Raw genomic sequence first — 51,603 nt, forward strand, 5'->3', positions numbered from 1 at the left:
CGCCTTCTCAAGGCCTCGGCGCCTCACCTGACGGAGGCCGACTATCGCAAGCTGCACGAGATCCTGAACGAATACAGCACGGAGCTCCATGCCATGCATGTGAGCCGCTGGGGCGAGCTGAACCGGGAGTTCCACATGGTCCTCTATCAGCATGCCGGGCAGCCGCGCTCCCTGGCGATTGTCGCGAACCTGCTGCAGGAATGCGACAGGCATACGCGGCTGCAACTCTCCCTGACCGATGGCCGCGCGCGGGCCGAAGCCGAGCACGACGAACTTCTACGTCTTTGCGCACAAGGGGAGATCGGCTCAGCCTGCAGGCTCCTGAAGACCCATATCGAGGACGCCGGAAAGTCGCTCCTGAAATATCTTCAAGAGCATCAAAAGCCGGATGAGGCAGGTTAGCCGAGACAAGCAGGCGACAGGCGAAACTGCCCGCCAAAGGACCGTCAGCGGCGTTACAAGACTAACTTTCTGAAAATAATGGCGACTCCGGTAGGGCTCGAACCTACGACCTGCCGCTTAGAAGTCTCTTGGCTTATCAATATTTTCAATGTCTATTCAGACAATCACTCTTTTCTGTAGCCTTGATATCGTTGATTTTTTCGGCCTTGTCTGAATGGAGGCACCTGCTCTTCTCCGCTTCTCAGGCAGGCTGCAATCCTCCAATTTATGTAGCACGAAAACGCTTGACCTTCTCTATTTTTCGTACTACATAAATTCACATGAAGATTGATTTCGACATCGCCAAGAGCCTTCGGAACGCCGTCAAGCGCGGCCTCCCCTTCGATCTCGTCGAGGGCTTCGATTGGAACACGGCTCTTGTGGTCGAGGATCTTCGCAGCGACTATCCGGAGCGCCGCTTTCAGGCTCTCGGCCTGATCGGCAACAAGCTCCACATGGTCGTGTTTACCCCCATCGAAGGCGGCGTGAGGGTCATCTCCCTCCGGGCCGCCAGCCGAAAGGAGCGCAGCCGATGGCCAAGATAAAGCCGAACCCCTCCCTCATCTCGAAGGACAACCCGGAATGGACGGACGAGGACTTCGCCCGCGCCAAGCCCCTCGCCGAGGTGCTGCCCGAGCTGGCTGAGGCTGCCAAGCGACCGGGCCGCCCCAAGAGTGAGAACCCGAAGGTGCCGGTCTCGCTGCGCCTGGAGCCGGACGTGCTCGCCGCCTATCAGAAGCTCGGTAAGGGCTGGCAGGTGCGAATCAATGAGGTGCTGCGCGCCGGCATGCCGAAGCCGCCGTCGCCGGAACGGAAGAGGGCCTGACGATGACTGAGAAACGCTATCTCTCGATGGCCGAGTTCATGGAAGACCGCTTCGGCCCCAAGGCGGTGCCGGTGGAGCGGATGGGCACGAAGCGGTGCAGGGAGCTGCGCGATCGCGGTTGCACCCTCGTCCGCCACAGGGACTGGGAGAAGGCCAGGGCCGAGTATCATGCCCTGCAAGGTGACCCGGCCTATGCACCGATGACGACACTCCAGCAGCTACGGGCCGCTGCCATGCGGCAAGGTGCCGAGATCGCGTTAGACGGCAAAGGCGGGCTGGTGCTTAAGGTGAGCGGCGCATGACCGTTAGTCCTCTGCAGAAGCTTGCTGAGGATGCCGCCGCTCTCGCGCGGGAGGCCAAGGATCTGCAGGCCGTGCACGAGCACGACCTCGCGGAGGCCAGGGAAGAGAACGCCCGACTGCGGGCCGAGCTGGAACAGGTCCGGGCGAGCAAGGCCGCCGCCTTACAGGCGGTCGTCGCCCGGATCGGCCGAACCCGGACACCAGCCGGGCGATGGAAGAGGCCTTCCAGGAGGGTCGGCTGGCTGGGCTTGCCGAGGCCGCCGATATGGCGGAGACCTATGCGTTCCGCAAAATCAACGGCGGCCCGGTGCAGCTCGGCATGGACCGCAGCATGATCATCGTGACCCAGTTCTGGCTGTCGGAGCACATCAGGGCGCGGGCCGAGGAGCGCCCCGAGCCAAAACGGGAGCCGCTCGATCCCGCGCCCTAAGCCTCAGTCGAAGAGGCCAGGCGGCCGGACCTCCTGAGGCAGGCCCGGCGTCTTGATGATCAGCTCCTGCGCCTCGATCGGGTTCGTCTCGTTGACCGTGTAGGTCAGGCCGACCTCTTCCCAGTCGAACCCCTCAAAGGCCGCGCGGACCTCGGGCGCGTCGTTCAGCGAGACGATGGCCATGCCCTTGATGCCCCGCAGCTGCGCCGCCAGGCGGTTGAAGTCTTCGCGGCCGAAGACGCCCTTCCCATAGTCATCCTCAGACCCGAAATACGGCGGGTCCAGGTAGAACAAGGTCTCGGCGCCGTCGTAGCGCTCGATGAACTCGCCATAGGGCAGGCACTCGATCACGACCCCGGCGAGACGCTCGTGGACCTCCTCGAGGAGGGGAGCCAGCTTCGTGACATCGAAGCGCGCCGGCATGCCGGCCGAAACCCCGAAGTTACGGCCGCGCACCTTCCCGCCATAGGCGGTTCGCTGGAGGTAAAGGAAACGCGCCGCGCGCTCCAGGTCGGTCAGGGTCGTCGGGTCCGTGGCGGCCAGCCGCTCGAACTCCTTCCGCGAGGCGAGCTGGTAGCGCAGCATCTCCATGAAGGGCACATAGTGCCGCTGGAGGATTCGGAAGAATGTCGTGACGTCGCCGGAGACGTCGTTGATCACCTCGGCCTTCGGGGCAAAGCCCCGGCGAAGAAAGACGCCGCCCATGCCCACGAAAGGCTCGGCATAGGTCTTGTGCGGCACCCGCTCGATCAGCTCGATCAGGCGCGCGGAGAGCTGCTTCTTGCCTCCGATATAGGCGGCCGCCGGGCGGGCCGGAGCGACCCGCCGAAACATAGTCTCATCGTTCATGGAATTTCTTAACCACGCAAAGGCTATCGTTCTGTCGCGCGCTTGCGCGCCAGACGGGAAACCTTGTCGTGAGAGATCGGGTTTGGCGGGGCTTCGTCCAGGATGAACCGCCGCAGGGAGTGTTGCTGCACTCCCGCCCCGCTGGCGGGGCCTGTCGGCACCCCAAAGAGCCGCCCCGGCGCGAGGTGTGACCGGAGCGGCAAGTTGGGGAGGAAACGCCCGAAGGCATTCCCCACCGGCGGCGTTCCCTACGCCGGCGGAGCTCGGGATTTCAGAAGGAAGGTCAGACCATGCGCCCGGCCCTGGCCTCGATCGCACGGTCGAGACGGTCACTGATCTTCTCCATCGACGCGACCATCCGCTCCTCGGTGGCGATCAGGCGGCTCTCAATCCGCGCGATCGCCTCGGTCGTAACGAAGGTTTTGGCCGCCTCGAGCTTGTAGGCAGCGATCTCGGTCCTGAGATCGTCGATCCGCCTGTGCGCGGCCTGGACACCGGCCCTGTTGTCGCGCCAGGTCCAGATGATCGGCGTCGCCAGCCCGCCCATGATCGTGATCAGCAGGGTGACCTCCTGCCATTCAATCGTGCCCCCCAGCGCCATCTATCGCCCTCCCAAGATGCTCTTGAGTGTATGGCCGCCGCCATAGATCGCGAGCCACAGGCCGCTGAAGCCCAGAAGGTGCTCCCACGGGACGATGGGGACAGGGATGCCGGAAGCAACCTGGATCAGCCAGCTCGTCCACACGTTCCAGTTCCACATGAAGATCAGCTGCCAGGACAGTCCCGGGCGCCAGCCCGAATGCCAGAAGCTCTTGCCCACCTCGGCCAGGGCGAGGGCCGACTGCGCCTGGTTGGCCTGAAGCATGTAGGCGAGATCCTGCCGGGCCTTTTCGGCGAACGCCTCCGCCAGCTTAGGATCGGTGGCAATGGCCTCCTGCACGGCCGCCGGATCGTCCGTCCCGAAGACCGTTTTGGCTGCGCCGACGACCCGGCCGATCGCGGCGCTCGCTTTCTCACCCGCAAACAGCCCGATCAGCTCAGGGGCATACTGCAACAGCAATCCTATGATGGGCGGCATCAGGAATCTCCAGAGTGAGAGGCTTCGTCGAAGGGCGGCAGCGGCACCGTCTTCCCGGCGAGCGCATGGGTAGAGTCACCGAGGAACTGGATCTGACCGTTCGTCACGAAGGAGTGGCAGACGGTGCAGGAGAAAGAGGGCTTCCGGCCGGTTCGCGCCTCGAAGGTGCACCAGCAATCGCCCGTGTGGCCGGGGATATGGTGCCCGGATTGCACGAGCACCGAGGGCGTGAAGGTCGGTTTCTCATAGTCCCCGTTGAAGCCCCAACAAGGGCCAGGACCTTCAACCTTGACGGCATGAGCCCCTTGGCAGCCCGGGCACCAGAACATGAGGCGACCGCCCTCGACGGTACGAAGAATGCCTTTCTGCATATCAGGCCGCCTCGTTCAGCAGCGCGCCGTATTCGGCGATGGCATTGAAGCAGGGGCAGACCTTCACCCATTCGTGCGGCTCGACGATGCCGTCGCCGTCCCGATCCGGAGAGAAGTCCCGATGCCCCATGACGGCCCGCAGCCGGTAGCGCGCGATGGTCTCGCGCGTCAGCCGGATCATGGCCTGCATCTGCTCCGCCGTCCGGGTGTCCTTCGGCCTGCCATTGGCATCGACGCCGCCGACATAGGCATAGCCGAGCGTCCCGGTATTGTGCCCCTCCACATGCGCCCCGGCGAGATGTTCCGGGCGTCCCTCGGACACAGTCCCGTCGAGGTGGACGAGCTTGTGATAGCCGATCTGCGCGAAGCCGCGGGCGCGGTGCATCGCATCGATCTGGGCCACGGGGAACTCCTTGCCCTCCGGCGTGGCAGTGCAGTGCCAGACGAGAGTATGGACCGGCCGCAGCACGGGGCGCGCCGGCAGGACCGGCGTTCCGCCTGCGACCCTCTTCGCCCAGGCTTCCCGGGCGATCCGGGTCAGGGCTCCCGCGATCCCGTCCACCGTGCCGGTCGGGATCCCGGCCAGGCACAGGATGAGCTGCTCGGCCGCCACGATGAGGCGGCTGTCGCTCCAAGCCGAAGGCGCGGCGCCAGGAGCGAGATAGCCCGGGTGCCGGGCCAGCTCCGCCAGAACGGCGGCGCGGGTCTTTGGTCCGAACTCGCCATCGGCGCCGTCCCGTGCCTGGCCCGACTGCCCGAGGTCATAGCCGCGCGCCAGCAGCGCGCGCTGAATCTCAGCGACGTTCATGAAGTCCTCTTGGTGTGGTTGGAAGGATCGTCTAAGCCGCCAATACAGACTGAACGACCGGGGCCAGCACAGCCGCCATCCTGGTGTATCCGAGCGATGTCGGATGGATGGTGTCGAGATAGTATGTCGCGCTCGCCGGGTTCGCGAGATCGGCTACTGTGTCGTAATCCGCCACCAGATAGCCGTAGGTCGCTGCGTTGTTGCGGATCAGGTCGTTGAGTGCGAGGCGCTCCGCCTCCCGCGCCGGAAGACTGGCGATGCTGGATCGCGGCAGGACCGTGCCGACGATGACCGTATATCCGAGTCCCTGACAATACTGGATGTAGGGCAGGATGCCCTTACCGGTCACTGTGTTATGCCAGGTGTTCGCGGCCGACGTGCCGGCGTTAATGTCGTTGGACCCGACCCCGAACACGAGGATGTTCTTGCCCGGTGCCGCGACACGGTCGATCCCGGAATGCTTGGCGGCACGGGCGTCGTAGATCACATCGCTCGTGGTGCCGAACACCGCCTGATTGTAGACGTCGATATCCGCCGTGCTGCCGAGAGCCCGCAGGGTCTGGCGCATGTTGTTTTGCAGATCCGTCGCGCCGTAGCCTTCGGTGATGCTGTTTCCATCGAAGACGAGGCAATGGCTGAAGGTCTTCGGAGCCGCCTGCGGGAACGCCGTCGCCAGCGCGGTGCGCAAGACGGTGACATCCTGGTCGGCCAAGGTTCCGGGCCATACGGCGAAGACGTATTTCTCGCCGCGATAGTTGAAGTTGAGGCCCGCCCCAGAACCGCCGAGGCGCCCGCCCGAATACACCCCAGCCCCGCGCGCCGCGAAGGAGGAGGAAGCTCCCTTGTAGTAGACCTGGAAGGCCGTCGCCGAGAACCGATGGATGAGAATATTCGGCCTCGCCTGAATCGTCTTCGGGGTCTGCACCGCACCGTCGGCCCCGGACAGGAAGTTCAGGGTAGAGTTCGGGTTCGTGTAAACGGCGGCCCGGCTTCCCGCGACCGTGCCGATCTCGTAAAGGGCGTTCGAGTTCCACGTCGAGTTCGGCGCATCGATGGCGAGCACCGTGCCGTTCTGCCGGTCGAGGACGACACCCGCTGGAAGATTCAGATGCTTCGAAGGACCGGACCCGCCCGGCCCGCTGTCGAAGGTGATGCTGGCGAGTCCCTCCCAGGCGTTGGTCGGGATGAAGGTCGGACGGCTCGCCGCCGTCGTCTGGGTGGCGTGATTGCCATTGCCGCTCTGGTCGTACCAGATATCGACGAACAGCTTGGCGCTCGCCCCTCCCGCCGCCCGGAAAGTCTCGGCCGCCGCAACGTCGATGAAGCCGTTGGTGCCGAACCCGATATCGAGGGTCGCGTTATCGGACGAGCGCACGGCCCGAAGGCATGGGCCGCCATAAGTTCCGACCTTGCGGACGGAATAGATGACGCTCGCGCCAGCCGGAAGAGTGAGAGCGGCCGATGCGCCGCCCCCTTGTGCCCGGCGGCGTGCGGCCCGGTAGCCATAGCCGAGCCGGTACATCAGACCACCTCGATGAAGGAGAGCAATTCGCCGGACTTGAGCAGGATCGGAACCTCCTCGCCGGATTTGATGAGCTTTCCGTTGAGCCGCTGCGCCGTCGGATCGGTGCCCCAGGCGACCACGAAGGTTCCCTCCAGCCCCCGGACGAGCGCATAGCCCCTGCTATGCGTGCCGAACTCCGGCACGACCGGCCGCTGCCCCGCCGCGGTCGCCGTAGTGGAGATGTCGATCTCGACCGCCCCGTGGATCGAGCGGATGACGTTCTCCGCGACTCCGTCCATCTCCGGGCCGTAGCCCAGCCGAATCCATTCAATGCGCGCCTTTGCCGCCATCGTCGTTCTCCTTGTGGTGGTTGGTGAATTAAGAGGGTGCGCCGGAGGGTGCCGGAGCGTCGTCGAGGACGCCGCCCCCTCCGGACGGATCCCGGTCGTCCTTGCCGGTGCCCTTGCCCGGTCTCTTCAGCTCGAGCTGGCTGAGGAAGCCTTGCCCGCGCGTCCATTGATGCTCGACGTTGCCGATCAGGTAGGTGCCTGAGATGCCCGCGCGGATCGACACCTCGCACAGGGCTTCCGCCTGCGCTGCCGGATCCCCGTCGATAGTGAGCGTGCCGCCGCCCTTCTCGCGGTCGCGCTTGCGCTTCAAGCCCTCGGCGAAGCGCTGCGCGGTCTCCTGGTCCGGCGCGGAGAAGCGGGAGGTGCTGGCCGTTCCCTGCCCCATGACACGGACTCGGCCGTCCTGCATCTTCCACTTGGCATCGGCAGGATCGTAATAGGTCGCATCGAACTCCTCGTACTCGTGGCGTCCGTCATCGGGCCCGAGGTCCCAGTTGACGATGTTACCGGGCCGCGTGGCCTTGACGATCTGCAGCGGCTTGCCGGAAGCCGACTTGCCAGCATTCATCGGCACGAACACCGCTGTCTTTCCGACAACCTTGAAGGTGGCCCCGAGCTCGTCGGCGGTCCGCTGCGCCCAGTGCAGGTAGCTCTCCCGCCCGAGATACCAGTAATCGCGACGGATCTGCCCGAGATCGCCGTCGATGGCGATGGAGAAGCCATCAGGAGCGAAGGCGCGCGCAGCCTTCTCGAAGGTCGCATCGTCGAGGTGCTTCTCCTTGCGGACCTTCAGCCCGCCGCGCATGTCGGCGGCCTTAGCCGGCACGATCAAGTCCTGCCCGCCGCCGCGCGACCCGCGCGAGCGGGGATTGTCGATGACGCCCTCGAAGGTGACCGCGCCCGGAACCTCGTCGCGCCAGAGCGTGACCTCCAGGCTCTCGCCGCGGCGCGGAAAGGCGAACTGATCGTCCTGGTCGTTGAGCACAAGTTCGGCCGTGTCCGACTTCCGTCCCGGCGCGTCCTTGACCTTGATCGAGAGGACCTGGGAGAAGATCTCTGACGGGATGGGCTTGCCCCCGATCTTGACGATGGCATGTGAGGCCATGGGTGGGTCCCGTGCTTAGTCGGTGAGCCTGAGAAGGCGAACGGGCCGCACTGTGGCGGGCTCCGGGATTTCGACCGTCACCTGCGTGCCGATCGGCAGATAGGGGCCGTGATCCGCGAGGCCCGGATTCCGGTCGAGAGTTTTCTCGACGAGGCCCGGAACCTCGCGCCCGAAGCGCCGGTAGAGCAGCAGGTCGAGGGTCGTGAAGGCGCTCTCCACGGGAGGAAGGGTTTCTGTGCTCATCGGCCGATCAGCCTCATCAGGGTCATGACGTAGCCCAGCGGCGTGGCGGGCCGGGGCGACTTCTTCAGGACGATGTCGAATTCGATCTGCCGGCCGACGCCGCTGACGCCGAGATAGGAATGCTTCTCGCGGTAGCGTTCCACCACCCACCAGCCCATGTTGCGGCCGTCGCCGCGCACCACGATGTGCGGCTCGCCGGACAGGCGCATCTGCTCGAGCACGTCGAGGCTGGTGAGCCCGCCCCATTTGCGCGGGAAGAGACGCCCGCGCAGGGTCAGGACGCTCTCACCTTCCCCCACGAATTCGAGCGGGCGGAGGCTGCCGATCACGTCCTTGGCGGCGTAATCGGCCGAGGCCTCCAGCTCGACCTCATGGATGTTCGGCGCCGTGACCCGGAAGGTCAGCGCTCCAACCTGATAGAGCATGGGGTGTTCCTTGTTCGGAGAGGCGCGGGCCTAATCGTAGTCGGCGTAGGAGCCGGAGCGGCGGTTCTGGAATTCCTGCCCGAAGCTCAGCGAGCCGGCGCTGTTCCCAGCATTCTGCATGGCCGGGCCGATCTGGGACAGATCGGACAGGAGCCCGCGCACGGCCGCCCGCGCCCTTTCGATGGACGAGATGTCGACGGTCGGGGCCACGGGGTTGGTGAGCGCCTGGAGGACCTGCGCCGCCTCCGCCGCCTTGCCGGTAATCCGGTCGAGGCCGGACTGGCTGCCTTCGGGCGCACCGCCAGGGCCGAAGCCGAAGGAGGCTCCGCCGCCGAGCGTGGGCGCGACGGTGTCCGGGGGTGGAGACCGCCCGAAGTTCATGACGCTCTCGCCCGACCGGACCTGCCGCTCCAGCTGCGCGACCGAACCCGCAAGTTCCGCAAGCTTCGCCCGGACAGCATCCGCGTCGCGCTGCGCGGCCCGAAGCTCGTCCTCCGCGCGACCGATCTCGAGGTCGATCCGCCGCTGCTCGGATGGCGTGAGGGGACCGGCAGCCCGGCGGCTGCGAGCATCATCGAGCGTCGCCTTGGCCTTTCGCTCACGCTCCATTTTCTCGGCGATGGCCGCCGTCTGCCCCTTGAGCCGCGCCTCCTCTCCGGTCGCTCCCGCCCAGGCATCGAGCGCTTTGTAACCGGCGATGGCTGGTGCAACGTAGGGCAGGTTCGGAATGACATGGCCGGTTACGGCGTCTTGGACCACTTCGAGCGTACCCTTACCAGCACCCTCGCTTCCGTTCTTCTCCTCTTCGTAGGCTTTCAGACGCTTCAGGATGCGCTGCAGGAGCGTATCGCCATTCTCCAGATCGTTGAGAAACCGACTCAGGTTCTCCGCCGCATCGCCCAGCCCCAGCTTGATCGGCCGACCTAATCTGGTCATCAGGGAATCCCAGGCCTTCTCGGCCCGTTCGATCTTGGCGAAGTCCTTCTCCTGCCAGAGCTCGAAACCCTTCTGGACCGAGCCGACATAGTTCTTCTTGTCACCCATGGTCTGCAGCAGCGTATTCACGCGCGGCAACTGGTTGATCAGGCGGGAGATGTCGTCCTGGTATTCCTTGCCGAAGAGATTCGTCAGGATCTCGGCGCGCTTGAGAGGATCGGAGACCTTGCTGATTTTGGTCAACAGGCCGAGCGTCGCCTCCATGGGTTTCGCCGTGAACTCCCTGCGCATCTTGGTGGAGTTGACGCCGAGGGCTTTGAGGCCCGCGCCCGCATCCTTGGAGAATCCCTCCCCGAGCTGCATCAGGGTGAGCAAAGCATTGTAGCCGGTCGCGGCGACCTCGGTGGTCACACCCACTTCCTTGAGCGCTGCCCCCACGGCGAGGGTCTGCTCGGCGGTGATGCCGACCTGCTTACCGGCCGCGCCCGTGCGGCGCAGGAATTCCAGAAGGTCCGATTCCTTCGAGGCCGAGGAATCGGCCGCCGTGTTGATGGCGTCGCCGATCTCCTCGATCCGGGTCTGGTTCGCGGCGTAGATGTTGCCGATTTCGGCCAGGCCCTGCCCGACCTCATCGGCGCTCATCTCCCAGGCGCTGGTGGCCTTCGCCGCATATTCGGTGAACCGCGCCAGCTCCTTGACGGGACGTCCGGCAAAGCCTGCCGACGCCATGATGTCGGCCACATCCTCCTTGGCCATGCCGGTCTGCTTCGAGATCCGCAGGATATCGTCCTCGAACTTCTTGGCCGCCGCCCCCGTCGTGTCGGTGGCCTTCTCCACACGGTACATGGACCGTTCGAAAGACAGCGCCTCCCGACCGGCCTTATGGAGAGCCGCACCGGCGGCGAAGGCGGCCACGCCGATTGCACCGCCGGCGGCGGAAAGCCCCAGGCCCGCTCCATCGAGGGCCGATCCGGCTACCGCGAGGGTCCTGGTCGAGGCCGCGAGCTGGCGAGTCCCGCCTCGGGCGTTGCGCGCCGTGCGGTCGAGATCCCGGATCGAACGCGCCGCCTTCCCGGCCGGACCCGAGACGCCGTCCTTGAGGCGGACGGTCAGCTGAGACGTGAGGTTAGCCATGGACGGGCTCCGTTAAGCCGAGCGCGAGCGCCTCCTCGTACCAGCCGAGAAGATCGAGCCAGTCGTAGGTTTTCAGGTCGCGGATATTCTGGTTCAGTCCGCTTGCGACGGCGGCGACGTAGCGTCGCCAGAGAGCAGGGTTGACCCGAGCACCCGTCGCAAGCGTTGGGGCAAAAAACTTTGCACGACCTCGAAGACGCGCCGGTCGTCGTCGTCGTCCATCACCCCGGCGGCAAACAGACCGGGGGGCACCGGCTCGCCACCGGGCAGCGTCGTCATGGCCTCGCAGATGCTCACCTCGGCCCCGCTTTTCAGGGCCTCCATGACAGCCTCGACCTGGGACACGGTCAGGCGATGGACTTCGAAGCCGGTGATCTCGGCCCCGCCGTAGGTGAAAGGCCATTCGAGGGAAACGGCCTGCGTTCGGGCGCGCCCCTCGACGGGCAGAAACGCTGCTTTTACGTGGGGCTCAGGTGACGATGACATTGGTTCCTGCTCGGCCATTCCGGCATTCCTTACTGCATGTTGACGATGGATTTCGGAATCATGACGGCGCGGGACTTCACGCCGCCGAAATCGAGCGGCGCGCGGCTGGCCCTGGCGCCGTCGAGAGACAGGAGGGGCAGATACCAATCCTCCGCCCAGGGGGTTTCCTCGAACAGTTTCTTCAGGGCCGGATGATGCTCGGCGACGGCGAGATAGTCCCGCCCCCGCCCCGGCACCGGCTTGAGACCGCGCGCCTGGAGCCAGCCGCGCACGGTCGGGTCGCTCCAGGCCCGCTGCACCTGGACGCGCACCGAGGAGCCCGTATCCAGGGCGAAGCGCAGCAGATGGCCGAGGCAGCCGGGGCCGTCTTCGTCGGGCAGGTCGTAGAGCGCGCCCTCCTCCCGCGTGTGAACCTGGGGCAGCGGCAGGCGTTCCCACAGGGCCTTGGCCTGGACGCGCCCATAGATGTGCCGCGCCTCGGCCACCAGGCGGGAATAGGCGTTGAGGCGCTCGACCTCGACGAGGTCCACTGTCGCCGGCGCGGACGGCGGCTGGCCCACCGAGTAGGTGCCGGTGCGGCGCAGGGCCGGCAGCACCTCGTGCGCGAGCCAGCGCTTGAACCGCTCGGCCGCCGGGGTGCGGGAGGTGAAGATCAGCCGGTAGACGCCAGCTTCAGAGATGATGGTAGTCATCCGATCTCGACCGATTGCGTCCACAATCTGGACGCAATCCCTTTCGTCGTCATCAAGACGTGAAAGAACCTGTCGAGAATTCTTCAGGTCGAGCGCGGCGCAAACATCGGTCCCGACGAACCAGGGCTCCTCGTCCCTGACCACGGTGCGGACCTGCTTGGCTTCGAAGGTGTAGGCTTGAAGGGCGTTCATAGATCAGTCTCCATCGGCATCCGGCCCGCCAAGACCTGGAATGCGCACAGGTGGTCGCGAACGACCGCCGGAGCCGATGAAGCTCGCCGGTCGCATTCATCCCCATGGCGGCGGGGAAATTCGGTGTGGTGTCAGGCGGTGGCCGCGAGGCGCAGCACGTCGTCGACGAGGGCGGTCAGCATCTCATCCAGGCTCGGCCCGTCATCGTCCCGCTCCGGCGCGTATTGCCTGGCGATGGCGGCCTTGACGGCGAGACCGCCGACGGTGCGGGCCGGAATGGCCTGGATCGCGAATTCGAGGCGGGCGGCCTCGGCGCACAGGGCCGCGTATGCGGCTTCACCGGTTCCGTCCGGGGCGGATTTGGCCCGGTCCTGGGCCGCTCTCCACTCCCTGCCGAGGCGCATAAGCTCCGCGTCGGGGTTGCGGCCCGGAGCGGCCTGCGCCAGGGAAGCGGACAAGGGGGCGGCGAGCGCCGCTGACAAAACGGCGCGGCGTGTGGTAGAAGCGGCATCAGCCATGGCATCCTCTAACTTAGGTTGCTTCGGTTAGAGCCGGGTGAGAGGTGCAAGCTCTTGCTCGGCTCGTTTTTTGTGATATCTCTAATTCATGACCAAGTCAATTACTGATATCACGAAAAAGCGGGGCAGGCCGAGATCGACTGGTCCGGGCACTCCTATCGGATTGCGGTTACTACCGGAGATCCTAAGCGCTCTGGACGCTTGGATCGAGAAGCTACCAGATCCAAAACCTTCGCGCCCTGAGGCGATCCGGCAGATCCTGACCGACTGGCTGAAGGCCAAGGGCTACCTATCCCAATAGCCGAGACAACCGGGGATTGACTCCTGCAACACAGTCACGCTCATTAAGCGAGGCTCAATACAGGGGGTCCCATGCCATTCCGTCCACACGCTCTCGTCCTGCTCGCGGCTGCATTAGGCTGGTTTTCCGGCCCGGCAGTTGCTCAATCGACCGAATACAAGGTCGTCGATGCGGCAGACCTATCCGTCAGCGCCCGCAAGTACGCAGATCGCGACATCGAGGTCCGCGACGTGCGGTGCTATTATGCTGACATCGGCGACTATCGCTGCGTGACAAGAGAAAGCGTAAGCATCTTCGCCGCCTCGATCGCGCCCCTTGAGGCCGAAACCGCCATCAAGGACAACTGCGACGCCATCAAGGTCGCCCTTACATCTCCAAAGTGCCGCGTCGCACTCAGATTTCGTTACTCCGCCGAGCAGGTAGGACACGACATCATCAGCGGATATCAGAAGCGCACTGTCATCAAAACTGGGATGGTAAGGGTCGGGTTCGCCCGCAAGCGCTGATCACCAAGGAAGCCCGCCAACCGGCGGGCTTCTTCATGTCAGGATCAATACCGCAGGATCCGGCGCTCGTCGGCGTTCTGAGGAACGCCGTTGATCCGGCGCTCGCCCGTCTCGAAGTCGAAGTAGAACTTCTCCTTCTCGTCGAACCAGAGGCCGTAACGCATGATCTCCTGGATCGTGTGGTCGTGGCCGAGAACGTCGCCGCCGCGGCTGAACTCGTCGCTCTCGATCCGGGTCAGGCGGCCCCAGGCGATGGCCTTGACCTCGATGGCCCGGTGGCTGATGTCCTTGCTCCGGACCAGGCCGTAGGTCGTGTAGGGCTGAATCCCCCCGTCGAGACCGAACTGCTCCATGGTCTGCGGATCGTAGCCGAAGACCTTGAAGGTGATCTCGAGCGCATTCATGCCCAGTCCGCCGACATTGACGGCCATGTAGGACCCGCCCGGGTGAACGGTGGCGGAGACCTCCTCCATCGTCGGCAGCTTGATGGACTGGAGATTGTTGCGCTTGTTGGCGTTCGGCGAGTTGTCGCCGGCGTAGAGGTTGACGGCCTCCTGGATGAGCAAAGGCATGGTCCGTTTCCTTCGAGATGAATGACAGGTGAGGAGCGAAGGGCCGCACTCCCGTGAAGGTGCGCGGCCCTATCGGCCCGGTTACGCGGCGGTCCCGAGGAGTTGGTCGGTGTTGGAGACCAGATCCTGGATGAGGATGTTCAGGGACTCGCGGTTGCGGCGGCTGTCGAGCGTGACGTGCTTGAGGGTCGGCGGCTCCTCGGCGGCGTAGAAGGTCCGGATGCGGCCGAGCCGCAGGTTCTCCGGATTGTTCTTGTCCTCCTCGAACCCGACATTCCAACCGGGCAGGATCGCGCCTCTGGCCTGAAGATCGGACAGGAAGGCGATATGGTCGTTGAGGACCGCCTGGATGCCGTGCCGCGTGATATTGGTCCGGCCCAGCCGCCGCCGGGTGGCGCGAAGCAGAGCGAGGTGCTCGTAATCGCGCATGCGGCTCACGTTGATCATGCGCCACTTCGGATCCTCGGCGCAGGTATCGGTGCAGATCAGCACGAAGCCGGAATCGGAAATCGCCGTCTCGAGCCCGAGCTCGCCGCGCTGGGTGATGCCGATCTGGTTGGCCAGGAGAGTCTGGCCGTCATTTGCGCCATCGGTGAGAGAGAAGGAATCGTAGCGCTTGAGGCCGATGATCCCCTGAACCGGGCGGTTGGCCGGCGCATACATGGGAATGCCCCCAGCCTCGAAATCGGCTGCGACCTGCTGGCCGATGGCCACCAGCGCACCATCCTCCTCCACGTCCGACGTGCCGACCCGGACGATGTCCCAGTTGTCGAGAGCGATCAGGTTTTCGCTGGTGATCGTCTCGCGCCAGTCGAGGGCGTCCCGCACCGTGGTGCCGGGCCCGCCGACATAGGCCTTGGCGAGCAGCGCATTCGTGATCTGAGGCAGCGCCGCGCAGATCGGGTTGGCCTGCGCCACGCCGCCGGTCACGCCGACCGTCACGTCGAAGCCGTCGCCGACCGCGAAATCGGTCGCGCCGTCGGCGATGGTGAACCGGATATGGGCGCCGGTATAGGCCTCGCCCACCGTGGCGTTGGCCAGCATCGCGCCATCGGGATCGCGGACGGAGAACACCCCGCCGTTTGCCGGAACGGAGGGCGCGACCGTGATGGTGAACCGGTCGCCGATGGCGAAGTCGGTCGAGCCGTCCCCGATGGTGAACGTGACCGGGCCGTTATAGGCCTGTCCGACCTGAACGACGCCGATGGTCTGGCCGTTCGGGTTCTCGACCACGAAGGTGCCGCCGTTGGCCGCCGCGGCGAAACACGTCGCGGTATAGACGCCAGCCGCCGCGCCGACGCCGGTGCCGACGCCCGTGACCGCGCCGTTGCCGGTATTGCCCTCGGCCGCCGCAGCCGTGGCCGCGAAGGAGCCACCGATGCAGCGGACCTGATAGATGCCGGGCTTGACGCTGCCGCCGTAAGCCGGTGACGAGGCCAGGGTCAGGGTGCCGGTGCCGGCATTGCCGCCGCTCTTGACGGCACTGGAAACGTTCGTCGCACCCGCCGTGCGGCTGAACTTGCCCGTGAAGCCGGGCGAACCCAGCAGGCGCGGGATCACGCCGAGGCGCTGGCCTGATTGCAGCATGGCGTACCAGCCCGTGCCGGCCGCGGGATCGCCGACGATGTTGGCGATGGTCTCGTCGACGGTCGCACCCTGCGGGACGCGCACCGCCACGATCCGCGCGGCGATCTGGAAGCGCGCCAGCTGCGCATTGATCTTCACCACCGCCCGGTAGAGCGGGCCGGTGCCGAGCTTGCTCAGAGAGGCCAGGTCGCTCGAGTTGAAAGCCACCGCCACGTTGTAGGGGAAGGCGGCGGGGTCCGCGTCGGCGGAAGGCAGGACGAGGCCCACCACCGAGAGGTCGCTGGCGACAACCGAGGTCGGCTCGCTGTCGTCGCGGATGAAGGTCATGCCGAAGGTCGGCTCGGTCATCGTTCACTCCTGGAAAAGAAAAAGCCGCCCGAAAAGGGGCGGCGCGGTGGACCCGACGGGCGAGCCTGTCGGAGGAAAGGCCCCTGTCTGGGGCTTGGCTTCAATAGGCCCGCGGGATCGCCGCGAGCGCCGCATCGATGATCGCGGCCGTGATCGCCTCTCCGCCATCGATCCGGGCCAGCAGCGCCCCCTCGACGTTGAAGCAGGCCTGCACATGCCCGAGCACGGCGAGGATGACGGTCTGCATGTCGTCATTCGACATCGCCCGGGACTTGTTGTCGGCGAACTTGAACATGTCGCCGTCCTGCCTCAGCCCGTCGCGGATGGCCGCATAGGTGCTGTCGAGGGCGGCCCTGTCATCGCCCCGCGCGGTCGAGACCGGGATAGCCTCGCCGCCGACCGTGACCGTGATCCCGCCCGTTTCCGCCTTCCAGCGTTCCTCGGCGAGATAGGCGGCCGGATCGAAGACGGGGACCGGGAACGGCCTGATCTCGACCTGCTCCGCAACCAGCCTGCAGAAGTCGGCATTCGCGGTGTCGACAGGGATCGTCTTCTGGATACCGTCCTCAACGGCCCAGATTTCGGTATGAGCCGGGTTTGCGAAATCATACGTGTTCATGTGAGAACGATCTCCGCGTCGGCGACGACGACATCGCCGCTGATGGATGAGACTCCCGCGAGCGACGACGTGAAGACGTGCCTGCACCCATCCTTTGAGGATGTGTCGAGATAGGCTGAGCTGACGCCTGTCCTGGACCCAGCCAACAGGGTCAGGGTTGGAGCCGCTCTCATTTCGACAGGCCAGTACACGTATAGGAAATGCGTCAATCCGGCTGTTGCCGGGCGGAAGATCGAGTGCACCTCCCGCCGGCAATAGTACCGCTGACACAGCGCCAGCTCGTCTCTCTGCAGCATGAGCGGGGGAGTCGAGCCAATGCCAATCCGTGGACGCTTGAACCTCACGGTGGTGGGGACGCCGGCAGCCCGTGCAATATTGACCCTCATCGCACCCGACAAGGCGGCGGGGATCATAAGGCTGACGGCACGCACCCCCGATCCGGGTGTCAGCGTGGCGCTCACCGCGCTTCCGGATGATGCATCGCCTGAGATGGTGACGGTGATGCTTCCCTCTCTGAGGTCATCGACCGCGAAGGTAACCTGACGATCCTCCCACCGGTCAGCGTGTAAAAACCAAGGCTCGATGATTTGCTCAATCGACCCTGCGCTCAGCTCCCACGTGCTCTCATATCTGAGCGTATTGGAGCTAAAGAACACGCCAATGTTTACAACTGCTCCGCCGGGTCCTGCTTGCCAGCGGTCCCTGAAATAGACGCCTGCCGCATGGGTGCTGCCGCTGATGCCACGCTGATTGTACTGCCCTTCGGAGTTGATCAGTAGGTTCTGGCTCAGATTGCTGCCGTCGCTCTTGGCTGCACCGAGGTTGCCGATCGCGGCGTCCTTGTCGGCGAGATCGGCAAGGTTTTGTGACTTCGCCAGGGCATCCATGACCTGCAGCGGATTCCACGTCCCTCCGCGAAAATATTCGTAATAACCGAGGGTCGTGTTGTAACGCAGGGCATGCAGAGGCGAGTTCGCTGGCCTGGCGCTGGTCGGCCCATAGGGGATGGCCAGCGAATTCCCGAACAAGTCAGCCTTGTTCTGAAGCGTCGTGCCGAGGCTCGCGACATCGCTGATGGCGATGGTGGCCGAGGTCCAGGCCGTCCCCACCAGCTTCAGAAACTGTCCGTTGGCTGCGCCGGAGACATCGACGCCGTTCAGATCGTTGAGCGAATGGATGTGGTCGGCGTCGGATTTACCCTGGAGCGCCAATGCCAGCCCATTGATTTGATCGATGCCATGCGAATGCACGGCCGCCGCCTTCGTTCCCAACGTGGCGATGATGCTCGCCACGTCGAGATCGATCATCTGGAGCGCGGCGATGATCCGAAGGACATCCTCGTCGAGATCATTCTGCTCGTGCGGGAGAGGATAGTCACGGTTATCCGTCGAGATCTCGATAGCCATTCCAGCTTCCTTAGACAGAATAGGCGCGCAGCCGCGCGATGGCGATGCGGGCGCCGGGCCCGCCGGCCAGCGTGATGCGGACACGCCCCTGGGCCGCGGTGAAGGATGCCCGCTCGTATTTCGGCTCGATCCAGCCGCCGCCGAGGACATCGGAGCCGGCCGCCGTCAGGGCCTGCCAGCTGCCATTCCCGCCGTCGCACTCGACCGTGACGGTCGAGCCTGCCGGAAGGAACGCGGCGAACAGGGCCGCCACCTTCACCGCACTGCCCATGGGAAAAAGCCGCGTGATGTAGGTGCCGCTTTCCCGGATGCGTCCGCCGACCAGCAGCGTCCCCGGATAGAGCACCGGCGAGATCGTTTCCGAGCCCTCGAAGACGGCCCGGAGCGTCACCTGCTCGTTGACGTATTCGGCGAATTCCCAGGTCTGTCCCGGCGTCAGCGGGATGACCTGGCCCGAGGTCCGCACGAGCTCGTAGCGGAACCGGGCGGCATCGGTCGGGATCTCCACCGCGCCGCGCACGAGCACGTCGCTGATGTCCTCGAACTCGCCCGTCCACAGATCGACCGCGCGAGTGACCGGCGCGAACTTCGCCGCCACGACCTGGAAATGCAGATCCATGTCCTGGTGTGCCGTCCATGTCAGCCGGTTGGCCGAGGAGAGCAGCACGCCGACCGTGTAGGGCTGCGAGGCCACGCGGGTCTGGGTCGCGGTATCGATGTCTCCGAGCTTCGAGACTGCCACCGCATGGGTGGCGTCGGCGGTCAGGATCACGAAGCAGAACTCGCGATCCGCCGGGCAGAACACGGGCGCATCGAACCTCGCCTGCACCAGATCGCCGACCTGCGGGACCTGCATGTTGACGAAGGCCTCGGCCAGAACCTCGTTGGTCGGGAAGCCGTTGGCCACCCGCGCCAGCTGAACGCGCACGCCTTTCGAGCGGTCGCCGATCGCCGTGAAGCGGAAGTTCACGCCGAGGATGTGACGCGGCTCCGGCAGCGTGAAGGTCTGCGCCAACGGATCGCGACCCGGATCGCCGTCCCCCTGCTCCCGCGTCTCCACGACAGGGTTCGTGATCTGGTTGATGATCGCGACGTTCCGGCTGACCGGGGTCGAGGACTCCGGCTCCTTTTTCGTCGGCGCGGCCCGGGCCACGAGGGTCACGCGCCGCATCGTGGCGATGTCGATGGTGCCCTCGCCGACGAAGATCGCCTGCGCGAAGCTGCCCGCGGCGCCCGTGACCCTGACGAGCCGACGGCCGACCGGGATATTGGCCGGGATCGTGAAGGTGAACGTGATCCGACCCTGAGCATCGGCCGTCTGCGTCCCCGCCGGCTTGATGCTCACGCCGTCGAAGGTGGCGGTGGCGAGGTTCTCGCCGGCCCCGAAGCCTTCGATGCTCAGCGTCACCGGGATCTGGCGCAGGTTCACCGCATTGACGCGGCGGATCTGCGTGACCTCGTTGATGGTCGTGCGCCCGGGCGGCTGCTTCGGCGCGGCCGTGAACTCGCGCGTGACCGGCGAGGTCCACTGCGTCTGCTCCTCCGTCCAGAAATCGACCGCCGGAGCAAGCTTCAGCCCCGCCGGCATTACGGTAAAATTGTCGTAGGGGTTGATCTTCATCGAGGAGGTGCGCTTGTCCTGCCGGACGACGATCTCCTCGGTGTAGCTCAGGGTCATGATCGACGTGCCGCAGAGCTGGGTCAGCACATCGTCGATGGCGAGCTGCAGCACGCCCTGATTGATGGCCGCCGTCTGCGGCGCGCCCTGGTCGCGGTAGAAGTCGTCGACGAAGGTGTCGGTGAAGATGCCCTTCTTGCTGACGGGCTCGCGCGCCAGGATGTCGCGCTCCGATTCCGAGCGGTCGAACTGGTCGAGGATCGTGATCAGCCGGTCGAACAGGCGGCGCTGCTCGTCATAGGTGTAGTTGCGGGTTCCATTACTGATGACGGTCGGCGTGCCGAGCCAGGTGTTGTGCACCTCGGCCAGTTTCAACAGGTTCGACGGCGCAATCGGCGGCAGGCCGCCGTTGCGCGCGCTGATGCCCTTCACGTAGGCGGGACGGCCCGTGATGTCCATGCACAGCAGGTCGATGCGCGGCAGCTTGGACGTGTAGGAGATCAGGACCGGCCGGTTGTTGACGCCCCCCGAAACGGTCACGGTCGTGTCGGTGGCCGCATCCGGCGTCACCGCCGCATTGTAGAGATAGGTGACCGAATAGGTGGAGTTCGCCGCAGGCTCCGTTCCGCCGGGCGCCCAGGACACGGCATCGCCCGCCAGGGCGTAGGCCGAGGCCGGAACGGTGGTGCCGCCATAGACGATGCTCTCGATCTCGACCACCGACGAGAACTGAAGATCGTCGCTGCCGCCTGCAATCGGGCCGCGTGTGACGGTTTCCGTGGTGCGCTTGACCACGATCACCGACGACACGTTGGCAATCGGCGGACGCGACACGGCGATGGTCGCCGTCCCGTTATCGGGCCCGGTGAAGGTGTGCGGCTCGGCCGCGATGCTCTCGACGTCAGGCGCTTCCGTCTCTGCATGGCGGATGCTGGATTCGCGGATGCGCTTGAAGCCCTGGATGTTGGCCGTCCCCGCCCCGATGCTGAAGACCTGGGCCGGACCGCTCTTGCCGAGGGGCAGAACCTCGCAGCCGTCCACGATGTAGTTGCCGTTGGCGTCCTTGTCGTAGACGGAAAGCACCGCAAGCACGCCCGAGAGCGCGGGCGGCGGCGTCTGATCGATGACCGCGCCGTCCTTGATCAGGTAAACGGCAGCGAACTCTCCGGCCTGCGCATCGCCCTCGATGGCCCAGACCAGGTTCTTCGCGATGCGGGCCGCGCCTGGCTCGCCTTCCGATTCCGTGCCGGGATGAAGACCCAGCAGGGACGGGTCTTCGGCTTCGGTGATAACGGTCCGCTGCAGGCGCACGCCGATCCGGACCTCGCCCGTCATGGCAACGCCGGTAAAGGAGGCGGCGGCCACGGGCAGCACGTCTCCGGCAATGTAGATCTCGCCGGGCGCGAGCCCGACGGCTCCCGTCTCGGGATCGACCACGATGTCAGCTCCGCTGATCCGGTCACCGTCCCGGGCGATCAGGTTTCCGACACGCCGGTTGCGGCGGCGCTCGAGCGCCTGAAGCTCGTTGAGCTCGGCACCCTGCGCGATCTGGTCTTCCCGAAAGACCACCTCGGACCAGGTGGGCTTGGCAGGCGTGCGGTCATAGGCAGCCGGGAGACCGGATGAATGCTCGTGAGCCATGATGGATCCTTAAAAGCGCAGGACGGCGCAGATGCGCTCCCGCACGGTCCTCTGGAAGGGAATGGTGATGGAACGCCGCGCCACGATGGGACCGGGCTCGGCAAGCCCGCCCGGCGGCAGCCAGAGCGCACCGGCCGGAGAACCTGCGGCGGGTTGCGAGCCGAGGATGAAGCCCACCTCCGTCGCCGTGGTGCCGAATCCGTCGCCGAAGCCGGTCATGGCTTCGAGATAGAGTATCGTCGCGGCCTCGGGCTTGATGGCGTACCGGGTGGAATTGACCCGGTAGATGCCGTTGATGGCCTGGGCCACGGGCCACCGCGCCCGGGCCCGCCGATAGCCGATGACCTCGCCCGCCGCGTTGAGGAACACCGCCCAGGCCGGTTTTCCGGCGATGAGCGCCATCGTGGCTTCGAGCATTGCGACGGATCGCGCCAGAGCCCCCGATGCCGTCCATGGAACGCTCGTCCAGGGAAATGCGCCCCATGTGAGCGCGGCCCCGGCAGGCGCGATCCAGACGCCGAGCGCCTGGAGTTCGGATGGCTGCATGGCGTGGGCGATATCGGTGCGCCGCCCGAACGACCACTTGGCCTGCCCTGGTGCGACACGCCGGCCGGAATAGGAGCCCCAGAGCTTCGAGCCCCAGCGCCCGCGCCCGTATTCCATCGCGCGCACGTCGTAGCCCGCGAAGGCGCGCCAGAACACGGACCGCAGCGGCACGGAGAGCCCCGTCACGCCTTCGATCCGGTGCAGGTTCGCGTCACCCTCGACAATGGAGGTGAGAGCAAGCTGAAAATAGTTCCAATGCTGGCGGGATACGGAGAACTCTTCGATCCCCGCCGCATAGCCGAGCCAGCCCAGCGCCTTGGCGACAGCCGCGCGTGTACCGCGCACCCGCTGCCAATCAATTCCCTCCTCGATCAGTTCGTAGAGGTTCGGGACATAAGGCGTGAGCTCGCCGAGCCCGTATTCATAGACCAGGAAGGGCAGGAAGGACGGTGGCGGGTTGACGATCTTGATGCCGCGCATCGCCGTGACGTTGGGATCGACAGTGGTGTAACTGTCGGAGCCCAGCGAGAGCCCCTTCTCCAACGGGACATATGTGGTCGGCAGCAGATCGTGGCGCGCCATCAGTAGGCCCTACCCATATTGTTGAGCGTGATCGTGCCAATGGAGATCGCGCGCTCAGGCGATGCGATCCGGTCGGAGGTCGGCAGGACCGGCTCAACCTTCTTGATGCCTGGGCGCATCAGGCGGGCCGTGATCCAGGCTCGATCGAGATCAAAGCCGAGACCGGTCTCTGCATCCCATGCCATACGCAGCAGTGCAGCGAGCGGAGAATCCGCTCCAGGCGATGGCGGCGCGATCATCGTGTCCGGCGCCTCGGGAAGGAGCCAGACGTTATATTCGATGTTGACCGTCTCGAAGATCGCCGACTGAACCTCGATGCTGTCGTTGACCATGAGCACGTCCGGCGCGTTGAGCGCCGCCCTGACCTCGCTCAGCAGACCCTCGTCGGCTATGCCGCCGGCATCGGTTGAATAGACTGCGACGCGCACGAGAGGGCTTGTGCCGACGCGATAGACCACGGCATCGGCAACGCGGGTGCTGACGCCAAGCGAGATGGCACGATAGCGCGCCGCCGTGCCACCCGGCGAACGGCCCTGGATATTGAGAATGACGCGGCGGCGCAGCGCCTCGTCTGTCTCGCCCGCCATGCGAAGCACGTCATAGAACACGGCGAGGTGGTCGAGGTCCGATCCAGTGGCATATGCAAGCAGGTTCGCCCGCACTGCATCGTTGACGCGTGCCCGGATCAAGGTCTCGCGGTAGGCGAAGACCTGGGCCAGATAGTGCATCGGCTCGGTTTCGAGATCGATGATGCCGCGAATATCGACGCCGATCTCGTCGCAGCGGGCGATCGTGTCGGCCTTGATCGCCGAGAGGATGGCCTCAAAGCTTGGTTCCTCGATGACCTGCGGCGGCGGGAAGGCGGAGAGGTCGTAAAGGGTGCTGTCAGCCATGAAAGACCTCGTGGCGCGCGAGGGGCGCCTCAGAAGTTGATGGTGCGCTCCCCCCCTTCGGGGGTCGGATCGCCGAGGTGGGCGCGGGGGCGATACTCGCCGACGAGGGACATGGTGAGCTGACCGAGCCTGAGCTTCTCGGGGCTGTTGCGGGACTTCTCGAAAGAAATCTGCTTGATCCTGAAGCGCGGCTCCCACAGCTCCACGGCCACGATGACGGCGGTTGCGAACCGCAGCACGGTGGACTGGTTGATCGGGCGCCCCAGGAGCGCCGGAACCACCGAGCCGAAGCTGCGCCGCATGACACGGGTTCCGACCATGGTGCTGAAGAGAACCTCCAACGATTGCAGGAGGTGATCCCAGCCCGAGAGCCACCGGCCGGTGCGCCGGTTCATGCCTGCCATGGTCAGCCCCTTGCCCGGCGCTTGGCCTTCGGCAGAGAGCCGCCTTTCTGGCCGTTTCCGTCATGGTCGAGCGGGTCGCGCTCGATCCGGGGTAAAGCGATCTGGCCGAGTTCGAGCGGCGTGGTAGCCTCTCCTGCAGTGAGCCAGAGTTCCTGCCCTGGCCGAACGCGACGGCCGAGCACCTTCTCGCCGGGGGCAAGAGTGTCCGCGACAAGATAGCGGATACGGTCAGACATCGGGGTTCCTTCCGGTTAGTCGCATTGCCAGCGCTGGGCGCCTGATATCAGGACAGCACCGCAAGCGGTGACGTCTCCGTGGCGCGCGATGGGAGCGCCCTCGCACCGCCATTTGGTGGAGCCGGTCTCGATGGGGTTGGGGCCATGCTCTGGGCACAAGTAGATGTCGCCGACCCGCGCGATGGGAGCGCCCTCGCACCTCCACCGGCTCGCGCCGGTTCCGACCTGACCGCCATGTGTGCCGGTGTCGCCCTTGCGAACGATAAGAGGCATGTTGCTATCCCAGGTGGCCGCCACCGTTTTCAAAGAAGATGAAGGTGTTTCCAGCCTCCAAGCGCTGCCTGCGCGACTTCTTCACGTAGCCGTCCTTGCGGATCTCCTCACGAAAATCCCCGAACTCCGTCACATGCTCGTCGCCCTTGTCGGAGGGCGACGGGTTCTGCTTCGAGAACGTGAACGGCAGCGCCATGCCCTGCCGGAAATCACCGTCAGGGCAGATGAGTATCATCTGCTGCCCGATGCTCGGAGGAGAGTGGATCTTGAGATCGCCAGCGACCTGGGCGTAGGGCACCCACGGGGTCAGGAACGGCTCTCCATCGGTTCCGCCTACCTGCAGCCTGACCCTGCCCTTTGCCGGATCGACCTCCTTGACGACGCCCACGCGCTGGCTGTTCTCGAACCGCCGCTTCAATTCGGCGACCTCCGCATCGAGGCGAAGCAGGATCTCGATCATGTCCGGCATCGCTTAGTCCTCCGGCGGAAGCGGATTGTCGCTGTCCTCATCGATCACGGTCACCATGGCGCCTCGCTCGAGCACGCCTTCTGTCATCACCTTGGCTTCCCCGGTTTCCGTCCTGTCGGCCGGCGCGAAGGCGGCGTTGCGGACCCTGGCCTCGGTCCACCCGCGGGAGGCCTGGAAGCGCCGCCAGGACGGCAGATCGTCGCCGTTCTCGATCTCCTCCCTCAGCACTTGGGCATAGATCACGAGGTTCGGGTCCGCCTCCATCAGGGCGATCAGGCGGCCCCAAGGACTGTCGGGCGGGATCTTCTCGCCGAAGTCCGGTTCCGGTATCGGATCGCAGACCAGGACAAGCTGTTTGGCCGCGAAGCGCACGCCCTGCTCGCTGCTGGCGCCGCGACGGCCCATGGTGCGGATGACCCGGCCGGTGAACTCCTTGAAGAGTTCGGCCCACGGATCGAGCGGGTCCATCAGCGCCCGCATCACCTGGCGCTGCATGAAGCCCAGCGACGCCTCCATGCCGGAATCCGTGTGCGGGATCTTGATCTCGATCTCCTGCTCTCCGTTCTTGCCCTTGGCCAGAACGAAGGTCGCCAGCACCATCTCGAACACGACTTCGAGTTCGCGGCTGCCGCGCAACAGATCCCACTCCCGAACATCGCTTTTGTCGTCATCCGTCGAGAGGATGATCATCGGCTCGCTTTCCGTCGGGACGGTCTGATCGACCGGAACGATCTGCGAGTCGTAGACGCGATCCTCGGCATAGGTCTTGCCGACGAGCGCCCGCTCGCCGCAGATCCGGATCGCAAAGCTCACGAGGCTCACGGCTGGCTCTCCACGATAAGGTCCAGGGTGTGGTCGCCCAGATGGGAAGGCGGATCCTTGGCGAGGCTGTAGCGCCCGGCCCCATGGCCCGAGGCGATCACCACATGATCGCCGCGGCGCAGCCTGTAACCGATGGCGGCGTAAACGGCGGCGCGGATCGCGAGGGTGGCCTGGGCCACCTGCCGGGAGCCGAAACCCTCCATTTCCGAGCCCTTACGGTTGCCCTGGAAGCTATCGGTGCCGGGCTTGAGCGTGAACTTCGCCTGGATGGTTCGCGGCGCCCGGGCCGGATCCGGCTGGGCGCCGAGGCGCTGGTTTTCGATCATCGGGACGATCTGGACCGATCTGCCGAAGATCGTGTCCAGCTTCTCCCGCGCCGACGGCCAGGCCTGCGCGAAGGTCGGCACCGTCTTACGACTGCGGCTGCAGCATGGCGATGATGGCGGCCTCGTCCATATCGAGGGTCACCTGGATATTCTTCTCGGCGGCCAGGGCGGCGAGCTCCTCGCGGGAGAGATTCGTGAGATCCACTGGCGCCTCACCGGGGTTCTGGCCCGAGCCTGCGGGCCTGTTCCCGCTCTTGCCGCCCTTGCCGCCCTTGGCCTTCTTGCCCTCCGGCGCGCCATCAGTCTCAGCCTCAGGCTCGACCTCATAGGCGAACTTATCGTCAATCAGGTGGCGGCCATAGGCCTCCGGCACGGCGATGGCCTCGTGCGGCGGCACCTCCTTATCCGGCGCATGGAGGGCAGCAGCCCCGAAGACGGCGGCCGGAATGCGCAGGCCGCGCGGACCCGCGATGAGAATCGTCTTATCTGACATCGGTCTGTCTTTCAGGCTGGAAACCGGGCGAGCCGGGGCGGTCACCCGCCCCGGCGGTTCATCGCTTCAGGTTCAGGTCAGGGTCAGCTTGCGCAGAACCTTCGGGTTGGTGCAGAGCGAGATCGCGTTCATCTGCACCTGCAGATGCCGGCCCTTGCCGTCGGCGCGCGGCCATTGCTTGGCGTAGTACGGCAAGCCCAGGGTGTTGACGGTCTCCTCGTAATCCGCCGGGGCGAACCGGGTGAGGAAGAGGTCGGGAACGCCGAGCGGCACCACGCGCGCCTCGTCGGCGGCGATGTAGGGAGCCCCGAGATTGGCGGTGGCCTTCGCGCCCGTGCGGTAGCGCTCCCAGGTCGCCCCGCCGAACTCGAACTTGTCCGGCACGTCCTGGCGCAGGATTCCGGCGCCGGAGCCGTAGAGGAAGGTCTCGCGCACGGCCTTGTGCTGCCACAGGGCCTTGTGAAAGTCGCGCCCGGTGAAGACATGCAGGCCGCTGTAGGGCTCGTCGAGAGCGTCCTCGATCGAATAGACCACGTCCTGAAAGATATTGCCGACCTTGGTCGCCTCGTCATCGAGTTCGAGCGAGACGGCCGGCGGAACGGCGATGCCGAAGCGCGAATAGAGGTCGTGCAACACCGTGCCGGATTTCGAGGTCACGATGCCCTTGATCGCGCCCACACGCTGATGCTCCAGCGTCATGGTCAGATCGGCCGCGTGACGCTGCGCCTTGCGCTCGACGCGCTCGATCAGGGTCTCAAGGCGATCTTCCGAGCCGAAGGCGCGCACGTTCTGAACCTCGTCGGCCAGAACCGAGTCGTCGCGCTGGTAGTGATCGACCTCGAACGGGATCCGGTTGCGCTTCTCGTCGTCGGCGGTCTCGCCGGGGCCGCCGCGCTCGGTCGGCTCGACGAGGGCCAGCTTGCCCTCGCGCAGCTCGATCGACACGATCGTGGTGGTCACGCCGTCCTCGTCGAAGATGCCGGTCGCGGACACCTGACCGGGACGATACGGCTCCCGGTTGACCGCCGCCGTCAGGCTCTCGAGAGAGAAGCCATCGGCGCTCCAAATATCTGCTCCTGCCATGGGATGGCTCTCCTTATCGGGCTTTGATGCCGACCGCGCGCAGCTGGGTCAGCTTCGTGTTGCGTTTCGTCGCGTTATCGACGGACGAGTGGACGACCAGCATCGAGGCCTTCACCTCGACGCCGCCGACCCCATCGACGATGACGCCCTTGGCATCCGCGCTGGTGGCGTCGACCTGGTAGCCGAGGATGGCGACGGCAGTTTCCGCGCCCTCCTTGCCGCTGACCTGCGCATGCGGCGAGGCGACGTATTTGCCGGACGCAGTGACCTTGCCGAGCACCGTGCCGGCCTCGAGGACGCCCTCGCCAGACGCGATGGTAACCACGTCGCGGGACACGGTGCCGTTCGGCTCGCTGAGAACGAAGGCGAGGTTCCGCGCCTTCTCGGTTTTCATATCCATTGCCATGAAATTAGGCTCCCTGCTTCACGGCCTTGCGGCGGTTGGCATAGACGTCGCTGGCGCTGAGTTTCGCCTGCGGCTTGCCCGACGCCGCGCCGCCCGGCGCGGCGAGGCCGGCCGAAGCGGTGCGCCGAGCCGCGTAGGCTTCCGGCGAGTCGCTAGGGCGTTGCGGCTCCTGCTCTTCGGAAGGAGCTGCGGCTGCGGTGGGCGCCACAGCGAGGGCGGCGATGGCAGCCTCGGCGGTCATCTCCGTCTCGTAAGCGAAATGCTCGGCGAGCTTCTCGCGACCTTTGGCGGCATCCGCCGTCATGATCGCCTTGATCCGGGCTTGGGCGGCTTTTGCGCCTTCGGCCTTGGCACCTTCAATTTCAGCGGAAGGTGCGGCCGCTGTCGTCTTGTCCGTCATCAAAGGTTCCCTTGGTTGACGTGGTTGGCGAGCGGTCGCGGCCGCCCGGGCGCTGGCCTCGGCAAGAGACCAGTTCTTGCGCTTCGACATCGCCGTGAGGCGCTGCGGAGCATTGGCGAAAACTCGGAAGTCGAAGGCGGCCACAGCCTTGGCCTTCGCGCTCTGGCTCTCGTCGGCATAGCCCTGCTCGACGGCCTCGTCGGCGGTAAGCCAGAGTTCGTCCTTCATGGCCTGGCGCACGTCCTCGACCGGGTTTCCAGAGCGCTCGGCGTAGATGGAAGCCATATTGGAGGCCATCTTCTCCAGGATCGAGCCGGTCTTTTCGTGGTCGTCAGCGGTTCCGTAAGTGATCCCCGACGGGTCGTGGATCATCATCAGTGATCCGTCGAGCATGATGATCGTGTCGCCAGCCATGGCGATCAGCGAAGCCGACGAGGCGGCAATCGAATCCACCTGCACGGTCACCTTACCCTTGTGGGCCGCCAGGGCGTTGTAGATGGCAACCCCGTCATCGACATAGCCGCCGCCTGAGTTGATGCGGACGGTGATGTCGTTGTCGCGACCGTGCTCGGCCAGGGCCTCCACAACCTCCTTGGCGGTGAAGCCCACGTCCCAGAAGTTTTCGCCGACGAACCCGTAGAGCACGAGCTCGCCGTTCTGCAGAACGGACATGGTTGGATTCCTCAGTAGGGCCGGAAGGCCATGCGTTTCGCAAAGCGTTTGCGCTTGGGCGTTGCGCCGGTTGAGACGGCACACTCCCGATCGTAGTGCTCGATCAAACGTTCGAGGCGGGCCGTATCCGCCTTATGGTAACGGATCTCCTCATCGCCGAAGCGCGCGGAGGCGACGCTATCCCCCGTGGCAATCGCTGTGAGGATCTCGCGCAAGCGGCGGGCCTCGACGCAGGGATCGATGGGAACAGGTCCACCACTCATTTCTTCCTCGCTTTCGCCTTGGGCTCGGGCTCGGTCGAGCTGCCACCACCCCCACCGCGCACCCGCTCGAAGACGTTGGGCAGGTTCTTGGCCCTCAGCTTCTCGGCTTCACGGGCGCGCTGCTCGATCACGTCGTCGACGTCGAGACCATTCTCGGCACACTCGATCTCAAGCGTGGATGTGCCGTTGACCAAGCGCTCGCTCTGGGCCTCCGCCGACTTCTTGTCATCGGCCGTCGGCTTCGGCGGCCCCTGCCATTCCGCCCAGGTGAGTGCGTGGCGGTTGGCCAGGAAGGCGCGGTAGCCGCCCTTGAGTGGAATGCGCCCTTCCCCGATCTCCTCGTCGAGCCAACTCTCATAGACGGCTTGGTAGAACGGCGCCGCGATCCGTTTGCGCCGGCGCAGCACGATCGGCCAGATCGTCGCCCCCTCCATGCGAGTGCTCGAATAGGTCGCACCGTCATGGTCCATCGCGTAGGATGAATACGTGACGCCGATCGCGCGGGCAGTCTCCCGCTTCAAGTCGTTCGAGAAGGGCAGATAATCTGGCCCTGGAGCACCAGGTGTCAGCAGCTTCAATTCCTCGCCTGGAGCCAGGTGAGAGACTTGCGCCGCGCTGTCCAGAGACACTCGGCTTTCCTTGGCCTTGTCCAGTCGGGCCCCGAAGTAGTCCAGGAAATCGTTGGTGAGGTCCTCGTCCTCCAGCGCCGCAAGGGCCTCGAAGGCGTCGGCGCTCGGCTCCGGTGAAGTCAGGGTTGCGGCAAACACCGTCTGGAGGATGGCAGTTGCAACCGTCGCCTCGCGCAGCTGATGGTAGTTCGCCTGGGTGCGCAGGGCCGAAGCGATCACCGAGATGCCGCGCACATCCTCGGCATCCCAGGGATCGAAGGCATGCACCACCAGGGTGCGACCATCGGCATCGCGCGCACGGTAATCGCGCTTCACCTCGATCCCACTCTGCTTCTCCTTGAAGCGGTAGGCGATCGGGCGACCGTTGACGTCATGAATGACGCCAGAGTGCAGGCCAACGAACTCATCGGTGTCACGCACAAGACGGTGCGGAGAGGTCAGACACAGCTTCGTTCCGGACTGAATGCCGTAAGGGCGGCGCTGCTCCGGCGTGAAGAACGAAATCACGCCGACCGCCTCACCGAATCCGATCGAGTGGCGCAGCGCCACATCGACGAGCTGATCGAGCGTGAACTTGCCGCGCGCATCGACCTCGTCAGGATTCTCCGCGTAGCGGCGCCACCGGTTCTTCACCAGCTTGATCCACTCGGCAGACTCTTCCTCCGAGTAACCCAGTTTCTTGAGATCCGGCGCCGGGCGCAGCTTGAGACCGTCGCCGACGGTGTCGGCCAGAACCTGATCGACAGCGCCTTTGAGGTGACCCGAGTTCTGAATGAAGTCCAGCGCGAGGGCGGAGATCCGCTCCCACATGCGCCGATTTTCGTCGCGGCTGTCGACAAGGCTCGCCTGTCGCATGGCCAAAACGCCGGTCGAGCTGTCGCGCAGCCACCGGGCCGTCGCGCGGCGCGAAGGAGCGCCAGCGACGGGTGCCTTGACGACTTCCTTCGAAGGCCCCGCGGCTTGACCAACCCGCGTCGACGCAGACGCAGCTCGAGCGGCGGCTTTGGATCCGCTTTTCGCTCTGGTCTTGGTCGCCACGGTCATCGGTTCTTCCATGCGTTCCGGCGGGAAGTCCGATCTTCACGGGACTTCCTCACCTTTGCGGGTTTCTCGAATGGGTCCTTAGTTGCCTTTGTCTCGCCCGCCTCGAACAGATCCGGCTCGGCGCACTGGCCATGCACCTGAACAAGCAGGTCAGCCCAGCGGTCCGCGTTGAGCCGCCGCTTGTGCTCGAGGTGCCAGGCGAGCGCGTCGGCGTAAACGGTGGCGTCAAACCAGTCGTTCTTGCGCCCGACGATCTTCTTCCATTCCCGCTTCGCGTTGGCCTTGATCAGGCGCTTGCGCTGGTTGGAAGACTGGGCATCCTCGTCGGCATCGACCAGCCGTTCCGCCGTGAGCTCCTTGGCGAAGTCCTCGTCGACCAGATCCGCCGTCAGGTGGATCGTATTGCGGGGCCATGCTCCGGCGGCATCTGGCCCATCGACGAAATTCGCCAGTCCGCCCGTGACCTCTGTTTTGACGTCGTAGAGACCGACCGGATAGAGCATGACCTTGGCGACCACGCGCTTGCGGGAATCCCTGATGTCCTTCTTCGTCGGCGTGCCGAGACGCGGCAGGCCGTGAGCATGGCGCCCGTCGAGGGCATAGACGTTCGGGCGGCTGGCGCAGAACCGATAGACACGGTCCGTGGCGAAGCCCGAGTCGACGCCGCCGAGATCGAACCCTTTCTCGTCAGCGCCGGCTGTCTGGTAGGTGCGCCCGATGGCGTCGGCGAGCTTGATCCAGGGCTCGTCGCTTTGATCCGGTGCCCCCTCGAAGATCTCGGCATCGATGAGCCAACGCTGACCCCGTGGGCCGATTGCATAAGCGAGCCATTTGATGCCGTAGCCCTGCACGTCGGCGGCCCAGACCAGCAATCCTGCCTCGGCCGGGATTCGCCCACGTGGATAGTGATGCTGGCGCGAGGCCTCGACGAGCTTTTCCCACTCGATGATGGCACCGCCAGGATCGTATGGCTCAGCCAGATCCTGCTGATAGAAAGTCCGCAGCTTCGTGGTGTCGCCCTGCGCGTCTTCCCATCGGTTCCAGATATCGACCCACTTCTCGCGCGGCGCATAAGCCGCCCAGAGGTGATAGCTCGGCTGCCAGTCGCGGCAGCGCCCTTCACAGGGAGGACAGATCCAGAGCCCGATCTCGGCCGCCGGAATGGTCTCCGGCACCGGTTCGGATCCCTCAGGAACGCGGGTGGCGATCCACTCCGCGCGGGCCATCATCTCGGGCTTGTGGCCGTCCCGGATGATACCGTCGCAGGACAGGCAGCGCATATGCACCGGCAATCCCTGCTCCGGATCGGCGGGCCGCAGCTGCTCGAACTTGAGCGGCTGAAACACCGCGCAATGGGGACACGGCGCGTAGAGGTAGCGCCGGTCGCCGGCCTCGAAATCGGCTGTGATGACGCACTCGCCAGCAATGCCCGGGGTCGATCCCTGCCATTCCTTGGCCATATCGCCGTACATCTTCTGGCGCGCACGGGCCTGATCGCGCGGGCTGCCGCGGCCGTCGACATCCTTCGGGTAGCCGGTCACCTCGTCCATGGCGAGGTACTTGATCGACACCATCTGCAGACCCTTCGAGGAGCCCGCATTGACGATCTGGCAGAAGCCACCGGCATAACGTTTGAACGCCGAGGTCGAACCCTGCTCGTCACGGCTGTTGACCGGCAGAACCTTGTGGGCAATGCGCGGGCTGGCCTCGATGGTCGGCTGCAGCTTGACCCGGTTGAACTTGGTCGCCTCTTCCAGGGTCGGGAGCACAATCATCATCGAGCCGGGCGCCTGGTCGACGATGAAGCCGAACCAATTCTCGATCGCGGTCGACTTGCCGAGCTGCGCCGCCCAGCGGGCCGTGATCCTCCGGGCCGGATGGTCAGGGTGGAGGCAGTCCTGCGGCTCGCGCAGATAGGGAACGCGAGACGTGAGGAACGGGCCTGGCCACGGCGATCCCGATTCAGCCGACACCACGCGATAGCGGTCGGCCCATTCGCTGATGGTCAGGTCCTCGATCGGACGACTGGCCGCTTCAAGGCCACGAAACAACACCTCCACGCCATCGGGCAGCAGCGGGAACTGCGTGCGCGCGTCGTGATAGGTCATTGCAAGGGGCTCGCTTCTGACCGGTTAAGGGGTTCTCCCGCAGCTTCGGCCGCGTCACGATCACGCCGGATCGCATCGAGACGATCCAGGATCTCCCGGTTGAAGACCTCGAGTCCGCGCCGGGTAAAAGTCTTGAGGGCCAAACGAACCGTGCGCTCGTCCCAGCCGTATTTCATCGCGAGCGCCGCCGCCTCGGTCTCGACCGCACGCTCGAAGGCGCTCTGCATCAGGGCGACCGCATCGCGCCCCGCCTGATCGACCTCGGCGACAACCGTCAGCTGCTTACGCCGCAGCGCCAGATCCATCTCGCGCAGCTCGGCGTCGGCATTCGCCTTACGCGCCGCGCCGTTCGTCTGGGAGCCTGTGAACCGGGACGATCCGACATCCGCATATGCTCTCGCAGCCGCCGGCATTCGCGGCGCTGCCGGTCCAGTCCTGAGACGGATGTTCTCGGCGCGATGGGCGACGAGCCTCTCGAAGTCCACAAGGTTCGACTTGCCCTCTGCCCGCGTTGGCAGGGCTTCGGCATGTTGCTTGAGGTAGCGCGAGAGCGTCGAACGATCGACCGGATCACCGGCAGCGGTCAGCCTCGCCGCCGCCTCCGTGATCGAGATCCAATCCTCCGCCATCGTGCAATGTCCCGTGCAAATACACGTGCAATTCACGTGTATGCGTGTATCGGTTGCGCGCCGACCTACTGGCGAAACCCCGGGAGCTAATTGCCCGTGGGCTGGCCTGCGCTGGGATACGGTCCCTAGACCGGGGGGGGTGTGGGTCAGCGGGGCAGAAGCCTGCTGATCTCGTGCTGCACCCTGGGGAAGAGGTCGGTTTTGATGACCGTCTCCCAGGCCGCCGCCGTCTCGTCCTTGAGCAGCTCTTCCGGGATGAAGAGGCCCGAGCGCTGCTTCTCGAAGCGATCCATTCCAGTCCCGGTCGTGCTGCCCGTGCGCAAGAAGACCTGCCCGTTCCAGTTCGGCTTATCGACGCGCTTCGGCCACCAACCGGCACGCATGAAGCTACCAGCCCAGACCTGACGCTTGCCCCATGGGGCCGCGCTGACGCCCGCGCGGGTCTCCCGCGCCCTGAAATACTTGAGCGAGACGTTGCCGCCCCGCGTCTGGAGGGTGAAGTTCAGCGTTCCCCATTTCGGAGAGATGTCCTTCACCGCGCGGTCGATGGTCTTGCGCGGCAGGCCGGTCTGCTTCGTGAGCGCCCGGACGACCCGCGTCCGCGCCTTGCCCAGGGTGTGCTTACCGGCGCGGTAGAGCGCCCGTTCGGCCTTACCCTCGCCGAGGGCTTCCAGCTGATGGCCGAAGCGTCCCATGATCTGGTCATGAGCCTTGAGCTCGATCCGCATCGAGACCTCCCCGCCGGAATGGAAGGCGGCGCCGGGAGCGCGGGCGAGAAGCGCCGCCGATGTCTCGCCGGTCGCTCACATGGCCGCCTCCTGGGTGTGAGGGCATCAGGGCAAACAAAAACCCCGGCGCGCTTGTCGAGCCGGGGTTTGAAATCTTCACCTGATTTACCGTGAGTGAAACTGCCGCAAATTCCACCCGCGTGTCAAGCGGGTTTTGCGTCGATCCAGCGGCCGTTCAACAGGGTAAGCCAGGCGGCGGGCCGCGCCCCGCTCTTCAAAACCTTGCGCGCCAAGGCCCCGCCGTTCTCCCAGGGCCGCGCCGGGCGGGCGCTCGGCACGATCTCATGGGCCTCCAGAACGCCCTCCAGATCGATCGTGAGCAGGTCGAGGGCGTCGCACCAGACCTCGTATTCGGCCCGGGAGAGAATCGTCTCGGCCGGATCCGGGTCGAGATAGGTCTTGCGGTAGGCGTCCGGATAGGGCCGCTGGCGCTTGGCGTTGTAGCCGTCGACCTCGACTTCCGTATAGGTCGGCATGATGCCCAGCTCCGGATCGCCCGGATCCGCCACCGCCCGCACCCGGCGGAACCAGCGCGGCTTGCCGTTCGCCCCGGTCACGATCTTGATTTCGGGCTTCTCCCCTTCCCAGACGGGCGCGTCGTTCATCAGGGCATGGCGCATGACGAGGCGGCTGATCGCGGTCTTGAAGCGGCGGTCGCCGTTCCCGTCGATATAGGTTTCGCGCTCCACCGCGCGCCGCACCGCCGCCTCCCCTTCCGCGCCGAGGTCTGGCCAGTCCGCAATCGGGTTCCAGTCGTCCGGCAGGTTGAGCGGAAAGCCGTCGAGGGCCTTGACCGCCTCGCCGACGCGGATCGCGTCCGGGTGAGGATCGCTCGCGGCGGTGAAATCGACCGCCAGGCCCCAGCGGTTCTCTCGCCCGTCATCGACCACGGCCAGGGTCTCACCGTAGCGCTCCACCCCGCCCCAGGCCCCGCCGAAGCCCGCAGGCAGGAAGCGCCCCGCCCCGGCCCGCTCCTTCGGCAGCTCGTCGCGATAGGCCCAGCGCAGCAGCTCCTCAATGGCGATCTTCTTTTTGGTCGCTGGAGATTTGATGGCTGTGATCATGATCTACCCCTCAAAAGATAGTTGGCGGTGGTTGGCGGTAGTTAGAAAAGAACTGTCGAATAGAAATAACGTTTATTCTTTCGTTGGTTAGAGAGTTATGGCGGCAGTGGCGGGGGTCTTCCCACGCACAGCAAGGAAAAAACATCGCCCCATTCTTCCCCCGCAACCCCGTTGATAATCACACGCGCCGCGAGAACCCCCGCCAACCGCCGCCTGTCTGCGCAACTCCTTGGTCCTGTTGCGCAATTCACCAGCGATAGTTCGCGGTGCACCACCGCCAAAGTGCCGCTACCACCGCCAGACTGGCGGCGGTCAAAGGGTGGCTTTTCGTTAATCATGGGGGTTCCGGGGCGCGTCGTGGCGCGTGTCGGGTCGGTCGGGAACGCTATGGAGAGCAACATCCAGATAGAAGTTGCGCCCGCCGATCTCCTGCTTTCGGAATCGCTGTGCGAGGGTCTTGCCGAACTTCGTCTGTGTCCTGGCCCGCTTGGCATTGGCCATCGACCAGGAAACGTAACCCTCGTACAGGGCGCTAGCGGACTCCCGGTTGCCTTCGGCCTCCTTGACACAGGCCTTGATGAACTCGCCGACCGGGTCCATCTCCTCCCGGTATTCGGCTGTGTCGTTGCGCACGGCATCGGCGATCACCAGTCCATGCTCGAGATAGTCGAGCGCGCCTTCGATCAGCCACCACAGGATGCCAGGGCCCTCCTCGCGGATGAATTCCCCCACGACCTCCTCGAAGTCGCGCCGCTCCTCCTCCGGGATGGTCTGGTCCCAATGCACGACCAACAGGCGGCGCCAGATGCCGTTGTCGGTACCGTCGATGGAGGGGAAGCCGTTGCCGCTCATATGAGCCTTGGCGTAGTTCTGAAACTCGAAATACCCCTTGAAGAGCGTTCGCACCGGCACGGACTCGCCGCCCGTGAGGCGCTTGATCAAGTCCTCCTGCAGCGGGGCGTCACCCTTGACCTCAAGGATGCGGACCATCTTCTTGCCGTAGAGCCGCACGAGATCCGGCGATGCCGAACCGGCCGCGCGCTCCGACGCTCCGACGATCGATTCACGGGGAAGGCCAACTGCAAGCCCCGGTCCGAGCAGTCGGGTGATCGTTTCCAGAAAAACCGATTTGCCGTTGGCCCCCAGGCCGTAGTGAAACATCAGGTACTGGGCGGGTATGCCGAGTAGCGCGAGAGCCGTGAATTGCTGAACCGTGCGCCGCTTGGCTGCATCCGGTAGCATCCGCTCAAGAAAGGCGCGCCACCGCTTCGCCTTGGCGTCCTTTTCGTATGCCACCGGAATGACGGCGGTGATCCAATCCTCGCGGCTATGCCCCTCGACCGCCACGCAACGCACGTTCGTGAACCGCTCGACTTTCGGATCCGGGCATTCCTCGTCCCTCTCGCGCTCAAACTTCAGCGTGTGGGTGAGGGTCGCGACTTTGTAGCGATCCGGATTGAAGCTGTCCGGCGGCCGCCGCAGACGCGGGGCCAGGCATTCGAGGGCAGACTTCATCCGGCTGGCGTTCTTGGACGAAACGGCGAATTTACGCCGCGCCACCTTGCGCTTGTTCAGCTCGGCGCGTGCGTCCTCGGCAGCATCGACCAGCCGTTGCAGCCGTGCGGCGTCGGCCTTTTCGGCTTCGCCCCACGCGTCCTTATTCTTCTCGAGCCGGTGAAGGTCGGCCTTGGCATGATCGCCAACCTCTATCGCGCGCAGCTCGGCGGGCGTCGATTTCAGATGATCCGCTTCGAGGAGGATGCGGCTCCCGAGCTTTTGGACCGTCATCATGGCCCGCGCCGCGCCGCCAGCGATATCCCAATGGGTCCCTGCCCAGGCCATCCATGTTCCGGCAGCAACCTCGTCCTGGGCAAGGACCGCGAGGTCTTGGCCGAAATAGCGGATCATGCGGACCGCATTGTCCGTATCGGAATGATCGAGAGCCGCGCATTCCGCCACAATCTCCGCAAGCCTCGGCTCGCCAGATAGTTCAGCATCACCCGCCTCGTCGAAAGGTGGTTCCGGAGGATCGAAGTCGCTGTCCTCACCTCCGTCATCGTCCAGGCCAAAGGAACCGTCCTCCGGTCCAAGATCCTGACCGATATCAATCGGCGGAGCCGCGCCGACGGCATCGGCGATCTGCTGCAAAGGGCCGTTGCTCACTGAAGCCTCCGCGAATTTTTTGCGCACATATAGGCGCATTTATGCTTGACAGGGGAACGGCTATGCGCATAAATAGGCGCATAGAGAGGAACGAAGCGATGCCGACCGTTGAAACCAACCGCGCCAAGATCATCCGCCGCCTGGAGCAAGACGGCTGGACCCTGGCCCGCCACGGCAGCGAGCACGACCTCTACAAGAACCCCGGCAAGCCTGGGGTGATCACGGTGCCCCGGCACCGCACCGTGTCGCCGGGCGTTGCCCGGTCCATCGCCAAGGCAGCGGGCTGGATCTGAACCAGCCCGAAGCCGCCCAACCCCGTCACCTGAAGAAAGAGAACGACAATGGCCCGCTACGCAGCTCTCATCGACGGCACCACCGGCGCCTACGGTGTCATCGTTCCCGATATGCCCGGCTGCACCGCCATGGGCAAAACCATCGAGGAGGCCCTCTTCAATGCGGCCGCCGCCATGCGCGACTGGGCAGAGGAGATGGAAGCCATGGGCGAGACCGTGCCTGCCCCCCGCCGCTTCGAGGACATCCGCCTCGTCGACGACATCCGCCAGGCCCTCGCCGAAGGCGCGCAGCTCGCCAGCATCGCCCTGATCCGGGCGACCGGCCGCCCGGCCAAGGCGAACCTCTCCATCGACGCCGGAATCCTCGCCGCCATCGACGAGGAGGCCAAGCGCCAGGGCCTGACCCGCTCCGCCTTCATCGAGCTGATCGCAAAGCGCCACATCTCCGAGGCGGCCTGACGCACGGCTCATGACGCGGCTCCTGCGAAGAGCGGCAGTGGCTCGCGCGCCTGCGGACGAAGCGCCGCGCGCGAATCCGGCCCCATGCGCAAAGCCGCAATGCGACGCTCGGCCATGGCGGCATAATCCGGATTGAGCTCGATCAGGGTGCAATCGAGTCCGAGCGCCTCGGCCACGACTCCAACCGTGCCAGCTCCACCGAAGGGATCGAGCACCGCGCCGCCCGGCGGGCATCCCGCTTTGAGGCATCGCTCTGCAAGCTCCGGCGGGAAGGTGGCGAAGTGAGCCTCCGGGAACGGCCGCGTCGCCATCTCCCACACGCCGATGGGCGCCGGCTCGTAATTGCGCAGGTGCCGCCCGTCATATTGCCTGCCGTGCCTCGCCTCGAAATCGGAAAGAGAATGCGGCCGCGCGTTCGGCGGGATCGCCCCGCCCTTCTCGTCCCGCGCGCGGCGGACGTTGCCCGTCGTTTTGCGCGGGCCCGGCGCGCCGCCCACGTATGATCCGCCGCGAAAACCGTTGGCATCCTCGTCCGAGCTGCGCCGCTGCCGCACGGCCTGCGGGTCGTAGAAATACCGCTCGCTCTTGGTGAGCATGAAAATTTTTTCATGCGCGCCTGCCGGCCGGTCGCGAACCGATTCCGGCATCGGATTGATCTTGCCCCAGATGTTCTCCGCGCGGACCCACCAGCCATCCTCCTGCAAGGCAATGGCGAGCCGGTTCGGGATCATGCAGAGATCCTTTGGCTTCAGCACGCCGCCGATGGTCGACATCGGCTTGTCGCGGAAAGTGCGGTCGTCGCTGCCGGTCGCCTTTTGCGCCGAAGCCGGGCGACCGTTCGGCGTCGTCGCATAGCAGTCGCCGTAATTGAGCCAGAGCGTTCCGCTGGGCTTGAGGACACGCCTCACCTCGCGAAACACATCCACCATCACGGCCAAGTGCTCAGCGAGGGTCGGTTCCATCCCAATCTGATGATCGGTCCAAACAGCGTCACACTTAGCGCAACAACCGCCCGTGAATTTCGTCATGTTGGCGTAGGATGAGCCATTCTTGCCAGGGTTTCCCGGCCCCTTGACCGAGTTCGCCCAAGCCGTCCGAGTAGTATTGACGCGGACATGTGCGCAGTTTGGGTCACCTCCCTCCCAGCCCCCAGTGCCGTAGTCCCGCAGCCCCCAATAGGGCGGGCTGGTCACGACCGCGTCGAAGCTGTCAGCAGGAAGTTCGCGCAGCTTATCGCGCACATCCCCAACCAGAATTTGCACGGTCATGCCGCCGCTCCCGTCCGCCGCACCTTGGTCATGAACTTGTTGACCTCGACCAGATCGACGCCGATCCGCGCCAGCTTCGGCCGCATGATGCGGAAGTGCTCCTTCATGGCGCCCTCGCTCGGCCATCCGCCGAGGGCCTGAAGGCTCTTGTTGTCGTAGACACCGCCGTCCTGCAGCCGCTCCATCGTCAGGGCGAAGGGCGGCGACACCGGCAGCTCGCCGAGTGGCCCGTCGATGCGCTGCGCCTCGACATGCACGAGCATGATGATGTCCGGGTCCCAATCGGCGGGAGGCTCCGGCGGCGGGCTCACGGAAGGCGCGGGAGCCGCCTTCGGCAGGACACGCGGTGGTGGCGGCGCGCTGGGGAGGCGCAGGCGCGCAGGCGGCTCGGCAGGCACGGGCGCGGGCTTGCGTTCGGCGCGGGGCGCGGGGCGCTCCAGGGTGGCGGCCACGGCCGTGGCGAAATCCTCGTCCCGGTCATCCTTCGGAGCAGGCGGCGCTCCGGCCTGCCGCGCCACCGCGCGAGCAGCATCGCCCTCGACGACGCGCCGGTCCTTGGCCTTTCTGCCCATGCTGAGATACGCGCCGACCGAAGAGGGCTTGATCCCCGTCTCTCGCGCGATCCCGGCCGGGTTCAGAAGGGTGGAAGCGTAGAGGCCGAGAACCCGGTCCTTCTGCGTCGGCTGTGCCGGGGAGGCCGGAACGCGCGGGTTTTCTTCTTCAGCGCCGATGACCACAGAGTCCATCGACAGGTTCCGCGCGAAGCGGGCGATCCGGGCCTGCAACCCGGCAAGATCGGCCATGATGCCCGCCAGCTCGGACACCGCCCCGATGCTCACCGGAGGAGCTGCCGGCATCGCATTGCGCTGCTCAAGAATATGCTGATCGATGCTCTTCATGCTGCAGCCCTCAGAAGCTTATTCCAGTCGCCACCGGCTGGCGACCAGACGACGCGCACGATGCGGCCCTTGCGTGCGTAGCGGCGCGCGGCCCGGCGCATGGCGAGGTCGGTGGTGAAGTGGTCGGAATCGCCGTCGCCGAGGAGGAAGAGCTCCTCCACGCTGTCCGGGACCGGGATGGCGGGCTGCGTCAGGTCCGGCACGTCGCCAGGCACCTTCTGGGGCCCGAGGTCGCGCCCGTCCCGGCTCATGCGCCGATGGGTCGGATGCTCGACGGTGCCCCGATGCGGCCCACCCAGGTTGCCGAGGTTGAGCGCGGTCCAGAAGGCCGTGCGCGACAGATCCCAGCCGGCCGCCGTCAGCGCCCGGTGGACGGTGAGAACCTCCTCGATTCCCTCCCCCAGCACGAGGACGCGCGGGTTCTCGCAGCGCACCAGCTCGATGCGCCCGCCCAGGGTGGAGCCGCGCATCTTCTTCGCCGCCTCGACCTCGCCGGTCTTAGGATCGACGACGCGGGCCTTGCCCTCCGGATCGGTGAGGTCGATCCAGGTCAGATGCAGCCCGACGAAGCGCTCCTCCGGCCCGACGATCGCCGCCATCATGGCAGGACCCGTATGGATGACGGTCGCCTCCTCGGCATGCGAGGCGTAGAGCTTCGCCTCCATCAGGCAGCGCACGGCTGCGCGCGGCGGCAGCACCACCTGGCGCATGGCGAGATAGGCCTCGACCGGCGTTCCCTCGACCGGCACCCCGGCCTTCCACATGTCATAGAGCCGCTTGCGCTCCTGCTCGCGGAACCAGCGCGACCGGCGCTCCTGCTTCTCGGCATCCGCGCGCCGCTCCTCGGCCTTGCGGGCGAGTTCAGCATGATCGATGGTCGATTCCCCCTGCGGCGGCGGACGCCCGGTCAGCCGCTCGCAGGCTCCGAGAAAATCGACCCCGTCGAGATATTGCACGAGGGCGATCACATCCCCGCCCTGCCCCGAGCCCCTGCAATGGAAGATGGCCTTGACGGTGTTGACGCTGAAGCGGTCGCGCCCGCCGCAGGCCGGGCATGGCCCGACCTTCTCGCGCCCGCCCTTCAGCCGCGCGCCGCGCTCGAGCGCGGCTTGCAGGATCGGCACGGACTTGGCGTCGTGCACCCAATCCTCGAAGGCCAGATCGCGCTTCCCCCGGGGCATGGTTCTAGTCCTTACCTGCGATGATCTCGGACGCGAGCGCCCGGACCTCGCCGGCCACCCGCTCCACATCGGCGAATTCCACGTCGAGCTGCTTGGCCTCGTTGCGGCTGATCTCGCCGTCGAGAGCCACGTCGATCAGGGTCGCCAGCGCCTCGCCCTGCTCGCGGGCCGCATGGGCGGCCAGCTCGCCCAGCTTCGCCCGCCGTTTGGATTGCCCCTCCGTCAGAACGCTCAGGCCGTTCATGGCCGCCAGCGCGCGGGTAACGGGAGCCTGCCCGAGTTCGAGTTCCCACGGCAGGTAGACATGCGGCGGGATCAGGTCCGGCGCTTCGAGCGATTCATAGTTCTGCCATTGCGATTTCGACACCGGAGACCGCGCCGCAATGTCCTCCAGCGTCAGGCCGGTGAGCCGCCGCAGCTCGCGGGCGGCGAGCTTCAGGCGGTTGCGCGCGGCATGGGTCAGGAGCAGCCGACCGGCTTCGTCAGGGGCGTAATAATCGGGCACTGGAAAAGACTCCTGTTTTTCCAGATGACGGGAAGATCGGGCTGGGAGAGGCTCGGGCGTCTCAGATCACGGAGGATCGACGCCATGACGGACAGCACCCTCACGAAGCCTCGCGAGCAGCGCCGCATCGAAGCGCAGGCACGCTTGCGAAAGGCGTTGGTGGAATTGGCGGTCGTCCATCATGACGCGACCTCGGAAGAAGAAGCCCCGCCGCCAGAGGCGGACGGGGAAGGTGCGCCGGTCGCGGGGGCATTTGCGTCCGGCAGGGCTGACAGGTCACGGGCGAGCGCGGCGGACTCGTCCGACGAGAGGCGCAGCCAATGATCGGCGCTGCCCAAGGTGATCACGAGAAGCCGGTCCTCGCCGACAGGCGTCACGGAAATGCGGAAGGGCAAGCCGGGCCCGCCTCCCTGTGCACCGAGATTGGCAATCGTTTCGCCGCTCACGATGACACCGCCTCTGCTTCGATCCCCCCGGCCTGGGGGGACGGTCTCGGGCTTGGTGAAGAGTCCTCGGAAGGAGCGACCATACCCCACAGCCGCAAAGGGGCCAGTTTCCCAATCGAGCGCAGCGCCTCCATCAACACGACGAAGGTCTCAGGTGGAAACTTACCGCTCTTTCGCCAGTTCGAGACCGCCTGCAAAGAGCGTCGCGTTAAGCGGGCAACCTTGGAGGTGCCCCCCAAGGCGTTGATGACGTCATCTGTCGTAAGAAGCGTGTCCATATGGAGCTAAATATACATGCTCCGTGTATTTGTCAAACCAGAGTACACGTTGATGGAACAAATCCACACTCTCTGGAAAAATCGGGCCATGGCTAAACAACCCATTCGACCCGACAGCAAAGAGGCTATCGCGGAGCGGCTGACGCTCACACGCGAGGCCATGGGAATGAAACAGGCCGACTTTTGTCGCCTTGTCGGGATAACGCCGCAGGCATGGAACAACTACGAGGAGGCTGTGAACCGCATCTCTATCGATGCGGCCCTTAAAGTTGTTCAAGCAACAGGCATATCCCTCGATTGGATATATCGAGGCTACGAAGCACTGCTGCCGCAGCACATAGCCCAAGAAATACGACGCATCAGAGACTTGCGCTCTGAGCAATAGGCTGAGCCTGGCCCGCACGATCCACCGCTGCCGAAGGCAAGCCCCGCAGAAATTTCGTCGCAAGCTCCCGCGAGTAATCGAGAACCTTGATCGCATCCAGCTCACTCTCAGGGAGCTGGATTGCGATTTGCAACGCCTGCCTTCTTAGCCACAAATCCTTATCCAAGTCCTCGTCACGCTTACGTTCCATTGCATCTGCTCCCTACTTATGTCCGCCCATTTGACGGCATTAAATGAGAACATATAGAGAACTTACGCACAAGCCGAGTCTTAAAGATTCGTTTCCGCGTATATCCGTCCAGTGGATTAGTGTGGATATCAATATACACGCCGCATGAATTTTTCTCTTGCATTATAAATGTAGCGTGTATATTCCTTCTCATCCAATCACGGATGAGCCGTCATGCCCTTCCATCCCTTCCGCTTCCCGCGACGCTTCGACCGAACCTGTTACGCCCTCGCATGGGGCAGCCCATGCCTCGGCCTCGGCATTGTCCTTCTGCCCATGCTCGCGCGAGGCCTGTCATGAGCCCCGCGCTTTCCGGAATCGCTTCATCCGGCGCTTCGACCGTGCCGGACTTCAGCAGGCTTCACGGAGCCGGGTTCGTCCGCCTTATCGGCGACGACTTCGTGACCTGCCGCGCCGAGTTGGAGAGGCAGGTCGCGGCTCAACTCAACGCCGCGCCCGATCTCGACATTCTGATCCGCCCTGCGGGGAGCGAGTTCCTAGTGGTGAGCCTTCGCACCCTGTTGCGCTTTCTCACGCTTGCGGACCTCCGCCAGTGTCTCGCCAAGCATCCGGTGCAGGCTTTCGAGTTCATCGCCGGTCATCTGGATCTGAACCGGCCAGGAATCCTTCTTGGTCTGGACCATCAGGGCTCCCGCCGCCTTGTCTTCGAGGACGGCGCTCCAGACGATTTTGTGAATGTCCATTGTGGTCTCCAATCGGTTGCTTCGGTTGGCGATTGCAAAGTGCGTGCGGGGTCCGAACCCGCACGCACCACTATAACCACCCCGGAGAGGGAGTCCCTCCAGGCCCCGGCAGCATCCACAGATGCCATGAAGGGAGACTCCCAATGACCCCGCGCGACACCCACCGCGCCATCATCGCAGCCATGACCGGTCTCGACCCCGTTCTCGACGAACGGGTGCGCACCGCCGTCATCGAGAAGCTCGGCGACGATGCCTTCACCCTGAGCGATGCGGCTCTCGAGTTGATGGCGAACGAGTACCGTCGCTTGCTGGAGCAGCCCGCCCTGCCCTCCGAGAAACCAGTGTTCAAGGTCGGCGACATCGTCGTCATGACCAAGAACCGCACGGTCCGCCGCCGGATCGAGGCCATCAACACGGAAACATGGCTTTGGTCCTACCCCCACCTTGGCGAGTTCACGGCCGCCGGCGGGCCCAACCTCTTCAACAGCGATATCGAGACACTCGTCGATTTTGAGGTCGAGGCCCCAAACCACACCCCTCCCGCATGCTTCTCCCCGTCCGCGAGGCACTGATGGCAAAGATCGCATTCATTCCGGAACTCGCGTTCGGCGTTCTCTCCCTGCGTGAGAAGGATGGCTCGATAGGTGAGGATATTCCCGCTTGGCTCATCGACGAGCCCGAGCTGCTCAAGGCGCTTCTTCTGCTTGCCGAACAAGGCGGAACGAAGGGGTCCGCGTTCAACCGTGCCGGCTTCTATGACGTCATCGTCGACACCGAAGCCCGCACCATCACCCAAGACGAGAGCCCCTACGCATGACCTGGATGGCTTCCGTTTCCGGTGCTTCGGTGGAGCTGCTCCACCCTAAGGCGGACGAGGTGAATTTCCGCGACATGGCCACCGCCCTGTCGCAGATCAACCGCTATAACGGCCGCACCGCCAAGATCGTCAGCGTCGCGCAGCACCTGATCATCGGCTGCGAGATCGCCCCGCCGGAGCTGCGCCCCTGGTGGCTCTTGCATGACGCTCACGAGGAGCGGACCGGGGACATGACCACCCCGGCCAAGGAAACCTACGCCGCCCTGGCCATCGAAATGTTCGGCCCTCCGGCGGCGCAGATGGTCGAGAGGCTGCGCCAGGAATTCGAGCGCCGCCACGACGCCGTGATCCATCAGGCCGCGGGCCTGCCCCTGCCGACCAAGGCCCAGAAAATCGAGATCAAGCGGGTCGACTGGATCGCGCTCGCCACCGAGCGCCGCGACTTCTGCGCGATCCAGCAACGGCCATGGTGGCTCGATCAATACCAGATCCAGCCGCATTCGCGCTCCTACCAGCCGATGAAGCCCGACAAGGCCGCCCAGCAGCTCTACGACCTCTTCTGCATCTATCTGCCGGCCCTGTCCGGCGCCAACGGCCGCGCGGCCTAACCTCCCTGGAGTGCCTCCATGTCTACCCGCCCCATCCGTAAGTTCGACACGCTTCTCGGCACGGTCAATCGCGGCCGCTTCGCCGAGAAATGCGACGAGCACCTGACCACCGCGCTCGAGACCCTGGAGGCCCTGCCCAACGAGAAGGGCACCGCCACCATTACGGTCACCGTGACCCTCACCTACGATTCCGGCCGCATCGACGTGAAGCCCGCCGTGAAGTCGAAGCTGCCCGAGGAGAAGGCTTTCTCCCCCACCCCGTTCTGGGCCTTCGAGGGCGGGCTCTCGGTGCAGCACCCGAGCCAGATGGACATGTTCGGCGGGCCGCGCGTCGCCGCCGACCAGGACCGCGATCGCGACCGCGATTTCGCCTGATCCCACCCTCGACACGCAAGGAAACCTCAACATGGAAGAACCGAAGAACGAAGGGCTGCGCGGCGAGAGCATCAAGGCCCTCGAAGTCGCAGGATCGCCCGCCAACCTCATCCCCAGCCACGGTGAAGGCATCCAGGCCATCATCGACCTCGCCGACAATGCCGCGGGCTACGAGCTGCTCGTGATGCCGACGAAGGGCCTGGGCGATGGCCTTCCGGAGAACGTGCCGCTCCTCGTCGACCGCCGCCCCGGCGGCAAGGTGGAGAGCATCAAGAAGCAGATCGAGGACTATCGCCTCACGCCGGAGCGGCGCAAGGGCACGGCGACCGTCACGACGCTCCAGTCCTTCATCGCTCTGACGAACCGCCACAAAGACGAAGGCTCCGCGATCTTCGGCAAGACATCCTGGCCCGAGCCCAAGCTCACCGCCGTAATCGACTATCACGATGAAGCCAACGCCCCGCGCCGCTGCGAGCACCGCATCGTCTATTCGTTCCCGCTCACGGACGAAATCAAGACCTGGATCGATCTCAACGGGAAGATGATGGAGCAATCCGACTTCGCGGCCTTCCTGGAAGAGCATGCCGCCGAACTCGCCTCCCCCTTCGACGGAGAGACATCGGAATACGAGCGCCTGTTCAAGGAGCGCTTCTCGAACCCGATCGAGCTCATCAACCTCTCGCGGCATCTGGAGGTCCACGTCGGCGCCAAGGTGAAGCGCGCAGAACGCCTGCAGACCGGCGAGCGCACCGTCGAGTTCGTCGAGGAGCACCTGAACGGAGCTGGCGAGAAGGTCGATATCCCCGGCATCTTCATGGTGTCCGTGCGTGCCTTCATGGATGGCGAGCCGGTCCGCATCCCGGCGCGCCTGCGCTACCGGCTCAGCGGCGGCACGATCAAGTGGTTCTACCAGCTCTACCGCTGGGAGTTCTTCCTGCGCGAGCGCGTGCAAGCCGATCTCGAAGAGGCCGGCAAGGAAACCGGACTGCCTGTCTTCGAGGGCCAGCCCGAACAATAAGCCATGCGGGCGGGCCTCCCGGCCCGCTCCCCTTTTCGAGAACAGGTCTCCCATGAAGCTCACCGCGACCCGCGCCGCCCTGCTCAAGCAGCTCGGCAACATCACCCGCATCGTCGAGAAGCGGAACACGATTCCGATCCTCTCCAACGTGAAGCTGACGGCCGAGGGCGCGCGTCTCGGCATCGAAGGCACGGATCTAGACCGCACCGCCATCGGCGATTGCGCGGCGCAGATCGCGACACCAGGCACGCTCACCGCGCCCGCCGCCATGCTGCACGACATCGTGCGCAAGCTGCCCGAAGGCGAGATCAGCCTGGAGGCGAGCGACGCCACGCTCACCGTCAAGGCGGGCCGCTCGCGCTTCCAGCTGCAGATTCTTCCCTCCGAGGATTATCCGGACCTTGCCATAGGCCCGATGAGCCACCGATTCGAGATCGCGGGCCCGGCCCTGCTGCGCCTGATCGACGATGCGCAGTTCGCCATCTCCACCGAGGAGACGCGCTTCTACCTCAACGGCATTTACCTCCACACCGTCGACGCCGAGCGCACGCTCCTGCGCGCCGTCGCGACGGACGGCCACCGGCTGGCGCGGATCGAGATGGAGGCTCCGGAGGGTGCACAGGGCATGCCGGGCGTGATCGTGCCCCGCAAGACCGTCGCCGAAGTCGTGCGGCTCCTGAAGGATCACGCGGACGAGGAGCACGGCCGGGTGACGGTCGAGCTGTCGCCGCAGAAGATCCGCTTCTCCATCGCCGGGATCGTGCTGATCTCGAAGCTGATCGACGGCACCTTCCCGGATTATCAGCGCGTCATCCCGCAGGCGAACGACAAGCGCCTCACCGTCGAGACGCCCGCCCTGGTGGCGGCGGTGGACCGCGTCTCCACGGTCTCGGGCGAATCCCGCCGCGCGCTCAGGATGGCGATCGACGAGGGCCGGATCACGCTCACCGTGCGGGATCCCGATCACGGCGAGGCCACCGAGGAGGTCGAGGCCGATTACGACGGCCCCTCCGTCGAGATCGGCTTCAACGCCCGCTACCTCGCCGAGATCCTCTCGCATGCGGGCGGCGACACCGTCCTGATCAAGATCGACAACGCCGGCGCGCCGGCCGTGTTCACGAGCCGCGAGGGTGCGCCCGCGCTGTTCGTCCTGATGCCCATGCGCGTCTGACGCGCCTTTGAACCAGGAGACGAGCGATGACCTCCAAGCACTCCCTTCTCAGCAGCAAGCGGCAGCAGAGCCTCGATACTCTCCGCAAGGCGGTGAAGCACCACCGCGGCGTAGGTCAGGCCCGGAGCGCCGCCGTCAGAGCCACGTCCCGCCTGCTCGCCCTCGAAGTCGCCGCAGCGAGCGAGGCCAAGGCCCGCGCCAGGCGCGCGGAGACGGCCCGGCAGCGCCGCGCGGTGCAGGACTCGGCCGATCTGTTCCAGGGACTCCACGCATGAAGACCCTTGTCTCCTTCATCATCATCGGCCTGATCGCGACCCTGTGCCTTGCGGGCCTGACGTCGTGGCTCTGGCCGGTCAAAACCGGAAAGGACCGCACCGATGGTTAGCCCCTCCGCCCTCTCCGCCGCCCGCACCGCGCCGGACCGCCGCGAGCGCATCCGGCTCATGGCGGAAACCATGCGCGAGCGCGCCGCCACCGACGGCGCCTGCGACCGCAACGCCTTACGCGCCGAAGGCTTCACCGAGGCCGAGATCGTCTCTTACGCCGACGACGCCCGCGCGCTCCTCTCGGATCGCCAACACGCCCTCCGCGTGCGCCTCTCCCCCGGCAAGCGGGAAGGACTCGCCCTCGTGAAGCTCGCCCGCCGCATCAGGCGGTGCCAGCAAAGCAAGGAGGTGGCCCGTGGATAATCATGTGCTCGACTTCGAAGACTGCCCTGATGACGATTGCTGGAATTGCGGTGGGAGCGGCATCGTGTGCTCCTGCATCGACCAAATCGGCTGCGTTGATCCAGAGGGTGGGTGTGAGTATTGCAAGCGCCCCTGCGATATTTGCAGCGGAGGCTCCAATGGCTGACCGCAGCACACGTGAGCGCCTGCCGAACCGCCGCCCCTCGGAGTCCTTCGACTTCGAGCACGGCGGCATCATCTACCGGGCAGAGTACTCCCGCTATCCCGACGGTCGCGTGGCCGAGATCTTCGTGAACGGCGAGAAGGTCGATTCCGCGACTGATATCGCCATGCGCGATTGCGCCATCATTCTCTCCTTCGCCCTGCAGCACGGCGCCACCATCGACCAGATCCTGCCTGCGCTGACCCGCGGTCACGACGAGCGCCCGCTGGGTCCCATGGGCAAGCTGCTTGAGCAGATCCAGGAGATGGAGAGGACCGGCGCATGAGGACCTCCGGCTGCACCGTCGACCGCGCCATCTATGAACGCCGCATCGCGCAACTCGCGGGGCAATGCGGCGCTCTGGTCGCGATCCTGGAGCAGCTCAGCGACGACATGAAGGCCTACCACCCGGACATGCACCCGGTGGTGCGCGCCAACCTCGACCTCTTCACCGTCTACAAGGACACCCTCGTCGCGCAGCCCGCCAATCAGGCGCGCGCGAGGGCAATCATCGCCGAGATCGACAGCCAAGGAGCCGATGCATGATTGCCGCTCTCCCTGCTCCCTATGCCTTCCCGATCGGCGCAGCGGTCCGCGCCGGATCGCATCGCGGCGTGGTGGTGGCGCAGCCGGGCCCCTACTCCGTCCGGATCCGAGAGACAGACGGACGCATGCTCACGGCCAGCACGACCGATCTGGAGTTCGATTCCGAACCGGCCCGCGCGGAAGCCCTCGCTCCCGCCGAAGCGCCCGACTTGTTCTCCCTGCTTTGAGAGGATGTCCCATGGCTGTCTATGTCGACGACGTGAAGATTCCTTACCGGGGCATGATCATGTGCCACATGTTCGCGGATACCCGCGAGGAGCTGCACGCCATGGCCGATAAGATCGGCGTGCGCCGCAAGTGGTTTCAGTGCCCGCCGAAGGCGCGGTGGGAGCATTACGACATCTGCCGCACGAAACGCGCCGCCGCGATCCGCCACGGCGCCATCGCCACCGACCGCTACGGTGCATCCGAATTCCTCTCCAGGAAGAAACGCGACCAAAAGATGCTCGACCGCCTCGCGCATGTCCGCGCCCCAAAAGCAGAGCCGCTGCTGCTCTGAAAGGAAAGACCATGACCGAGACACAGACAGAGGTGAAACTGCGTACGACGCAGGAATTGCGTGAAAGGCTGCGCGAGCTTTCCGATGTGCGAGGGAGCGACGATTACGACCGAGCGGTGGTTATGCTGCTCGATGACTTCGAGCGCATGTCTGCCGTCATCGCCTCACAGTCCGCAGAGATAGAGCGGTTGAACGTGGAACGACAGACGTTGCGCGATAACGGCATTGCCTCGCACACCGACGCGGTTGCGGAAATTCTAACCCTTCGCCACCGCGCCCTCGCGGCCGAGGCAAAGCTAGAGGAAGCCAAGAAGGAGTTTGAGTCGTATCTTTCCGGTTTGACGCGTCAATCACGACGGGTTCGTAATTTTTCCAATCAAGACGAAGTGTTTGAAGCCGTCCCCCTCGCCCTCCTGTCTCCAGAGATAGAGCGGCGGTCGTATGACGCTCACCTTGAGTTAGGGGAAGCCAGGAAGGCGCTGGGGAGTAAGGCCGCCCAAGATGTTCTTGCCGAGCGCCGTCGTCAGATCGAAGTTGAGGGGTGGACGGCGGAACATGACGACCAATACCGAAACGGCGAACTTGCTAAAGCGGCCGTTTGTTATGCGCTGGCCGCCATTTGGCCGGATACTGCGGCCAGGGCTGATATGGAACAGGATGGCTGGCTCGGAACGCCGTTTACGATCCTGCAACTTTGGCCTTGGGACCGGAAGTGGTGGAAGCCTAAGACCCGCCGCGCGGACCTCGTGAAGAGTGCAGCCCTCGCTCTTGCGGCGATTGAACGTCTCGACCGCGCCGCCCTCCTGTCTCCAGAGGCAAAGGAGACGAGCCATGGGTGACAACACCGCAATCGAATGGACGAACGCGACCTGGAATCCGACGGTTGGCTGCACCATCGTGTCGCCGGGCTGCACGAACTGCTACGCCATGGGACAGGCGGCGCGGCTTCTCGATGGAAACCCCGCGACGCCGCATTACAAAGACACCACGCGCCGGGTGAACGGCAACGCGGTCTGGACCGGCAAGCTGGCGCTCGCTCCCGACGACATCCTGCTGCAGCCGCTGAAGTGGAAGCGGCCGCGCATGATCTTCGTAAACTCCATGTCCGACCTCTTCCACGAGAGCGTCCCTGACGAGTGGATCGACGAGGTCTTCGCCGTCATGGCGCTCGCTCCGCAGCATACCTTCCAGGTGCTGACGAAGCGTGCTGACCGGATGCAGAGCTACTTCCAGGGCATGAGAGAATCCGGGTTTGGAGCCAAGCGAGACCCACGACCCGAGATCCTCAATGAAATGGACAAGCTCTGGCCGGGAAGCTGGAAGAATTTCGATCTGGGGGCCTTCCCGCTCGACAATGTCTGGTTAGGCGTATCGGTCGAGGATCAAGCGC

At 65.1% G+C, this 51,603-nt stretch carries 68 protein-coding genes (2 of these 68 only partly in view); 23 read left to right on the forward strand and 45 right to left on the reverse strand.

Features of this window, described 5'->3' with window-relative positions; translation table 11 throughout:
• The 5 genes from L879_RS0110240 to L879_RS0110260 all read left to right on the forward strand — a co-directional run.
• A protein-coding gene (locus tag L879_RS0110240; RefSeq protein ID WP_027316035.1) for a GntR family transcriptional regulator crosses the window boundary here: on the forward strand, window positions 1-402 show its 3' portion. Its footprint begins 309 nt before the window's first position; the window shows 402 of its 711 coding nt (coding positions 310-711); its start codon lies off the left edge, out of view; it ends in the stop codon at window positions 400-402.
• Between the two features lie 320 nt (window positions 403-722).
• Window positions 723-986, forward strand: a complete 264-nt coding sequence (locus L879_RS0110245) for a BrnT family toxin (protein WP_027316036.1) — start codon at window positions 723-725, stop codon at window positions 984-986.
• Complete coding sequence (locus tag L879_RS21155; RefSeq protein WP_051435212.1) at window positions 974-1,267, forward strand: BrnA antitoxin family protein; 294 nt, start codon at window positions 974-976, stop codon at window positions 1,265-1,267. The genes L879_RS0110245 and L879_RS21155 overlap by 13 nt, the downstream gene beginning before the upstream one ends.
• Before the next feature lie 2 nt (window positions 1,268-1,269).
• Window positions 1,270-1,569 carry a hypothetical protein gene (locus tag L879_RS0110255; protein ID WP_027316037.1) on the forward strand — a complete coding sequence of 100 codons (300 nt, stop codon included), beginning with the start codon at window positions 1,270-1,272 and terminating at the stop codon, window positions 1,567-1,569.
• A gap of 211 nt (window positions 1,570-1,780) precedes the next feature.
• Complete coding sequence (locus tag L879_RS0110260; protein ID WP_027316038.1) at window positions 1,781-1,999, forward strand: hypothetical protein; 219 nt, start codon at window positions 1,781-1,783, stop codon at window positions 1,997-1,999.
• 3 nt (window positions 2,000-2,002) lie between these two features.
• Here the strand turns inward: L879_RS0110260 and L879_RS21160 are convergent, their stop codons facing one another.
• The 14 genes from L879_RS21160 to L879_RS0110330 form a co-directional block, all read right to left on the reverse strand.
• Complete coding sequence (locus tag L879_RS21160; RefSeq protein ID WP_051435213.1) at window positions 2,003-2,848, reverse strand: DNA adenine methylase; 846 nt, start codon at window positions 2,846-2,848, stop codon at window positions 2,003-2,005.
• Between the two features lie 283 nt (window positions 2,849-3,131).
• Entirely contained in the window at window positions 3,132-3,449 is a 318-nt protein-coding gene (locus L879_RS0110270; RefSeq protein WP_027316039.1) for a hypothetical protein, read from the reverse strand.
• Complete coding sequence (locus tag L879_RS22755) at window positions 3,450-3,926, reverse strand: hypothetical protein (RefSeq protein ID WP_051435214.1); 477 nt, start codon at window positions 3,924-3,926, stop codon at window positions 3,450-3,452. It abuts the gene before it with no gap.
• On the reverse strand, window positions 3,926-4,297 hold the full coding sequence (locus tag L879_RS0110280; protein ID WP_027316040.1) for a ubiquitination-like system serine protease family protein: 372 nt from the start codon (window positions 4,295-4,297) through the stop codon (window positions 3,926-3,928). Before L879_RS0110280 ends, L879_RS22755 begins: the two co-directional genes overlap by 1 nt.
• A gap of 1 nt (window position 4,298) precedes the next feature.
• Window positions 4,299-5,105, reverse strand: coding sequence for a peptidoglycan recognition protein family protein (locus tag L879_RS24075; RefSeq protein WP_084020902.1), 807 nt, complete (start codon window positions 5,103-5,105; stop codon window positions 4,299-4,301).
• 31 nt (window positions 5,106-5,136) lie between these two features.
• On the reverse strand, window positions 5,137-6,627 hold the full coding sequence (locus tag L879_RS0110290; RefSeq protein ID WP_027316042.1) for an SGNH/GDSL hydrolase family protein: 1,491 nt from the start codon (window positions 6,625-6,627) through the stop codon (window positions 5,137-5,139).
• Complete coding sequence (locus L879_RS0110295) at window positions 6,627-6,959, reverse strand: hypothetical protein (RefSeq protein ID WP_027316043.1); 333 nt, start codon at window positions 6,957-6,959, stop codon at window positions 6,627-6,629. Before L879_RS0110295 ends, L879_RS0110290 begins: the two co-directional genes overlap by 1 nt.
• A 28-nt stretch (window positions 6,960-6,987) precedes the next feature.
• Window positions 6,988-8,064, reverse strand: a complete 1,077-nt coding sequence (locus tag L879_RS21170) for a phage late control D family protein (protein WP_051435215.1) — start codon at window positions 8,062-8,064, stop codon at window positions 6,988-6,990.
• Between the two features lie 15 nt (window positions 8,065-8,079).
• On the reverse strand, window positions 8,080-8,307 hold the full coding sequence (locus L879_RS0110305) for a tail protein X (protein WP_035459273.1): 228 nt from the start codon (window positions 8,305-8,307) through the stop codon (window positions 8,080-8,082).
• Complete coding sequence (locus tag L879_RS0110310) at window positions 8,304-8,732, reverse strand: phage tail protein (RefSeq protein WP_027316045.1); 429 nt, start codon at window positions 8,730-8,732, stop codon at window positions 8,304-8,306. The genes L879_RS0110305 and L879_RS0110310 overlap by 4 nt, the downstream gene beginning before the upstream one ends.
• A 30-nt stretch (window positions 8,733-8,762) precedes the next feature.
• On the reverse strand, window positions 8,763-10,802 hold the full coding sequence (locus L879_RS0110315; protein ID WP_027316046.1) for a phage tail tape measure protein: 2,040 nt from the start codon (window positions 10,800-10,802) through the stop codon (window positions 8,763-8,765).
• A gap of 93 nt (window positions 10,803-10,895) precedes the next feature.
• Window positions 10,896-11,306, reverse strand: a complete 411-nt coding sequence (locus tag L879_RS0110320; RefSeq protein ID WP_027316047.1) for a hypothetical protein — start codon at window positions 11,304-11,306, stop codon at window positions 10,896-10,898.
• Between the two features lie 11 nt (window positions 11,307-11,317).
• The gene (locus tag L879_RS22760) at window positions 11,318-12,172 is read right to left on the reverse strand and encodes a BRO-N domain-containing protein (protein WP_051435216.1); all 855 of its coding nucleotides are present in this window, start codon (window positions 12,170-12,172) and stop codon (window positions 11,318-11,320) included.
• Window positions 12,173-12,303: 131 nt separating this feature from the next.
• Complete coding sequence (locus tag L879_RS0110330; RefSeq protein WP_027316048.1) at window positions 12,304-12,690, reverse strand: hypothetical protein; 387 nt, start codon at window positions 12,688-12,690, stop codon at window positions 12,304-12,306.
• 372 nt (window positions 12,691-13,062) lie between these two features.
• Between L879_RS0110330 and L879_RS0110335 the strand changes: the two genes are divergently transcribed.
• Window positions 13,063-13,497 (forward strand): hypothetical protein, encoded by a 435-nt coding sequence (locus L879_RS0110335; RefSeq protein ID WP_027316049.1) that lies wholly within the window; start codon window positions 13,063-13,065, stop codon window positions 13,495-13,497.
• Window positions 13,498-13,541: 44 nt separating this feature from the next.
• Here the strand turns inward: L879_RS0110335 and L879_RS0110340 are convergent, their stop codons facing one another.
• The 24 genes from L879_RS0110340 to L879_RS21215 form a co-directional block, all read right to left on the reverse strand.
• Window positions 13,542-14,069, reverse strand: a complete 528-nt coding sequence (locus tag L879_RS0110340; protein WP_027316050.1) for a phage major tail tube protein — start codon at window positions 14,067-14,069, stop codon at window positions 13,542-13,544.
• Between the two features lie 81 nt (window positions 14,070-14,150).
• A complete protein-coding gene (locus L879_RS22765) occupies window positions 14,151-16,004 on the reverse strand; it encodes a phage tail sheath protein (protein WP_051435217.1) in 1,854 nt (617 codons plus the stop codon).
• A 100-nt stretch (window positions 16,005-16,104) separates the two neighbouring features.
• Window positions 16,105-16,623, reverse strand: coding sequence for a DUF4376 domain-containing protein (locus L879_RS0110350; RefSeq protein WP_027316051.1), 519 nt, complete (start codon window positions 16,621-16,623; stop codon window positions 16,105-16,107).
• Complete coding sequence (locus L879_RS21190) at window positions 16,620-18,029, reverse strand: phage tail fiber repeat family protein (protein ID WP_035459279.1); 1,410 nt, start codon at window positions 18,027-18,029, stop codon at window positions 16,620-16,622. The genes L879_RS0110350 and L879_RS21190 overlap by 4 nt, the downstream gene beginning before the upstream one ends.
• 10 nt (window positions 18,030-18,039) lie before the next feature.
• On the reverse strand, window positions 18,040-21,288 hold the full coding sequence (locus L879_RS0110360) for a DUF4815 domain-containing protein (RefSeq protein ID WP_035459281.1): 3,249 nt from the start codon (window positions 21,286-21,288) through the stop codon (window positions 18,040-18,042).
• A gap of 9 nt (window positions 21,289-21,297) precedes the next feature.
• Window positions 21,298-22,416 (reverse strand): phage tail protein, encoded by a 1,119-nt coding sequence (locus tag L879_RS0110365; protein WP_027316053.1) that lies wholly within the window; start codon window positions 22,414-22,416, stop codon window positions 21,298-21,300.
• Window positions 22,416-23,309, reverse strand: coding sequence for a baseplate J/gp47 family protein (locus tag L879_RS0110370; protein ID WP_027316054.1), 894 nt, complete (start codon window positions 23,307-23,309; stop codon window positions 22,416-22,418). The genes L879_RS0110365 and L879_RS0110370 overlap by 1 nt, the downstream gene beginning before the upstream one ends.
• Before the next feature lie 29 nt (window positions 23,310-23,338).
• A complete protein-coding gene (locus L879_RS0110375) occupies window positions 23,339-23,713 on the reverse strand; it encodes a GPW/gp25 family protein (RefSeq protein ID WP_027316055.1) in 375 nt (124 codons plus the stop codon).
• A gap of 2 nt (window positions 23,714-23,715) precedes the next feature.
• Window positions 23,716-23,949, reverse strand: coding sequence for a hypothetical protein (locus L879_RS0110380; protein ID WP_027316056.1), 234 nt, complete (start codon window positions 23,947-23,949; stop codon window positions 23,716-23,718).
• A 15-nt stretch (window positions 23,950-23,964) separates the two neighbouring features.
• Window positions 23,965-24,222, reverse strand: coding sequence for a PAAR domain-containing protein (locus tag L879_RS0110385; protein WP_027316057.1), 258 nt, complete (start codon window positions 24,220-24,222; stop codon window positions 23,965-23,967).
• 4 nt (window positions 24,223-24,226) lie between these two features.
• Window positions 24,227-24,691: a phage baseplate assembly protein V gene (locus L879_RS21195; RefSeq protein WP_051435218.1), complete on the reverse strand. Its 465-nt coding sequence runs from the start codon at window positions 24,689-24,691 to the stop codon at window positions 24,227-24,229.
• 3 nt (window positions 24,692-24,694) lie between these two features.
• The gene (locus L879_RS21200) at window positions 24,695-25,513 is read right to left on the reverse strand and encodes a hypothetical protein (RefSeq protein WP_051435219.1); all 819 of its coding nucleotides are present in this window, start codon (window positions 25,511-25,513) and stop codon (window positions 24,695-24,697) included.
• On the reverse strand, window positions 25,510-25,920 hold the full coding sequence (locus L879_RS0110400; protein ID WP_027316058.1) for a hypothetical protein: 411 nt from the start codon (window positions 25,918-25,920) through the stop codon (window positions 25,510-25,512). Before L879_RS0110400 ends, L879_RS21200 begins: the two co-directional genes overlap by 4 nt.
• Before the next feature lie 4 nt (window positions 25,921-25,924).
• The gene (locus tag L879_RS0110405; protein ID WP_027316059.1) at window positions 25,925-26,332 is read right to left on the reverse strand and encodes a hypothetical protein; all 408 of its coding nucleotides are present in this window, start codon (window positions 26,330-26,332) and stop codon (window positions 25,925-25,927) included.
• 72 nt (window positions 26,333-26,404) lie between these two features.
• The gene (locus L879_RS0110410; RefSeq protein ID WP_027316060.1) at window positions 26,405-27,415 is read right to left on the reverse strand and encodes a major capsid protein; all 1,011 of its coding nucleotides are present in this window, start codon (window positions 27,413-27,415) and stop codon (window positions 26,405-26,407) included.
• A 13-nt stretch (window positions 27,416-27,428) separates the two neighbouring features.
• On the reverse strand, window positions 27,429-27,821 hold the full coding sequence (locus L879_RS0110415; RefSeq protein WP_245265210.1) for a head decoration protein: 393 nt from the start codon (window positions 27,819-27,821) through the stop codon (window positions 27,429-27,431).
• A 4-nt stretch (window positions 27,822-27,825) separates the two neighbouring features.
• Window positions 27,826-28,893, reverse strand: a complete 1,068-nt coding sequence (locus tag L879_RS0110420) for a head maturation protease, ClpP-related (protein ID WP_027316062.1) — start codon at window positions 28,891-28,893, stop codon at window positions 27,826-27,828.
• Between the two features lie 11 nt (window positions 28,894-28,904).
• Window positions 28,905-29,156, reverse strand: a complete 252-nt coding sequence (locus L879_RS0110425) for a hypothetical protein (protein WP_027316063.1) — start codon at window positions 29,154-29,156, stop codon at window positions 28,905-28,907.
• Window positions 29,153-30,829 (reverse strand): phage portal protein, encoded by a 1,677-nt coding sequence (locus tag L879_RS21205; RefSeq protein ID WP_161634655.1) that lies wholly within the window; start codon window positions 30,827-30,829, stop codon window positions 29,153-29,155. The genes L879_RS0110425 and L879_RS21205 overlap by 4 nt, the downstream gene beginning before the upstream one ends.
• On the reverse strand, window positions 30,826-32,937 hold the full coding sequence (locus L879_RS0110435; RefSeq protein ID WP_027316064.1) for a phage terminase large subunit family protein: 2,112 nt from the start codon (window positions 32,935-32,937) through the stop codon (window positions 30,826-30,828). Before L879_RS0110435 ends, L879_RS21205 begins: the two co-directional genes overlap by 4 nt.
• Window positions 32,934-33,566: a hypothetical protein gene (locus tag L879_RS0110440; protein ID WP_027316065.1), complete on the reverse strand. Its 633-nt coding sequence runs from the start codon at window positions 33,564-33,566 to the stop codon at window positions 32,934-32,936. Before L879_RS0110440 ends, L879_RS0110435 begins: the two co-directional genes overlap by 4 nt.
• A 146-nt stretch (window positions 33,567-33,712) precedes the next feature.
• Window positions 33,713-34,294 carry a hypothetical protein gene (locus L879_RS0110445; RefSeq protein ID WP_027316066.1) on the reverse strand — a complete coding sequence of 194 codons (582 nt, stop codon included), beginning with the start codon at window positions 34,292-34,294 and terminating at the stop codon, window positions 33,713-33,715.
• A gap of 203 nt (window positions 34,295-34,497) precedes the next feature.
• The gene (locus L879_RS21210; RefSeq protein WP_051435221.1) at window positions 34,498-35,418 is read right to left on the reverse strand and encodes a hypothetical protein; all 921 of its coding nucleotides are present in this window, start codon (window positions 35,416-35,418) and stop codon (window positions 34,498-34,500) included.
• A 330-nt stretch (window positions 35,419-35,748) separates the two neighbouring features.
• Window positions 35,749-37,326, reverse strand: coding sequence for a DNA primase family protein (locus tag L879_RS21215; protein ID WP_161634656.1), 1,578 nt, complete (start codon window positions 37,324-37,326; stop codon window positions 35,749-35,751).
• Window positions 37,327-37,679: 353 nt separating this feature from the next.
• On the opposite strand from L879_RS21215, the gene L879_RS0110465 reads away from it, so the two are divergent.
• Together L879_RS0110465 and L879_RS21220 are read left to right on the forward strand one after the other, a co-directional pair.
• Entirely contained in the window at window positions 37,680-37,874 is a 195-nt protein-coding gene (locus L879_RS0110465; RefSeq protein ID WP_027316067.1) for a type II toxin-antitoxin system HicA family toxin, read from the forward strand.
• A gap of 48 nt (window positions 37,875-37,922) precedes the next feature.
• Window positions 37,923-38,333, forward strand: a complete 411-nt coding sequence (locus L879_RS21220) for a type II toxin-antitoxin system HicB family antitoxin (protein ID WP_035459283.1) — start codon at window positions 37,923-37,925, stop codon at window positions 38,331-38,333.
• Window positions 38,334-38,341: 8 nt separating this feature from the next.
• Here L879_RS21220 and L879_RS21225 read toward each other — a convergent pair whose 3' ends face one another.
• The 5 genes from L879_RS21225 to L879_RS23625 all read right to left on the reverse strand — a co-directional run bounded on the left by L879_RS21225 (window position 38,342) and on the right by L879_RS23625 (window position 42,632).
• Window positions 38,342-39,601 carry a DNA-methyltransferase gene (locus tag L879_RS21225; RefSeq protein WP_027316068.1) on the reverse strand — a complete coding sequence of 420 codons (1,260 nt, stop codon included), beginning with the start codon at window positions 39,599-39,601 and terminating at the stop codon, window positions 38,342-38,344.
• Window positions 39,598-40,500 carry a hypothetical protein gene (locus L879_RS0110480; protein WP_027316069.1) on the reverse strand — a complete coding sequence of 301 codons (903 nt, stop codon included), beginning with the start codon at window positions 40,498-40,500 and terminating at the stop codon, window positions 39,598-39,600. The genes L879_RS21225 and L879_RS0110480 overlap by 4 nt, the downstream gene beginning before the upstream one ends.
• A complete protein-coding gene (locus tag L879_RS0110485) occupies window positions 40,497-41,681 on the reverse strand; it encodes a DUF7146 domain-containing protein (RefSeq protein WP_027316070.1) in 1,185 nt (394 codons plus the stop codon). The genes L879_RS0110480 and L879_RS0110485 overlap by 4 nt, the downstream gene beginning before the upstream one ends.
• A gap of 4 nt (window positions 41,682-41,685) precedes the next feature.
• Window positions 41,686-42,186, reverse strand: coding sequence for a hypothetical protein (locus L879_RS0110490; RefSeq protein ID WP_027316071.1), 501 nt, complete (start codon window positions 42,184-42,186; stop codon window positions 41,686-41,688).
• A 179-nt stretch (window positions 42,187-42,365) separates the two neighbouring features.
• Window positions 42,366-42,632, reverse strand: a complete 267-nt coding sequence (locus L879_RS23625; protein ID WP_154664168.1) for a hypothetical protein — start codon at window positions 42,630-42,632, stop codon at window positions 42,366-42,368.
• 294 nt (window positions 42,633-42,926) lie between these two features.
• Between L879_RS23625 and L879_RS0110505 the strand changes: the two genes are divergently transcribed.
• Entirely contained in the window at window positions 42,927-43,295 is a 369-nt protein-coding gene (locus tag L879_RS0110505; RefSeq protein ID WP_027316074.1) for a helix-turn-helix domain-containing protein, read from the forward strand.
• Here L879_RS0110505 and L879_RS0110510 read toward each other — a convergent pair.
• Entirely contained in the window at window positions 43,270-43,485 is a 216-nt protein-coding gene (locus L879_RS0110510) for a hypothetical protein (RefSeq protein ID WP_027316075.1), read from the reverse strand. The two genes, L879_RS0110505 and L879_RS0110510, sit on opposite strands and share 26 nt — an antisense overlap.
• Window positions 43,486-44,021: 536 nt before the next feature.
• On the reverse strand, window positions 44,022-44,228 hold the full coding sequence (locus tag L879_RS22770; RefSeq protein WP_051435224.1) for a hypothetical protein: 207 nt from the start codon (window positions 44,226-44,228) through the stop codon (window positions 44,022-44,024).
• Between the two features lie 143 nt (window positions 44,229-44,371).
• Here L879_RS22770 and L879_RS22775 point away from each other — a divergent pair, with 143 nt between their 5' ends.
• The 14 genes from L879_RS22775 to L879_RS0110590 form a co-directional block, all read left to right on the forward strand.
• Window positions 44,372-44,800, forward strand: coding sequence for a hypothetical protein (locus tag L879_RS22775; RefSeq protein WP_027316077.1), 429 nt, complete (start codon window positions 44,372-44,374; stop codon window positions 44,798-44,800).
• Complete coding sequence (locus L879_RS0110525) at window positions 44,800-45,045, forward strand: hypothetical protein (RefSeq protein WP_027316078.1); 246 nt, start codon at window positions 44,800-44,802, stop codon at window positions 45,043-45,045. The genes L879_RS22775 and L879_RS0110525 overlap by 1 nt, the downstream gene beginning before the upstream one ends.
• Entirely contained in the window at window positions 45,042-45,653 is a 612-nt protein-coding gene (locus L879_RS22780) for a hypothetical protein (protein ID WP_051435225.1), read from the forward strand. Before L879_RS0110525 ends, L879_RS22780 begins: the two co-directional genes overlap by 4 nt.
• 18 nt (window positions 45,654-45,671) lie before the next feature.
• Window positions 45,672-46,028: a YfdP family phage-associated protein gene (locus L879_RS0110535; RefSeq protein WP_027316079.1), complete on the forward strand. Its 357-nt coding sequence runs from the start codon at window positions 45,672-45,674 to the stop codon at window positions 46,026-46,028.
• 31 nt (window positions 46,029-46,059) lie between these two features.
• Window positions 46,060-47,046 carry a DUF2303 family protein gene (locus L879_RS0110540; RefSeq protein ID WP_051435226.1) on the forward strand — a complete coding sequence of 329 codons (987 nt, stop codon included), beginning with the start codon at window positions 46,060-46,062 and terminating at the stop codon, window positions 47,044-47,046.
• Between the two features lie 52 nt (window positions 47,047-47,098).
• Window positions 47,099-48,217, forward strand: a complete 1,119-nt coding sequence (dnaN, locus tag L879_RS0110545; protein ID WP_027316081.1) for a DNA polymerase III subunit beta — start codon at window positions 47,099-47,101, stop codon at window positions 48,215-48,217.
• Between the two features lie 26 nt (window positions 48,218-48,243).
• Complete coding sequence (locus tag L879_RS0110550; RefSeq protein ID WP_027316082.1) at window positions 48,244-48,492, forward strand: hypothetical protein; 249 nt, start codon at window positions 48,244-48,246, stop codon at window positions 48,490-48,492.
• A gap of 102 nt (window positions 48,493-48,594) precedes the next feature.
• Window positions 48,595-48,906: a hypothetical protein gene (locus tag L879_RS0110560; protein ID WP_027316083.1), complete on the forward strand. Its 312-nt coding sequence runs from the start codon at window positions 48,595-48,597 to the stop codon at window positions 48,904-48,906.
• Window positions 48,907-49,064: 158 nt separating this feature from the next.
• Window positions 49,065-49,394, forward strand: coding sequence for a hypothetical protein (locus L879_RS0110565; protein ID WP_035459289.1), 330 nt, complete (start codon window positions 49,065-49,067; stop codon window positions 49,392-49,394).
• Window positions 49,391-49,654: a hypothetical protein gene (locus L879_RS0110570; protein WP_027316085.1), complete on the forward strand. Its 264-nt coding sequence runs from the start codon at window positions 49,391-49,393 to the stop codon at window positions 49,652-49,654. Before L879_RS0110565 ends, L879_RS0110570 begins: the two co-directional genes overlap by 4 nt.
• Window positions 49,651-49,881, forward strand: a complete 231-nt coding sequence (locus L879_RS0110575) for a hypothetical protein (RefSeq protein ID WP_027316086.1) — start codon at window positions 49,651-49,653, stop codon at window positions 49,879-49,881. The genes L879_RS0110570 and L879_RS0110575 overlap by 4 nt, the downstream gene beginning before the upstream one ends.
• Before the next feature lie 11 nt (window positions 49,882-49,892).
• Complete coding sequence (locus tag L879_RS21240) at window positions 49,893-50,213, forward strand: DUF4031 domain-containing protein (protein ID WP_051435227.1); 321 nt, start codon at window positions 49,893-49,895, stop codon at window positions 50,211-50,213.
• Between the two features lie 11 nt (window positions 50,214-50,224).
• Window positions 50,225-51,052: a hypothetical protein gene (locus L879_RS22785; protein WP_051435228.1), complete on the forward strand. Its 828-nt coding sequence runs from the start codon at window positions 50,225-50,227 to the stop codon at window positions 51,050-51,052.
• Window positions 51,045-51,603 carry the start of a phage Gp37/Gp68 family protein gene (locus L879_RS0110590; protein ID WP_027316087.1) on the forward strand. Its footprint extends 593 nt past the window's final position, so only the first 559 of its 1,152 coding nucleotides appear in the window; its start codon is at window positions 51,045-51,047; the stop codon falls past the right edge of the window. Before L879_RS22785 ends, L879_RS0110590 begins: the two co-directional genes overlap by 8 nt.

The sequence above is a fragment of the Microvirga flocculans ATCC BAA-817 genome (assembly GCF_000518665.1).
Taxonomy (GTDB): Bacteria; Pseudomonadota; Alphaproteobacteria; order Rhizobiales; family Beijerinckiaceae; genus Microvirga; species Microvirga flocculans.

Bases quoted from the DNA above. Each gene is read 5' to 3' on its own strand.
- L879_RS0110245 (WP_027316036.1), top strand. From the start codon at position 723: ATGAAGATTGATTTCGACATCGCCAAGAGCCTTCGGAACGCCGTCAAG.
- L879_RS21155 (WP_051435212.1), top strand. From the start codon at position 974: ATGGCCAAGATAAAGCCGAACCCCTCCCTCATCTCGAAGGACAACCCG.
- L879_RS0110255 (WP_027316037.1), top strand. From the start codon at position 1,270: ATGACTGAGAAACGCTATCTCTCGATGGCCGAGTTCATGGAAGACCGC.
- L879_RS0110260 (WP_027316038.1), top strand. From the start codon at position 1,781: ATGGAAGAGGCCTTCCAGGAGGGTCGGCTGGCTGGGCTTGCCGAGGCC.
- L879_RS21160 (WP_051435213.1), bottom strand. From the start codon at position 2,848: ATGAACGATGAGACTATGTTTCGGCGGGTCGCTCCGGCCCGCCCGGCG.
- L879_RS0110270 (WP_027316039.1), bottom strand. From the start codon at position 3,449: ATGGCGCTGGGGGGCACGATTGAATGGCAGGAGGTCACCCTGCTGATC.
- L879_RS22755 (WP_051435214.1), bottom strand. From the start codon at position 3,926: ATGCCGCCCATCATAGGATTGCTGTTGCAGTATGCCCCTGAGCTGATC.
- L879_RS0110280 (WP_027316040.1), bottom strand. From the start codon at position 4,297: ATGCAGAAAGGCATTCTTCGTACCGTCGAGGGCGGTCGCCTCATGTTC.
- L879_RS24075 (WP_084020902.1), bottom strand. From the start codon at position 5,105: ATGAACGTCGCTGAGATTCAGCGCGCGCTGCTGGCGCGCGGCTATGAC.
- L879_RS0110290 (WP_027316042.1), bottom strand. From the start codon at position 6,627: ATGTACCGGCTCGGCTATGGCTACCGGGCCGCACGCCGCCGGGCACAA.
- L879_RS0110295 (WP_027316043.1), bottom strand. From the start codon at position 6,959: ATGGCGGCAAAGGCGCGCATTGAATGGATTCGGCTGGGCTACGGCCCG.
- L879_RS21170 (WP_051435215.1), bottom strand. From the start codon at position 8,064: ATGGCCTCACATGCCATCGTCAAGATCGGGGGCAAGCCCATCCCGTCA.
- L879_RS0110305 (WP_035459273.1), bottom strand. From the start codon at position 8,307: ATGAGCACAGAAACCCTTCCTCCCGTGGAGAGCGCCTTCACGACCCTC.
- L879_RS0110310 (WP_027316045.1), bottom strand. From the start codon at position 8,732: ATGCTCTATCAGGTTGGAGCGCTGACCTTCCGGGTCACGGCGCCGAAC.
- L879_RS0110315 (WP_027316046.1), bottom strand. From the start codon at position 10,802: ATGGCTAACCTCACGTCTCAGCTGACCGTCCGCCTCAAGGACGGCGTC.
- L879_RS0110320 (WP_027316047.1), bottom strand. From the start codon at position 11,306: ATGGCCGAGCAGGAACCAATGTCATCGTCACCTGAGCCCCACGTAAAA.
- L879_RS22760 (WP_051435216.1), bottom strand. From the start codon at position 12,172: ATGAACGCCCTTCAAGCCTACACCTTCGAAGCCAAGCAGGTCCGCACC.
- L879_RS0110330 (WP_027316048.1), bottom strand. From the start codon at position 12,690: ATGGCTGATGCCGCTTCTACCACACGCCGCGCCGTTTTGTCAGCGGCG.
- L879_RS0110335 (WP_027316049.1), top strand. From the start codon at position 13,063: ATGCCATTCCGTCCACACGCTCTCGTCCTGCTCGCGGCTGCATTAGGC.
- L879_RS0110340 (WP_027316050.1), bottom strand. From the start codon at position 14,069: ATGCCTTTGCTCATCCAGGAGGCCGTCAACCTCTACGCCGGCGACAAC.
- L879_RS22765 (WP_051435217.1), bottom strand. From the start codon at position 16,004: ATGACCGAGCCGACCTTCGGCATGACCTTCATCCGCGACGACAGCGAG.
- L879_RS0110350 (WP_027316051.1), bottom strand. From the start codon at position 16,623: ATGAACACGTATGATTTCGCAAACCCGGCTCATACCGAAATCTGGGCC.
- L879_RS21190 (WP_035459279.1), bottom strand. From the start codon at position 18,029: ATGGCTATCGAGATCTCGACGGATAACCGTGACTATCCTCTCCCGCAC.
- L879_RS0110360 (WP_035459281.1), bottom strand. From the start codon at position 21,288: ATGGCTCACGAGCATTCATCCGGTCTCCCGGCTGCCTATGACCGCACG.
- L879_RS0110365 (WP_027316053.1), bottom strand. From the start codon at position 22,416: ATGGCGCGCCACGATCTGCTGCCGACCACATATGTCCCGTTGGAGAAG.
- L879_RS0110370 (WP_027316054.1), bottom strand. From the start codon at position 23,309: ATGGCTGACAGCACCCTTTACGACCTCTCCGCCTTCCCGCCGCCGCAG.
- L879_RS0110375 (WP_027316055.1), bottom strand. From the start codon at position 23,713: ATGGCAGGCATGAACCGGCGCACCGGCCGGTGGCTCTCGGGCTGGGAT.
- L879_RS0110380 (WP_027316056.1), bottom strand. From the start codon at position 23,949: ATGTCTGACCGTATCCGCTATCTTGTCGCGGACACTCTTGCCCCCGGC.
- L879_RS0110385 (WP_027316057.1), bottom strand. From the start codon at position 24,222: ATGCCTCTTATCGTTCGCAAGGGCGACACCGGCACACATGGCGGTCAG.
- L879_RS21195 (WP_051435218.1), bottom strand. From the start codon at position 24,691: ATGCCGGACATGATCGAGATCCTGCTTCGCCTCGATGCGGAGGTCGCC.
- L879_RS0110405 (WP_027316059.1), bottom strand. From the start codon at position 26,332: ATGTCAGATAAGACGATTCTCATCGCGGGTCCGCGCGGCCTGCGCATT.
- L879_RS0110410 (WP_027316060.1), bottom strand. From the start codon at position 27,415: ATGGCAGGAGCAGATATTTGGAGCGCCGATGGCTTCTCTCTCGAGAGC.
- L879_RS0110415 (WP_245265210.1), bottom strand. From the start codon at position 27,821: ATGGCAATGGATATGAAAACCGAGAAGGCGCGGAACCTCGCCTTCGTT.
- L879_RS0110420 (WP_027316062.1), bottom strand. From the start codon at position 28,893: ATGTCCGTTCTGCAGAACGGCGAGCTCGTGCTCTACGGGTTCGTCGGC.
- L879_RS0110425 (WP_027316063.1), bottom strand. From the start codon at position 29,156: ATGAGTGGTGGACCTGTTCCCATCGATCCCTGCGTCGAGGCCCGCCGC.
- L879_RS21205 (WP_161634655.1), bottom strand. From the start codon at position 30,829: ATGACCGTGGCGACCAAGACCAGAGCGAAAAGCGGATCCAAAGCCGCC.
- L879_RS0110435 (WP_027316064.1), bottom strand. From the start codon at position 32,937: ATGACCTATCACGACGCGCGCACGCAGTTCCCGCTGCTGCCCGATGGC.
- L879_RS0110440 (WP_027316065.1), bottom strand. From the start codon at position 33,566: ATGGCGGAGGATTGGATCTCGATCACGGAGGCGGCGGCGAGGCTGACC.
- L879_RS0110445 (WP_027316066.1), bottom strand. From the start codon at position 34,294: ATGCGGATCGAGCTCAAGGCTCATGACCAGATCATGGGACGCTTCGGC.
- L879_RS21210 (WP_051435221.1), bottom strand. From the start codon at position 35,418: ATGATCACAGCCATCAAATCTCCAGCGACCAAAAAGAAGATCGCCATT.
- L879_RS21215 (WP_161634656.1), bottom strand. From the start codon at position 37,326: ATGATCCGCTATTTCGGCCAAGACCTCGCGGTCCTTGCCCAGGACGAG.
- L879_RS0110465 (WP_027316067.1), top strand. From the start codon at position 37,680: ATGCCGACCGTTGAAACCAACCGCGCCAAGATCATCCGCCGCCTGGAG.
- L879_RS21220 (WP_035459283.1), top strand. From the start codon at position 37,923: ATGGCCCGCTACGCAGCTCTCATCGACGGCACCACCGGCGCCTACGGT.
- L879_RS21225 (WP_027316068.1), bottom strand. From the start codon at position 39,601: ATGACCGTGCAAATTCTGGTTGGGGATGTGCGCGATAAGCTGCGCGAA.
- L879_RS0110480 (WP_027316069.1), bottom strand. From the start codon at position 40,500: ATGAAGAGCATCGATCAGCATATTCTTGAGCAGCGCAATGCGATGCCG.
- L879_RS0110485 (WP_027316070.1), bottom strand. From the start codon at position 41,681: ATGCCCCGGGGGAAGCGCGATCTGGCCTTCGAGGATTGGGTGCACGAC.
- L879_RS0110505 (WP_027316074.1), top strand. From the start codon at position 42,927: ATGCTCCGTGTATTTGTCAAACCAGAGTACACGTTGATGGAACAAATC.
- L879_RS0110510 (WP_027316075.1), bottom strand. From the start codon at position 43,485: ATGGAACGTAAGCGTGACGAGGACTTGGATAAGGATTTGTGGCTAAGA.
- L879_RS22770 (WP_051435224.1), bottom strand. From the start codon at position 44,228: ATGGACATTCACAAAATCGTCTGGAGCGCCGTCCTCGAAGACAAGGCG.
- L879_RS22775 (WP_027316077.1), top strand. From the start codon at position 44,372: ATGACCCCGCGCGACACCCACCGCGCCATCATCGCAGCCATGACCGGT.
- L879_RS0110525 (WP_027316078.1), top strand. From the start codon at position 44,800: ATGGCAAAGATCGCATTCATTCCGGAACTCGCGTTCGGCGTTCTCTCC.
- L879_RS22780 (WP_051435225.1), top strand. From the start codon at position 45,042: ATGACCTGGATGGCTTCCGTTTCCGGTGCTTCGGTGGAGCTGCTCCAC.
- L879_RS0110535 (WP_027316079.1), top strand. From the start codon at position 45,672: ATGTCTACCCGCCCCATCCGTAAGTTCGACACGCTTCTCGGCACGGTC.
- L879_RS0110540 (WP_051435226.1), top strand. From the start codon at position 46,060: ATGGAAGAACCGAAGAACGAAGGGCTGCGCGGCGAGAGCATCAAGGCC.
- dnaN (WP_027316081.1), top strand. From the start codon at position 47,099: ATGAAGCTCACCGCGACCCGCGCCGCCCTGCTCAAGCAGCTCGGCAAC.
- L879_RS0110550 (WP_027316082.1), top strand. From the start codon at position 48,244: ATGACCTCCAAGCACTCCCTTCTCAGCAGCAAGCGGCAGCAGAGCCTC.
- L879_RS0110560 (WP_027316083.1), top strand. From the start codon at position 48,595: ATGGTTAGCCCCTCCGCCCTCTCCGCCGCCCGCACCGCGCCGGACCGC.
- L879_RS0110565 (WP_035459289.1), top strand. From the start codon at position 49,065: ATGGCTGACCGCAGCACACGTGAGCGCCTGCCGAACCGCCGCCCCTCG.
- L879_RS0110570 (WP_027316085.1), top strand. From the start codon at position 49,391: ATGAGGACCTCCGGCTGCACCGTCGACCGCGCCATCTATGAACGCCGC.
- L879_RS0110575 (WP_027316086.1), top strand. From the start codon at position 49,651: ATGATTGCCGCTCTCCCTGCTCCCTATGCCTTCCCGATCGGCGCAGCG.
- L879_RS21240 (WP_051435227.1), top strand. From the start codon at position 49,893: ATGGCTGTCTATGTCGACGACGTGAAGATTCCTTACCGGGGCATGATC.
- L879_RS22785 (WP_051435228.1), top strand. From the start codon at position 50,225: ATGACCGAGACACAGACAGAGGTGAAACTGCGTACGACGCAGGAATTG.